Annotated in this window: 60 protein-coding genes, 1 tRNA gene, 1 pseudogene and 1 riboswitch (1 of these 63 running past the window's edge); of the genes and pseudogenes, 18 read left to right on the top strand and 44 right to left on the bottom strand. The window is 37.2% G+C overall.

What is annotated here, in order from left to right:
* The 3 genes from JCM12304_RS09620 to JCM12304_RS09610 form a co-directional block, all read left to right on the top strand.
* On the top strand, nt 1-283 hold the 3' portion of the coding sequence (locus JCM12304_RS09620) for a GNAT family N-acetyltransferase (RefSeq protein WP_060680061.1). It extends 257 nt beyond the left edge of the window; 283 of the gene's 540 nt are visible here — the last part of the coding sequence; the start codon falls outside the window, past its left edge; the stop codon is at nt 281-283.
* Nucleotides 284-336: 53 nt separating this feature from the next.
* Nucleotides 337-810 (top strand): GNAT family N-acetyltransferase, encoded by a 474-nt coding sequence (locus tag JCM12304_RS09615; protein WP_256200810.1) that lies wholly within the window; start codon nt 337-339, stop codon nt 808-810.
* 64 nt (nt 811-874) lie between these two features.
* On the top strand, nt 875-1,252 hold the full coding sequence (locus tag JCM12304_RS09610; RefSeq protein ID WP_019376559.1) for a VOC family protein: 378 nt from the start codon (nt 875-877) through the stop codon (nt 1,250-1,252).
* A gap of 132 nt (nt 1,253-1,384) precedes the next feature.
* On the opposite strand, the gene JCM12304_RS09605 is transcribed toward JCM12304_RS09610, so the two are convergent.
* Nucleotides 1,385-2,398 carry an NADP-dependent oxidoreductase gene (locus tag JCM12304_RS09605; protein WP_060680059.1) on the bottom strand — a complete coding sequence of 338 codons (1,014 nt, stop codon included), beginning with the start codon at nt 2,396-2,398 and terminating at the stop codon, nt 1,385-1,387.
* Nucleotides 2,399-2,526: 128 nt separating this feature from the next.
* Nucleotides 2,527-3,357: a glycerophosphodiester phosphodiesterase gene (locus JCM12304_RS09600; protein ID WP_060680057.1), complete on the bottom strand. Its 831-nt coding sequence runs from the start codon at nt 3,355-3,357 to the stop codon at nt 2,527-2,529.
* 205 nt (nt 3,358-3,562) lie between these two features.
* On the opposite strand from JCM12304_RS09600, the gene JCM12304_RS09595 reads away from it, so the two are divergent.
* Nucleotides 3,563-4,012, top strand: coding sequence for a hypothetical protein (locus JCM12304_RS09595; RefSeq protein ID WP_060680056.1), 450 nt, complete (start codon nt 3,563-3,565; stop codon nt 4,010-4,012).
* Nucleotides 4,013-4,094: 82 nt separating this feature from the next.
* On the opposite strand, the gene JCM12304_RS09590 is transcribed toward JCM12304_RS09595, so the two are convergent.
* Nucleotides 4,095-4,376 (bottom strand): hypothetical protein, encoded by a 282-nt coding sequence (locus JCM12304_RS09590; RefSeq protein WP_060680053.1) that lies wholly within the window; start codon nt 4,374-4,376, stop codon nt 4,095-4,097.
* 30 nt (nt 4,377-4,406) lie between these two features.
* Here JCM12304_RS09590 and JCM12304_RS09585 point away from each other — a divergent pair, with 30 nt between their 5' ends.
* Nucleotides 4,407-4,940, top strand: a complete 534-nt coding sequence (locus JCM12304_RS09585) for a GNAT family N-acetyltransferase (protein WP_060680051.1) — start codon at nt 4,407-4,409, stop codon at nt 4,938-4,940.
* Between the two features lie 195 nt (nt 4,941-5,135).
* Nucleotides 5,136-6,692 (top strand): ribosomal protection-like ABC-F family protein, encoded by a 1,557-nt coding sequence (gene abc-f / locus JCM12304_RS09580; protein WP_060680049.1) that lies wholly within the window; start codon nt 5,136-5,138, stop codon nt 6,690-6,692.
* Between the two features lie 282 nt (nt 6,693-6,974).
* Here the strand turns inward: abc-f and JCM12304_RS09575 are convergent, their stop codons facing one another.
* From JCM12304_RS09575 to JCM12304_RS09430, 31 genes and pseudogenes are all read right to left on the bottom strand, one after another.
* Nucleotides 6,975-7,382 (bottom strand): KGG domain-containing protein, encoded by a 408-nt coding sequence (locus JCM12304_RS09575; protein ID WP_019376552.1) that lies wholly within the window; start codon nt 7,380-7,382, stop codon nt 6,975-6,977.
* A 92-nt stretch (nt 7,383-7,474) separates the two neighbouring features.
* Nucleotides 7,475-7,654, bottom strand: a complete 180-nt coding sequence (locus JCM12304_RS09570) for a YjzC family protein (RefSeq protein WP_019376551.1) — start codon at nt 7,652-7,654, stop codon at nt 7,475-7,477.
* A gap of 142 nt (nt 7,655-7,796) precedes the next feature.
* The gene (locus JCM12304_RS09565; RefSeq protein ID WP_157360457.1) at nt 7,797-8,309 is read right to left on the bottom strand and encodes an OmpA family protein; all 513 of its coding nucleotides are present in this window, start codon (nt 8,307-8,309) and stop codon (nt 7,797-7,799) included.
* On the bottom strand, nt 8,222-9,184 hold the full coding sequence (locus JCM12304_RS09560; protein WP_060680045.1) for a hypothetical protein: 963 nt from the start codon (nt 9,182-9,184) through the stop codon (nt 8,222-8,224). The genes JCM12304_RS09565 and JCM12304_RS09560 overlap by 88 nt, the downstream gene beginning before the upstream one ends.
* A gap of 34 nt (nt 9,185-9,218) precedes the next feature.
* Nucleotides 9,219-9,557: a hypothetical protein gene (locus JCM12304_RS09555; RefSeq protein WP_060680043.1), complete on the bottom strand. Its 339-nt coding sequence runs from the start codon at nt 9,555-9,557 to the stop codon at nt 9,219-9,221.
* A 1-nt stretch (nt 9,558) separates the two neighbouring features.
* Entirely contained in the window at nt 9,559-10,017 is a 459-nt protein-coding gene (locus JCM12304_RS20065; protein WP_256200809.1) for a hypothetical protein, read from the bottom strand.
* Complete coding sequence (locus JCM12304_RS09550) at nt 9,975-11,405, bottom strand: DUF6792 domain-containing protein (RefSeq protein ID WP_256200808.1); 1,431 nt, start codon at nt 11,403-11,405, stop codon at nt 9,975-9,977. The genes JCM12304_RS20065 and JCM12304_RS09550 overlap by 43 nt, the downstream gene beginning before the upstream one ends.
* Nucleotides 11,402-12,007, bottom strand: coding sequence for a YvcA-related protein (locus tag JCM12304_RS09545; RefSeq protein ID WP_172675278.1), 606 nt, complete (start codon nt 12,005-12,007; stop codon nt 11,402-11,404). The genes JCM12304_RS09550 and JCM12304_RS09545 overlap by 4 nt, the downstream gene beginning before the upstream one ends.
* A 279-nt stretch (nt 12,008-12,286) precedes the next feature.
* On the bottom strand, nt 12,287-12,925 hold the full coding sequence (locus JCM12304_RS09540) for a YvcA-related protein (protein ID WP_060680039.1): 639 nt from the start codon (nt 12,923-12,925) through the stop codon (nt 12,287-12,289).
* A gap of 35 nt (nt 12,926-12,960) precedes the next feature.
* Nucleotides 12,961-13,506, bottom strand: a complete 546-nt coding sequence (locus JCM12304_RS09535; protein WP_172675277.1) for a YvcA-related protein — start codon at nt 13,504-13,506, stop codon at nt 12,961-12,963.
* Between the two features lie 269 nt (nt 13,507-13,775).
* The gene (locus JCM12304_RS09530) at nt 13,776-14,030 is read right to left on the bottom strand and encodes a hypothetical protein (protein WP_019376545.1); all 255 of its coding nucleotides are present in this window, start codon (nt 14,028-14,030) and stop codon (nt 13,776-13,778) included.
* Between the two features lie 85 nt (nt 14,031-14,115).
* The gene (locus JCM12304_RS09525) at nt 14,116-14,949 is read right to left on the bottom strand and encodes a nucleotidyltransferase domain-containing protein (protein WP_019376544.1); all 834 of its coding nucleotides are present in this window, start codon (nt 14,947-14,949) and stop codon (nt 14,116-14,118) included.
* A 163-nt stretch (nt 14,950-15,112) separates the two neighbouring features.
* A complete protein-coding gene (locus JCM12304_RS09520) occupies nt 15,113-16,840 on the bottom strand; it encodes a glycerophosphodiester phosphodiesterase family protein (RefSeq protein ID WP_256200807.1) in 1,728 nt (575 codons plus the stop codon).
* Nucleotides 16,841-17,445: 605 nt separating this feature from the next.
* Entirely contained in the window at nt 17,446-17,703 is a 258-nt protein-coding gene (locus JCM12304_RS09515) for a hypothetical protein (protein ID WP_060680033.1), read from the bottom strand.
* An 84-nt stretch (nt 17,704-17,787) separates the two neighbouring features.
* Nucleotides 17,788-19,470 (bottom strand): DUF2207 domain-containing protein, encoded by a 1,683-nt coding sequence (locus JCM12304_RS09510; RefSeq protein ID WP_060680031.1) that lies wholly within the window; start codon nt 19,468-19,470, stop codon nt 17,788-17,790.
* Between the two features lie 72 nt (nt 19,471-19,542).
* Nucleotides 19,543-20,769: a TolB family protein gene (locus JCM12304_RS09505; protein ID WP_060680029.1), complete on the bottom strand. Its 1,227-nt coding sequence runs from the start codon at nt 20,767-20,769 to the stop codon at nt 19,543-19,545.
* 334 nt (nt 20,770-21,103) lie between these two features.
* Nucleotides 21,104-22,234, bottom strand: coding sequence for a YvbJ-related protein (locus tag JCM12304_RS09500; protein ID WP_060680027.1), 1,131 nt, complete (start codon nt 22,232-22,234; stop codon nt 21,104-21,106).
* A gap of 2 nt (nt 22,235-22,236) precedes the next feature.
* The gene (locus tag JCM12304_RS09495) at nt 22,237-23,277 is read right to left on the bottom strand and encodes a DUF5105 domain-containing protein (RefSeq protein WP_019378892.1); all 1,041 of its coding nucleotides are present in this window, start codon (nt 23,275-23,277) and stop codon (nt 22,237-22,239) included.
* Nucleotides 23,278-23,623: 346 nt separating this feature from the next.
* A pseudogene (locus tag JCM12304_RS09490) lies at nt 23,624-24,444 on the bottom strand (MetQ/NlpA family ABC transporter substrate-binding protein).
* Nucleotides 24,445-24,501: 57 nt separating this feature from the next.
* A complete protein-coding gene (locus JCM12304_RS09485; RefSeq protein ID WP_019378890.1) occupies nt 24,502-25,164 on the bottom strand; it encodes a methionine ABC transporter permease in 663 nt (220 codons plus the stop codon).
* Nucleotides 25,154-26,167 (bottom strand): methionine ABC transporter ATP-binding protein, encoded by a 1,014-nt coding sequence (locus JCM12304_RS09480; protein WP_060680026.1) that lies wholly within the window; start codon nt 26,165-26,167, stop codon nt 25,154-25,156. Before JCM12304_RS09480 ends, JCM12304_RS09485 begins: the two co-directional genes overlap by 11 nt.
* A 108-nt stretch (nt 26,168-26,275) precedes the next feature.
* Nucleotides 26,276-26,380, bottom strand: a riboswitch (SAM riboswitch).
* A 55-nt stretch (nt 26,381-26,435) separates the two neighbouring features.
* Nucleotides 26,436-27,620 carry a pyridoxal phosphate-dependent aminotransferase gene (locus JCM12304_RS09475; RefSeq protein WP_026041492.1) on the bottom strand — a complete coding sequence of 395 codons (1,185 nt, stop codon included), beginning with the start codon at nt 27,618-27,620 and terminating at the stop codon, nt 26,436-26,438.
* Nucleotides 27,621-27,876: 256 nt separating this feature from the next.
* Nucleotides 27,877-28,905: a DUF2332 domain-containing protein gene (locus JCM12304_RS09470; protein WP_060680024.1), complete on the bottom strand. Its 1,029-nt coding sequence runs from the start codon at nt 28,903-28,905 to the stop codon at nt 27,877-27,879.
* 1 nt (nt 28,906) lies between these two features.
* The gene (locus tag JCM12304_RS09465) at nt 28,907-29,665 is read right to left on the bottom strand and encodes an aminoglycoside adenylyltransferase domain-containing protein (RefSeq protein ID WP_060680022.1); all 759 of its coding nucleotides are present in this window, start codon (nt 29,663-29,665) and stop codon (nt 28,907-28,909) included.
* A gap of 8 nt (nt 29,666-29,673) precedes the next feature.
* Nucleotides 29,674-30,144, bottom strand: coding sequence for a GNAT family N-acetyltransferase (locus JCM12304_RS09460; RefSeq protein WP_060680020.1), 471 nt, complete (start codon nt 30,142-30,144; stop codon nt 29,674-29,676).
* A 56-nt stretch (nt 30,145-30,200) separates the two neighbouring features.
* The gene (locus JCM12304_RS09455) at nt 30,201-30,941 is read right to left on the bottom strand and encodes a GNAT family N-acetyltransferase (protein ID WP_060680018.1); all 741 of its coding nucleotides are present in this window, start codon (nt 30,939-30,941) and stop codon (nt 30,201-30,203) included.
* 57 nt (nt 30,942-30,998) lie between these two features.
* Complete coding sequence (locus JCM12304_RS09450) at nt 30,999-31,355, bottom strand: PH domain-containing protein (protein WP_060680016.1); 357 nt, start codon at nt 31,353-31,355, stop codon at nt 30,999-31,001.
* Between the two features lie 120 nt (nt 31,356-31,475).
* Nucleotides 31,476-32,096, bottom strand: a complete 621-nt coding sequence (locus JCM12304_RS09445) for a YgaN family protein (protein WP_060680015.1) — start codon at nt 32,094-32,096, stop codon at nt 31,476-31,478.
* A 275-nt stretch (nt 32,097-32,371) separates the two neighbouring features.
* Nucleotides 32,372-33,481 carry a metal ABC transporter solute-binding protein, Zn/Mn family gene (locus tag JCM12304_RS09440; protein WP_060680013.1) on the bottom strand — a complete coding sequence of 370 codons (1,110 nt, stop codon included), beginning with the start codon at nt 33,479-33,481 and terminating at the stop codon, nt 32,372-32,374.
* A 444-nt stretch (nt 33,482-33,925) separates the two neighbouring features.
* Nucleotides 33,926-35,986 (bottom strand): catalase, encoded by a 2,061-nt coding sequence (locus JCM12304_RS09435; protein WP_060680011.1) that lies wholly within the window; start codon nt 35,984-35,986, stop codon nt 33,926-33,928.
* A gap of 228 nt (nt 35,987-36,214) precedes the next feature.
* Nucleotides 36,215-36,287 (bottom strand) — tRNA-Val (locus JCM12304_RS09430).
* Between the two features lie 484 nt (nt 36,288-36,771).
* Between JCM12304_RS09430 and JCM12304_RS09425 the strand changes: the two genes are divergently transcribed.
* The 6 genes from JCM12304_RS09425 (at nt 36,772) to JCM12304_RS09400 (ending at nt 43,192) form a co-directional block, all read left to right on the top strand.
* Complete coding sequence (locus JCM12304_RS09425; RefSeq protein ID WP_060680009.1) at nt 36,772-38,502, top strand: ABC transporter ATP-binding protein; 1,731 nt, start codon at nt 36,772-36,774, stop codon at nt 38,500-38,502.
* On the top strand, nt 38,492-40,312 hold the full coding sequence (locus JCM12304_RS09420) for an ABC transporter ATP-binding protein (RefSeq protein ID WP_060680007.1): 1,821 nt from the start codon (nt 38,492-38,494) through the stop codon (nt 40,310-40,312). Before JCM12304_RS09425 ends, JCM12304_RS09420 begins: the two co-directional genes overlap by 11 nt.
* Before the next feature lie 66 nt (nt 40,313-40,378).
* Entirely contained in the window at nt 40,379-41,107 is a 729-nt protein-coding gene (locus JCM12304_RS09415) for an alpha/beta hydrolase (RefSeq protein WP_019378874.1), read from the top strand.
* A 157-nt stretch (nt 41,108-41,264) separates the two neighbouring features.
* Nucleotides 41,265-41,783 carry a YjcG family protein gene (locus JCM12304_RS09410; RefSeq protein ID WP_060680005.1) on the top strand — a complete coding sequence of 173 codons (519 nt, stop codon included), beginning with the start codon at nt 41,265-41,267 and terminating at the stop codon, nt 41,781-41,783.
* A complete protein-coding gene (locus JCM12304_RS09405) occupies nt 41,780-42,202 on the top strand; it encodes a GNAT family N-acetyltransferase (protein ID WP_060680002.1) in 423 nt (140 codons plus the stop codon). The genes JCM12304_RS09410 and JCM12304_RS09405 overlap by 4 nt, the downstream gene beginning before the upstream one ends.
* A 282-nt stretch (nt 42,203-42,484) precedes the next feature.
* Nucleotides 42,485-43,192 (top strand): DUF421 domain-containing protein, encoded by a 708-nt coding sequence (locus tag JCM12304_RS09400; protein ID WP_019378871.1) that lies wholly within the window; start codon nt 42,485-42,487, stop codon nt 43,190-43,192.
* Between the two features lie 45 nt (nt 43,193-43,237).
* On the opposite strand, the gene JCM12304_RS09395 is transcribed toward JCM12304_RS09400, so the two are convergent.
* From JCM12304_RS09395 to JCM12304_RS09385, 3 genes are all read right to left on the bottom strand, one after another.
* Nucleotides 43,238-43,486, bottom strand: coding sequence for a hypothetical protein (locus tag JCM12304_RS09395; protein WP_060680000.1), 249 nt, complete (start codon nt 43,484-43,486; stop codon nt 43,238-43,240).
* A 99-nt stretch (nt 43,487-43,585) separates the two neighbouring features.
* Nucleotides 43,586-43,810 carry a hypothetical protein gene (locus tag JCM12304_RS09390; RefSeq protein ID WP_060679998.1) on the bottom strand — a complete coding sequence of 75 codons (225 nt, stop codon included), beginning with the start codon at nt 43,808-43,810 and terminating at the stop codon, nt 43,586-43,588.
* Between the two features lie 45 nt (nt 43,811-43,855).
* A complete protein-coding gene (locus JCM12304_RS09385) occupies nt 43,856-44,092 on the bottom strand; it encodes a hypothetical protein (RefSeq protein ID WP_019378868.1) in 237 nt (78 codons plus the stop codon).
* 203 nt (nt 44,093-44,295) lie between these two features.
* Between JCM12304_RS09385 and JCM12304_RS09380 the strand changes: the two genes are divergently transcribed.
* The gene (locus tag JCM12304_RS09380; protein WP_019378867.1) at nt 44,296-44,751 is read left to right on the top strand and encodes a CotY/CotZ family spore coat protein; all 456 of its coding nucleotides are present in this window, start codon (nt 44,296-44,298) and stop codon (nt 44,749-44,751) included.
* Between the two features lie 57 nt (nt 44,752-44,808).
* Here JCM12304_RS09380 and JCM12304_RS09375 read toward each other — a convergent pair whose 3' ends face one another.
* Together JCM12304_RS09375 and mgtE are read right to left on the bottom strand one after the other, a co-directional pair.
* Nucleotides 44,809-45,363 carry a CotO family spore coat protein gene (locus JCM12304_RS09375; RefSeq protein WP_060679996.1) on the bottom strand — a complete coding sequence of 185 codons (555 nt, stop codon included), beginning with the start codon at nt 45,361-45,363 and terminating at the stop codon, nt 44,809-44,811.
* A 790-nt stretch (nt 45,364-46,153) separates the two neighbouring features.
* Nucleotides 46,154-47,536, bottom strand: coding sequence for a magnesium transporter (gene mgtE, locus JCM12304_RS09370; RefSeq protein WP_019378865.1), 1,383 nt, complete (start codon nt 47,534-47,536; stop codon nt 46,154-46,156).
* Between the two features lie 179 nt (nt 47,537-47,715).
* On the opposite strand from mgtE, the gene prpE reads away from it, so the two are divergent.
* A complete protein-coding gene (gene prpE / locus JCM12304_RS09365) occupies nt 47,716-48,456 on the top strand; it encodes a bis(5'-nucleosyl)-tetraphosphatase PrpE (RefSeq protein WP_060679994.1) in 741 nt (246 codons plus the stop codon).
* On the opposite strand, the gene JCM12304_RS09360 is transcribed toward prpE, so the two are convergent.
* The 3 genes from JCM12304_RS09360 to yjbM are packed head-to-tail and all read right to left on the bottom strand — an operon-like array spanning nt 48,440 to nt 50,803.
* Nucleotides 48,440-49,333: an RluA family pseudouridine synthase gene (locus JCM12304_RS09360; RefSeq protein ID WP_060679992.1), complete on the bottom strand. Its 894-nt coding sequence runs from the start codon at nt 49,331-49,333 to the stop codon at nt 48,440-48,442. The genes prpE and JCM12304_RS09360 overlap by 17 nt on opposite strands.
* Before the next feature lie 22 nt (nt 49,334-49,355).
* Nucleotides 49,356-50,159 (bottom strand): NAD kinase, encoded by an 804-nt coding sequence (locus JCM12304_RS09355; RefSeq protein ID WP_019378862.1) that lies wholly within the window; start codon nt 50,157-50,159, stop codon nt 49,356-49,358.
* Between the two features lie 35 nt (nt 50,160-50,194).
* Nucleotides 50,195-50,803, bottom strand: coding sequence for a GTP diphosphokinase (yjbM, locus tag JCM12304_RS09350; protein WP_019378861.1), 609 nt, complete (start codon nt 50,801-50,803; stop codon nt 50,195-50,197).
* Between the two features lie 312 nt (nt 50,804-51,115).
* On the opposite strand from yjbM, the gene JCM12304_RS09345 reads away from it, so the two are divergent.
* The 4 genes from JCM12304_RS09345 to JCM12304_RS20490 all read left to right on the top strand — a co-directional run bounded on the left by JCM12304_RS09345 (nt 51,116) and on the right by JCM12304_RS20490 (nt 53,779).
* On the top strand, nt 51,116-51,682 hold the full coding sequence (locus JCM12304_RS09345) for a CYTH domain-containing protein (RefSeq protein ID WP_060679990.1): 567 nt from the start codon (nt 51,116-51,118) through the stop codon (nt 51,680-51,682).
* 147 nt (nt 51,683-51,829) lie between these two features.
* Nucleotides 51,830-52,210, top strand: coding sequence for a globin domain-containing protein (locus JCM12304_RS09340; protein WP_019378859.1), 381 nt, complete (start codon nt 51,830-51,832; stop codon nt 52,208-52,210).
* 17 nt (nt 52,211-52,227) lie between these two features.
* Nucleotides 52,228-53,121, top strand: coding sequence for a ClpXP adapter SpxH family protein (locus JCM12304_RS09335; protein ID WP_019378858.1), 894 nt, complete (start codon nt 52,228-52,230; stop codon nt 53,119-53,121).
* Between the two features lie 472 nt (nt 53,122-53,593).
* Nucleotides 53,594-53,779: a hypothetical protein gene (locus tag JCM12304_RS20490; protein WP_071648454.1), complete on the top strand. Its 186-nt coding sequence runs from the start codon at nt 53,594-53,596 to the stop codon at nt 53,777-53,779.
* A 492-nt stretch (nt 53,780-54,271) separates the two neighbouring features.
* Here JCM12304_RS20490 and pepF read toward each other — a convergent pair whose 3' ends face one another.
* Complete coding sequence (gene pepF, locus JCM12304_RS09330; protein ID WP_060679988.1) at nt 54,272-56,086, bottom strand: oligoendopeptidase F; 1,815 nt, start codon at nt 56,084-56,086, stop codon at nt 54,272-54,274.
* Nucleotides 56,087-56,193: 107 nt separating this feature from the next.
* On the bottom strand, nt 56,194-57,384 hold the full coding sequence (locus tag JCM12304_RS09325; protein ID WP_060679985.1) for a competence protein CoiA: 1,191 nt from the start codon (nt 57,382-57,384) through the stop codon (nt 56,194-56,196).
* Nucleotides 57,385-57,671 lie beyond the last annotated feature (287 nt).

Here is a 57,671-nt window from a genome sequence, read left to right as displayed (position 1 = left end):
TGATCGGGCTAATAAGAAAACCAGCATCGGGTACTGGTTAGGAGAAAACTACCAAGGGAATGGAATTATGACAATTGCTGTAAAGGCCCTTATTGACCAAGCATTTCATGAATATGGACTAAACCGTGTGGAAATTCAGTGTGGTGTTGATAATAAAAAGAGCAGAAGTATTCCAGAGCGACTTGGTTTTAAACAGGATGGTGTCGTGCGAGATGCAGAGTATTTATATGATCATTTTCACGACTGCGTTTTATACAGTATGCTGGCAAAGGAATGGGAGTAATTTTGCTTTCAGGTGCCGGAAGATTTCATATGTTGGAAACCGCTCGTTGTAGATTGGTAGACATTTCAGAACAAGACTATGGACATGTAAAACAATTGTATAGCAATAAAGAAGTGCGAAAATTTTTAGGTGGGCCGATTCAAGAAGCTTCTATTAAAAATAGCTTTGCAAAAATGCTCACCTCTAGCACTTCAGATGTGCACCTTACCGTTAAAGAAAAAAACACAGATCAATTTATCGGACTTATTTCTTTAGATATGCACCATGATGGTATATCTACAGAGGTTTCTTATCAATTTCTTCCTTTTTGGTGGGGAAAAGGCATCGCCAGAGAGGTCGTAGCAAAATTAATTGACTATGCTTTTAATGAGATGCAGATCTCTCAGCTAGTTGCCGAGACGCAAGCAGCTAATCAAAGGTCATGTGCCCTACTGGAAAGCGTCGGCATGCAAGTAAAGGAAACAGTATTCCGTTTTGGCAGGGAACAGTTCATTTATTGTCTAAATAACAAAAAACTATTGAAATAATTGAAGAACTTTTACTCGCTTTGTAGAAAATCTATATTAAGCAACTCTTTCAGGGGGGATTATTTTGCAAACACAGCCCATAAAAAATCAAATGAATGGTATCTTCGTACATGTTAGCAATTTGAAAAAGTCAGTCCAATGGTATGCAGATATACTAGGCCTTGACGTTGATTTAGAGAAAGTAAACTCACCTGTATACAATATCCCCGTTAATGGAACTACTTCCCTTACGCTTGATGATCACACCTTTGACCCAACATTCGAGCATATCGTCAGTCCGAGCCCGCTCTTCAACTTCTTTGCACCGGATATCGAGGCAGCCTATACATCTATTAAAATGAAAGAAGTGGATATTGTCAGGGAAATAGAATGGGTAGAACAGACAGCATGGTTTAATATTAAAGATCCGGATGGAAATGTTATCATGATTTGTAATTGTTAGTTGAAACGACTTTGAAATTTATAAAAAACAGAAGCACCCGAGTTTGGCGCTTCTGTTTTTTTATTTATGTTGCTTTAAGGCAGGGACTTCCGGTCTCCCCAGTCACACTCAAATATCCTTCAGACTGCTAAATTATTCTTCCTCTGCAACTTTTACTAACTGCTTTCCAATATTCTCTCCGGTAAACAAACCAAGAAACGCATCTGGGATTGTTTTAAAACCTTCCTTAATTGTTTCTTCAAATTTTAATTCTCCATTAGAAACACCTTCAGCGAGAAATTTGTATGCTTCACCAAATTGGTCAGCAAAATCACCAACGATAAATCCTTGCATTTTAGCATGTGATTTAATTAAAAATGGTTGGATCCGCAGACCAATATCTTGTTCACCTTCCTTTAAATTGTAGGAAGAAATAGCACCACATACTGGAATACGCGCAAAGTCATTTAGCAATGGCCAAACCGCATCGCCAATTTCTCCTCCAACATTTTCATAATACACATCTATCCCGTTTGGACATGCTTCTTTTAATTGCTGCTGCACGTCTCCTTTCTTATATTCTACAGCTGCATCATAGCCTAACTCTTCGGTTATATAAGCAGCCTTCTTCTCTGAGCCAACAATTCCAACAACGCGCGCTCCTGCTTTTTTGGCAAGCTGACCAGCAATTTGCCCGACTGCACCTGCAGCACCAGAAACAACGACAGTTTCACCTTTTTTTGGTCCACCAATATGCATCATACCAAAGTAAGCTGTTAACCCCGGCATCCCAAGTGCTCCTAATGCCACGCTCGGATTAAGGCCATTTGTATCAACCTTGCTGACCGTGTCTGGCTGTACTACAAGATACTCTTGAAATGGCAGATTTCCTCGTACAATATCCCCTTTTTCAAGTTGGTCTGTCTTTGACTCAACCACTTGTGCGACGACGCCACCCGCAAGCGGCTCTCCAACCTGAAATGGTTCAATGTAGGAATCTCTATCTGACATTCTGCCACGCATGTATGGATCAACAGAAACATACAGTGTTTTTAATAATACTTGCCCATCATTCGCTTCACCGACTTCTACCTCTTTAAATTGAAATGTATTTTCATCAGGCAATCCATTTGGACGTTCATGTAAAATTAACTGTTCTTGTTTCATTTATATAACCTCCTGTAATTCTTTCAGACTAGCTTATTACTTAATGAATGTACCCTGATTAATAGAAGGTTAATCATACGCATTGTTTAAAAAAATCTTCTAAAGCCAGCGTTCTTAAATTAATATAGTTATTTAACTGGATGCTGATATACATATTCAGGGAAATCAGTAATAATTCCATCAACCCCCAGTTGTAATAAATTATCTGCTTGTTCTTGGATTCTGACCGTATATGGATACATTTTCATATCATGTGTATGGACCCGCTGAAGTAATTCAGGTGATACAATATTTAGGTTCGGATTAAAAAAATCAGCATACGTTGCAAATTTTGCTAGCTGCTCGTCCGTCACATCCTTCCAACTCATACCAGCTAGTACTCCATGCGGAATATCTGGCAATAACTCTTTAGAAGCTTGTACTGATGTATGGTTAAAAGATTGGATGATAATCTTGTTGTTATTTGGACGATCCATATTGCGTTCCTTTAAAACCTTCGCCACTTTTTCTTCAATACCGGGGTATAGCTCAGGTGATTTTAATTCTATTAATATACCAATTTTTCCTCTATACGTATCAATAACCTCTTCAAATGTGGGAATTCTCTCTCCCGAAAAAGTATTGCTAAACCAGCTTCCTGCATCTAACTGCTCTACTTGTTCCAATGTTAAATCTTTAATATTTCCTACACCATTTGTAGTGCGATTTACAGTAGTATCATGAATGACAACTAGTTCCCCATCTTTTGTCATTTGTACATCAATTTCAATATAATCTGCCTTCATTTTAAAAGCTTTGTCAAATGCCGCCATCGTATTTTCAGGCGCATGTCCGGAGGCCCCGCGGTGGGCAACGTTTGCTACCTGAGATTTTGAATCATTACTTGCAGCAAATGCAGGAACAGTGAACATACCTATCAACAGGATTAACGCGAAAAGAATAGAAAAAGTATACCTCATAATCTAACACTCTCCTTTACTTTAATTAACTACAAGTATAAAGATAGTTTATTAATTAAATGTTAACTGAAAATAAAGTATTATAAACAAATGTATAAGTATTAAAAATGAGACTTCTTTCTCTTACTTTATTACTTACTCTTATTGGTATTTCATCTTCAGCCAATGCTATAATGAAGAAAAATAACTAACATCCGGAGGTAACATGCTAACATTTGAAGAAAAACTAGCTATAATTGAATCATTTACTGAATTGACCCGGCATGATGTGTCGCTTGGACGCGTGAATTTTCATTATGAAGGAAGTATAGTGGAGAAGAAGATTGTCGTATACCGACTGCATCCAAATGGAAATGGATTTGTTTATACAGGGGAGATGACCGACACCTATCCTACTGATTCCAAAGGGATGACAAACATTCGCGACTTTAACGAAAAGGATCTTCGCCAAATTATTGAACAGTCCATCGCTTCTCTTTCTGAACAGGAACCGTTAAAGGAAAATTGGATGGATGAGGAAGGAAATACACTAACTTTAATCCATGAATATGAAACCTGGGATATATATGCAGGCAATATGCTGGATGCCACCTATCCAACTTACAATGGCGCTGCAGATTATTTGCAACAAGAAGGATTTTCCAAGAAAAATTAGTGTTTCATCTTATAAAAAAAATAAGGGGTTACAAGCCTACCTGTAATCCTTTATTTCAACCAAAAATATCTCAATTTTTCTACTATAATAATGAAAGAGAGTTTTCCATTCTCAGCATCGCCAAATCTGATCGCCGAACATATCCAATAAGTTCATTAACCGAGACTGGAATCAGATGAACCGAGACATGACATGAGCTGTTCGAGACTGGCTGCTCCCCATCCGCGACAGCAAGCTCCCTGCCCGAGACAACAGACCTCTCAGCCGCGACAGCAAACGCACCAGCCGAGACAACAAGCACCCTGACCGCGACAACCCCCCATCCATCAAAGGCCCTCCCCCTTTCAATAAAAATAAATTCCATACTTGACCAGCCAATTAAGGAGGCAGACCTATGTTTTCTTCAGAAAGAGTATATTTACGCAAAATGGAAAAGAGTGATACAGAACAGTATCACACATGGAGAATGGACATGGATGTAATGAACTCCACCAGTCTATTTTTGGATACATATACGTTTAAAGAAACAAGTGACTTTGTAGAAATTCGCATGCTCGATTCCAGTTCCTCCAAGAGCTATATTATTATGGAAAGGACGCAGCAAATTCCCATCGGGGTCACTTCACTCATTAATCTTGATTTAAAAAATCGAAACGCGGAATGTATTATTGATATCGGTGAAAAGAATTATTGGGGGAAAGGCTATGGAAAAGAAGCGCTGCAATTACTGCTCACCTATGCATTTCATGAGCTAAATTTGCATCGCGTCTCCTTACAGGTCTTTTCCTTTAATACAAGAGCAATTCAATTGTACGAAAAATTAGGTTTTGTTGAAGAAGGGGAATGTCGCGAAGCGCTATACCGAAATGGGGAATGGCATGACATCATTCAGATGGGTATGCTAAAAAAAGAGTTTTTCCAAGCATAAGAATTGCCACTTCAACATTTGATACACTTAACAAGAGGCTGTATATGTCTTCCAAGCTCTTATTATTAAAGGGATCCAGCTGACATAACAACAACAAAACCAGTTGAATAGATACTTGGCAATCTTCCCTATCCTTTTTATGCAATGACCTTTATAATAGATAAGATGAATTTAAAAAGAAAAGGTGTTTGAACGATGAGTTTATTAACAGTAAATAATTTAAGCCACGGATTCGGGGATCGTGCTATTTTTGATGATGTGTCTTTTCGTCTATTGCAAGGAGAACATATTGGATTGATCGGAGCCAATGGTGAAGGTAAATCCACTTTTATGAACATTATTACTAAAAAATTGGAGCCTGATGCAGGAACCGTTAGCTGGTCCAAGCATGTACGGGTTGGCTATTTAGATCAGCATGCTGCGCTAAAACAAGGTATGACCATACGTGATGTTTTGCGAACTGCATTTCAATACTTGTATGATATGGAAGCAGAGATGAATGCGCTCTTCGCAAAAATGGCAGAAGTTAGTCCTGAAGAATTGGAAGAGATATTAGAAGAAACAGGTAGAATTCAGGATGCACTTACGAACAATGACTTTTATATCATTGATGCAAAAGTGGAGGAAGTTGCCAACGGACTAGGGCTTGATGATTTCGGCCTGGAGCGTGATGTCCACGATTTAAGCGGAGGACAACGAACAAAAGTATTGCTTGCTAAGCTACTTTTGGAAAAGCCGGACATACTCCTGCTTGATGAGCCGACTAACTATTTGGATGTTGAGCATATTGAATGGCTGCGAAATTATCTCATCGCCTATGAGCATGCTTTCATCCTTATCTCCCATGATATTCCATTTTTAAATAGTGTTATCAATTTAATTTATCATATGGAAAACCAGCAAATCACCAGATACCCAGGTGATTATGATGAATTCTTACGTGTTTACGAAATGAAAAAGCAACAAATGGAAGCAGCTTATAAAAAGCAACAAAAGGAAATTGCTAATCTAAAGGATTTTGTTGCAAGAAATAAAGCTAATGCAGCTACAAGCAAAATGGCTATGTCCCGCCAGAAAAAACTTGATAAAATGGATGTCATTGAATTAGATGCAGAAAAGCCAAAGCCGAAATTTGAATTTAAGCGGGCACGTACACCAGGTAAGTATTTATTTGAGACAAAGGATTTGGTCATCGGGTATGATGAGCCACTTTCCAATAAATTGAACCTTAGCATGGAACGTGGTCAGAAGGTTGCCCTTTCTGGCGCCAATGGTATTGGAAAAACAACGCTTCTGAAAAGTATTTTGGGTGAAATTCCTGCCCTTCAAGGATCTGTAGAGCTTGGGGAGCATTTGTCTATTGGATATTTTGAACAGGAAATGAAAACAGACAGCAATAAAACCTGTCTGGAAGAAATTTGGGATGAATTCCCTCATATGAATCAATATGAAGTGCGAGCAGCTTTAGCTCGCTGTGGCCTGACTACAAAGCATATTGAAAGTAAAGTAAAAGTGTTAAGTGGTGGAGAAAAGGCAAAAGTCCGACTCTGTAAGCTGATTAACATGGAAACCAATTTACTCGTATTAGATGAACCAACCAACCATTTAGACCAGGATGCAAAAGAAGAATTAAAAAGAGCGCTAAAGGAATACAAGGGTAGTGTGCTCTTAATCTCCCACGAACCTCATTTTTATGAAGATATTGTAACAGAAGTATGGAACGGGGAAAATTGGACAACGAAGGTATTTTAACTGGGATTAGGGGACGGGGGCTCTCTCATCTGTGAAGGCTGCTTTCTCATCTTAGGGCAGGATTCTCTCATTTCTGAGGGTTGCTCTCTCACCTTTGGGCAGGACTCTCTCATCTCAGAAGGTTGCTCTCTCATCTTGAGGCAGGACTCTCTCATTTCAGAGGGCTGCTCTCTCATATTCGGAAAGTATCTCTCAAATGAAATAGCATATCTCTCATTTAAACGCAAAAAAGGAAAAGGAGCAGCACCTTTTCCTTTTTTGCATGTTTTATGGTTGAACGAATTAATTATTTTTGTTATCCTTTTGTTGTTGGCGACCTCGCACGTTGCCACCTTTTTGACCGATCTCTTCATAGAATTCCTGATCATGGTTCTTTGAGGTTGTTTCTCCGCCTTTTTGGCCAATCTCTTCATAGAACTCCTGATCATGATTCTGTGAAGTGGTCTTTCCACCTTTTTGACCGATCTCTTCATAAAATTCCTGATCATGGTTTTTGGAAGTTTTTTCTCCGCCTTTTTTACCAATATCTTCATAAAATTCTTGATCATGATTCTTAGAAGTTGTATTTCCACCTTTTTGACCGATCTCTTCATAAAATTCCTGGTCATGATTACGTGCTGTAGTTTGTCCACCTTTTTTACCTGCTTCTTCTACACCCATCTTGTTGTTCTTCTTGTTATTATTAGCCATTCTAAGCAGCTCCTTTCTGATTTATGTGTGGCTTGTACTACTTTTGTTCCACTGGAATTCACTTGCAAAACGTAAAAATCTCTTAATTCATGTTAAGCTTTTACCCAATATGCAGCTTCATTGGAAGTTGGTGATGGAGGAAATTGCTCTCCTTGATCCATATCAATAGTTGTATTGTCGTTGCTCGAAGAACCTCCATTCACCAAGCTGTCCACTTTATACTTGCCGTTTTCCGGTGCGTTTTCACCTGTTTTGAACTTAATGTCTGCCATTTTCATCCACCTCCGTAATTTTTTGGAAAGAATATGTCTTTCTAATCAGTATGTATCCTCTTCCTTAAAAGATTAAACACCTTTTTCCTTCAATAGTTTTATATTGGCAGAAGACATTTTCTATAAAGAAAAACCAACTCCCTTAAGAGTCGGTTTCCTTTGGATTTATCACAATTTCTACTCGGCGGTTTTTCTCCTGGCCGTCTTCATCTTTGTTGGAAGCAATTGGCTTGGTATCCCCATATCCTTGTTTTTCAACTTGCAGACCATTCAGATCTCCATTCTTTTTCAAGTAGTTCCACACTGCATCTGCCCGTTCTTTCGACAGTTCTTGATTGTAATCTGAATCACCTACATTATCTGTATGACCATTTATTTGAATGTCTGTTCCTTCCTCTAATTCCTGTAAATCCTGTATTACTTTATCCAAGATTTTCTTTGCTTCTGGTTTTAATTCACTTTTATCAAAATCAAATAATAAATGATCTGGCATCTGCATTTTTACTTCCTCTTCATTAACCGTTAACCCTACATCTTCTGCTGGATCAAAGTTCGGCGCATCTATCTCTACAATGTATTCGAGATACTTGTCATCTTTATCGTTTTTAACGAGATTGCCTTTCCATTTTTCCCCTTGCTCTCCATATGCTGACACAAATCATCCCAGCTGTTATTTTTCGGTTTGACCTGGATTGGCATATACATACCTTGCTTAAGCTGATGATAAGGCACACGTAATTCAAAGGTACCATCTGGATTCACCCTTGTATGTCCAAAAGAAAATGCATCGATAATTCCGGATGCTTTCCGTAAATTTCCACCGACCTGCGTACCCTCTACTAAATTGCTTTTTCCATGAAAATATAAGTAGCGATGGTCACTATCTACCTTTGCTTCCATCCACACATTAGCGTCTCCGTAATCCTCCGGTTCTTTTTCCCATTTTGGAATTTCGATCGGAATGGTGTATGGCATTGGCATATCTGCATTAATATAAAATTCCGTTTTTACTTCAAACTCCCCATGATTCTCTGTTTTATATTTTTGAGGACCAGTAACCTTTTCTAAATTCTCTCCGTAATGCTTTTTCGTTTCATCTTTTGTATTGTATAATTTCAATTTTACAGTGGTACTTTTACTTATGCCGTCAAACTCAAAGGTAAAGCTCCCATCTTCCCGAACTTCTGCCTTATTAATAAAATTGGATGAAGCAAATCCACTATCAGTGACACCACTCGAATAAATGAACGTTCCTGGAAGAAGATTACTTTCTCCATCGATGATAACACTCTCTTCTTTAATGCTTGCTTTACCGGACAGCTCCACTTTCATGTCTCCGAGATTATTTTTTCCATCCGTACCCTTATCTTCTAAGTTATCAGTATCCGATGCTTCCTCTGCTTTTTCATCCATGTCTTTCTTCATTTCTTTCGATTGCGCTGTTTCTGTGCCTTCATCTTTTTCAGCTTCTTCTCCACCACAGCCAGTCATCCAGATAACTAGAAGTAAGAACAAAATAAGCTTTTTCACCAACCTGGCCTCCTCCCTGCTAGTAACACTTCAATTATGCGGAAGGTGTGTCCTCATAAGTAATTGTCATCCGCTGTGTCTTCATATCATCAATCTGATCATCTAACGTGTTAGAAATTCTAGTAATCTCTCTCTCTAATTGACTCAGCAAATTCTCATTCTTATCTCTAAACGTTTTTGTCTTTTGCTGCATTGCCTCAACAACTTCTCCTTTTTGTTCCTCGTTAATGATTATTCCATTTACCAATGTAAAGAAGTCTTTATCCAAGGTTTCCAAGTTATTCTTATACAACATAAGCGTATCTTTTTTATGAGAAAAATCTTCACTTGCAAGAATGCGCTCACTTACTGCAATGGAGTGTTCTTCTCCCATGTTATAACCTCCCCGCTAAATCAAAAAGTGTAGCAATATGATCATCTTTATCGAACAAAGCTTCAATAGCTTTTCGATAATTTTCAATATACGTAAAACCTTCTTCAACTGATTCTCTTAAACTGGTAATCTCTGTATCTAAATCCGCATTCGTCAGTGGATAAAATACATCATGGACTTGTATTCCTCTCACTGTCTTATCCAATCTTGAAAAATACACATGTTTACGAAGTAAGCTTCTATAACTTCCCGGACTTCCTTCTATTTCACTAATTTTATGAACTACTTTTCGTTTTTCATCTTCAAAGCACTGAAGAATTTCTGTATTCCAGGCAAGATCCAGCTTGCCGATTTCATCTTTCTTTTCTTCAAGCAGACTTTTTCCATCTGTATACATGCGGAGGGATGCGGATATATTTACTCGAATTTCCTTTCCGCCACTGTCAGTCGTATAAACCATATCTGTACCAATATATGATTTCTTCTTATCAGACAAACCTTCAAGCATCTCAGATATACTATGGCTTTGGCCGATTGCTCCATAGCAGCCAGCAGATCCTCATTATTTAATTCTTCGAAGCTTTCCATAATAGAATTGTAATGTCTTTTCATTTTAATAATTGCAGCCGCATCTCCACCAAGCTGTGCATAAAAATCTCCCATATCCCTTATACTTGTCAATCGGGATACGGTTTCCTGAATTCCATCCAGCTCTACCTCTATAGCTGTTAGTTCTGTTACTAATGTATTCTTCTGTTCCTCGGTAATGTAGCCAGCGTTTACTAACCTTCCAAAAATAACATCTGCATTTCCAGTAACTGTTTTTATTCTGGAAAGTACTCCTGGCAACTTATCATTCAGTCCATGAACCATGGCATCGATCTCACCTTGTTTAGTAAAATATACTTTGACTGCACTGCCAATATCATCAATTTCGTTAACCAAGTCCATATTTACGCCTATTATCTCTTGTATCGCAGCATTAGTGCCGCCTTTTTTGGATGCTACCGTATAGTCAATAGCTAATTCCTGAAAGTCTTTAATAACTTCATCCGGAATTTCATCCATAAGATTTCTTAACCCTGGCAAATCAGGGTTTGTATCCACATATTTCACATCACCAATCGTAAAAAAACCTCTTGCTCCGCTCACTGCATAAAGAGGATCGTCTTTGGAAATAAGTTGATGCACATTCGTTGCCTTGTCTTTGTAGTATTCCTTTGCGAAGGTTTCCAGTTGTTTGGGGTCTAAGTTGTAGATGGCGTCTGGGTTTGTTCTGGAAAGATTAAAATTATTCATTATTTCTCTTCTAAAGTCTCTATCAGCATTAAATAACTGATAGTAGTTTGTCTGGGCTCCATTCACACTGTAAATTTCATCGAATGTATCATAAATTAAGTGTGCAGTAGTGTTGTTATTGTGAGCCAAAGAGTGAGAAAGTCCAGTCACAGTTAATTCTCCATTATTATCGATCTCTTTAATAACTTCCTCTGTGAATTTATTTGCCGATTTCGCTTGTGTGAAATCTTTACCAGCAAACATGGCTTTTAAATTATACTCCCAATCAGCTCCATCTTGGGTACCTTGCGATATAATATATAATTCATTTATATCTTTTTCCTTGGAATGAAAGTATACTGCCGTACCGTTATAATCAGAAGAGGTAACTTCAGAATTCTTGGAGTCTCTTGAATGAATAATCTCTATATTAGCTGGTAATATTTCTCCATATTCTTCTAAATAAATCTGCTTAATTTCTTTTTCAAAATCTTTTTTATTCAGATCTTTATATTCTAAGTTAATAAGTCGTAATCTAATTTCGTCCGTGCTTAGAATTGATTCACTCATTGTTCTTCATCACTTTCATCATTTTTAACAAATTTAATAGAATTGACCCATTGTTTTATTTTATTCTGCATCTCTATTTTCTCTGTCTTACAATCCTCAACAGAACGTATACACTCACTTTCATATATTATTGACAATCCTTCTTGTGTGCTTTTATGCTCTAGTAACCCAACAGCTCCGATAGTCTTCTCGTCATCCTCAAATTTAGCCAGGGAAATAGTGATATTATTTTCATCATACGATTCAAAGTCAAGCTTTTGATTAAACTGACTTGAGAGCATTTCCAACTCTGTAGAAGTCTGACCTATTTTAGAATAGTAATCAATTTTTATAGATGATTCGAAGCCATTTCCTTCATCTATACCTACTAGATATGATTCAAATTCTTTTTGCTTTTTAGAATATCCTTTTTCCCCAACAATACCACCGGCAGGAAAATCCATCTTATAAGCCCCGGTTCCAGACAAAAAAGGATAATATCCTTCCTTTGTTTCCTTTGTCGATTGAAGGAATTCTCTTGTGAAATCATCTTGAAACGCTCTCACATCCGGTAAATCCTCCACACTCATCTCTGCTGGCTTCGTACTTTTTTCTTGATCCATTTGACAACCTCCTAACAAAACAATAAAAATTGCTAACAACGCTGTAAGCCAATATCTCATAGACCATTCCTCCCATGCTGCCCAACTATTTCTGTATTCCGATTTTTATCTAACTTCAGTATATAGAGAGTAAAATAAGAAAGGTAGTCTTTCTTGGAAAAATTTATAAAACCCTACTTTTTTCACATGAGTTATGTAGGTCAAAAGTTCCAAAAACAAGATTATCAAATTCAATACCCCTGCTGGTAAATTACTAATGGAACTTTTTGTTAAGCTGCTTCATTCTTTTTTCATATTATTATTAAATTTAAATGATTTCATCCATTTAATTATTTTTTCTTTTTGTTTTCCCTGATCACTTTTGCTAATCAAATTAGATTCATAAGTTACTAATACTCCCCCACCATCCGACTTTTTATTAAGAATTACTCCAGCCATGCCATAGCCTTTTTGAAATGTAAAAGTAGCTGCATAGATTTCCAAGTCATTACTATCATATTTATTAAATTTTAGATCTTCATCTAACTGCTTTCTTAAAACAACTTGCGTTGACTCAATATTTACATACATAGAATTATAATTAATACTAATTAATGCTTCCCTTTCGAGTTGGTGTACGCCAATAAAAAAACTTTCGAATCCTTTTTTATTTATTGAGTATGATTTCTCGCTAACAATCCCACCAGCTGGAAAATCCATCTTATACGCCCCAGTCCCTGACAAAAAAGGATAATATCCTTCCCTTGTTTCCTCTGTTGATTGAAGGAATTCTCTTGTAAATTCATCCTGAAATGCTCTCACATCTGGTAAATCCTTTACATTCATTTCAGATGGTTTAACACGTTGTTTTTTATCTTCCTGACAACCTCCTAGCAACAATACAAAAAACATCAAAAATATTACAAGCCAATATTTCACAGGCCTTCCCTCCACAAATACTACCTATACTTGATTTACTCTTTTACAAATTCTATTGATTTTAACCAATTAAGCATTTTATTGTTATTAATTTCATTTATATCTTCACAAGATTTCGTCCTCTCTGCGCATTCAGAAGTATATATGGCCGATACCCCTCCTGTTGATAATTTATTTTGTATATATCCTACCATTCCATATGCACCGCTCTCATTCTCAAATCGAGCAAGATATATATCCCTGCCTTTTAAAGACAACTTTTCAAATTGAAGACTTTTATTAGTTGAAGTCTTCAGCATGTCTAAGTTTACTTCAACGTTATTTCTTTTTTCAATTTTATATTTAAAGTTTATTGAAGAGGCGATTTGTTTTTCTTTAACACCAATCCTAAAACTTTCAAATCTCTCCCCTTCAAGCGCGTACCCTTTTTCCCCAACAATCCCGCCAGCTGGAAAATCCATCTTATACGCCCCAGTCCCTGACAAAAAAGGATAATATCCTTCCCTTGTTTCCTCTGTTGATTGAAGGAATTCTCTTGTAAATTCATCCTGAAATGCTCTCACATCTGGTAAATTCTCCACATTTATCTCAGAGGGTTTCACATGTTGTTTTTTATCTTCCTGACAACCTCCTAGCAACACGGCTAAAAACAGTACAAGCATTGCAGGCCAATATTTCACAGTCCTCTAACCCCTACATATTTCTCTTCTTTATCTAATTTATATTTAGCTACAGTATATAGAAAGAAAATGAAGGGGGCTAGAAACTCTGGGGGACTACTTGAAAATCGTATTTTTATTTGAATCCTTTTATAAGCCTCAACCATCGACCTCACTTCTTCAAGAATGCTTTAAAACAACGATTGGCCTACAAACCAAAATGAAAACAACGATGTCGCTATAAGAATCACGATGACAATAAAGGTAAGAGTACGCCAGATCCCTTTCCCTATCAATGCGAGTATAAAAGCTATTGCTGTCAATATTACTACAATTATTATTCCTTCCCTTGATGGGATATGGAATAAATCATAACCAAAAAAATTTATAAAAACGGTTAGCATAATAACGATAAATGAGGCAATTGCCCATTTTTTTCTATCCATATTCAAACCTCTCCTTTTCAATTACTTTATTATATGTATATATTTTTTCTGCCTAATAAAAAACCAGAAGGATGCTCCTTCTGGTTTAAACTGCTGCTAACTCCTCTGTGGAAGAAAGAAGATCATGCAGTGCTTGCATACCTTTTGCACGGCTCTTCCTCGTAGTGACTAGTGACTGTAGGATATCATTTACTTTCTCACCGTAGTTGTCAGGTCTAGTTGAATATACGTCTATAGACTGTACAGCATTGTATTTATGAATACAACATGCCCGATTTATGGTAAACAGTAATTGATTCATACATCTAATTGTTCGCAAAACATGACTAGCCACAAAACAATCATCATCTGTATCAATTCGATGAGAAATGATCATAAAGGAATAAGAGGCCTCAAATGTATAATACTCGATGAGTGCCTGATGTAATTGTTCAGGATAATGAGTGATTTTTTGTTTTAATTGATAAATATATTGATAAGGATCATACAGGATTTCACAGATTGCTAGTTCACCTAAATAAAGGACATCTAAATAAACGTAGGATGGTTTTGCATTTCTATCCTCATTTTTCTCACCCTGTAAATTAGCTGTAATACCATCTACAACTTTGTGAATATCCCGAAAAATTATCGCAGTATGAACTCCATGAATGGTAAGGTTCGCTCCTCCATTCATTAAGGCACCCCACTCATTTAATGAAGTACACTCCGCACTTTGGTTATCATCTAAGCTGCTAACCAAATTGTTTACATCCTCTACGTTAAATCCTTTTGTTTTATCATAATATATTGCTATATCCATATCTGTAGACAAGTGATTAGCCCCATTTGCTCTTGAACCGCTCATGGTAATAGCTGACACACCAGTTAGTTTAGCTATTTCTTCTGACATCTCCTCCATCGCTTTTTTTATATTCATTTAAACACAAGTCTCCTTCTTTATCGATGTGTTAATTTCTTAATAATTTTTACCATAATTATGCCACTTCTCGTAACATACTATCTTTATTGCCTCTTTCAATAAAAGTAAAACGACTTTTTTAACCTTTATGTGTTTTCCATACAAAAAGGACAGTACGCCTTCAGTTACGTCGCTGTCCTTCCAGTCCAATTTCCAATACACGTTGTGCTCTTTCCGGGTAATCTGTAATAATTCCATCGATATCGTACTTCAATACTTCTTTCATGTTTCTTTTTATGTTAACGGTCCACACCCATACCTCTCGATTTTGCTTTTTAGCACGCTCGATAAATCGTTCTGTTAGCATACTTTCTCTTATTGTGTAAAAATCCACATCCAACTTAGATAAGTTTCCTGCAGATAAAAAGAGAATTTGGCCAATCTTTATTGTTTCATTTCGTTTACGGATATCCTGTAATAATTCATAACTGAAGGATTGAACATACGCCAAATGATCCGAATCATTCTTCTCTACAAGCTCCACAATTTTTTCAGCGAAGCCTCTTCCAGGTTCAGCTGATTTCAAGTCAATAATTAGTTTTGTATCATTTTCTTGCATCACTTTCAGAACTTCATCCAAGGTAGGAATTCGTTCTCCGATAAATTCCTCACCATAAAGTCTGCCAATGTCTATTTGCTTTATTTCTTCATACGTAAGATTACTGATTTTATCCGATACGCCAGCTACCCGCTTTAGATCGAGATCATGACTTAGAACGATTACTCCGTCTTTTGTCATGGCAACATCTACCTCAACAGCATCCACACCTTTACGAATGGCGGAACGAATACTACTCATCGAATTTTCAGGCGCATGTTTCAGATCTCCACGGTGACTTGCAATTTCCACATCCCATTTCAAATAGACAAGCGAGTCATTCACCACATAATTAATAGCAAATAAAAGACTGAGTACAACAACGGTTGCAGATATAAAGAAAGATTTACGTCTTGATAAGAAACGCCCAACCTTTTTTTCTACCTGAAGTAAATAACTACTTCTTCCTAATTTCAAGGAATCTTTAATTTGTACTCCTTTTCTCTCTTGGAACTCATAAAACAATCTTGTAAGAACAAGCAAGTTCACAGGAATGAAAACTAACGACATCAGCATAGTAAAATAACTGGCAAAGGTTAGTAAGTAATTCCCAATAAAGTCTCCGATTACCTTAGAATCTATGATTGTAGTAAGTTCAGATACCGCGTTCATAAGAACAAATCCTGCTAAAAAGATCAATATATTAACAAATAAAACATACCATACCACTCTAATTTTATTTTTCTTGGTGCAATTCCAGCTGCTCCGTAATGCTTGCCAAATCGACTTATTCTCAATAAAAATATAATGAAGTGCAAAAATCCAGCGAACGAATAGATACCCCATTCCTAAAAACAAGGAAAAATAAACAACCTTGGCAATAAGCGATTCATACAGCAAGTCTGTAAGGAAGATAGTAATATTTACATCAAACAACGGGGGTAATGTAGATGCATCAATAAATGGTATAAATAAAAGCAGTAAAAAAACCAATGGAATAAACCCAAAACCAAGCAGCCTTGGTAGTTTTTTAACTGCGGTTAGAAATGCTTCCGATATATAGACCTGCTTATTAAAATAGCTTTTTTCTGCAAGGATGATTAGTACACCAAACTCTACAAATAAAAAAGCTACAGCAAAAAAACTTACAAATAAGGTTCCCATAATTCCACTTATACTTAATCCAAGCGAAAATACTTCGCTGTTTAGTAATGAACCATCATCAATTACTGTTAGCATGCGGTTAAAAATATAGGATAGAAATGGAGCAAACAAGATGCTGGCAAATAACGAATAAATAAATTCAAACAATATATATTGCAGATAAGACTCCTTAAAGTCCGACCAACTGTTCTTCAGAAGCGTTAGCTATAATCAGCCTTTCCATAATTGAGCACATTCCTTTTCCCTAAAAATACATTTACCAAACTCTAGCTTAATTGACAACCAACATGACGTAAAGAAGTACGATTTATAAATAGGACATTATTTGAATTAGATACAGGGAAATGCGAATTAGTGTAAGAACAATTAATAGCAGAGTGGAGGTGAAACTTATCAGCAGCAGAGCGAGGTAATCCACCGGAGAATAATTTAATCAGCTGCAGACCAGGGTAATCCGCCGGAGGATAATTTAATCGGCTGCTGACCAAGATAATCCGCCGGAGAACAATTTAATCGGCTGCTGACCAAGATAATCCGCCAGAGAATAATTTAATCAGCTGCTGACCAAGATAGTTCGCCGAGACATTCCCAAGTAAGCTATAATTTGTTCACTATACATTTTGTCCCGAAACGACTGTTTACAGTAATACCAAGTTAATTCGCAATTTATCCATTTTGCGAATCATTGAATAAACCCATATATATTAGAACCTAGAAAAAGTCGCTTATATAAAAATAAGCGACTTTTGTTACTAATTATGGTTGGTTATTTTAATACCATACTCTTCTTCCAGCTTACGGTAGGTTTCTTTTAATTTTGGTTTTTTAGCAATAATGCTTCTTGCTTGATAGGCAAGGTTTATCAGGTCACTATTCTGTTCTTCAGCTTTTTGCCCTTTTTCATATTGATATACATCAAGTAATGTGCGATCAAGCAACTGTAAAATGGAATACTGTGTCTTTATCGCTTGTATAAGCAGTTCTTCTTTTGTCTCTTCTTTCTCTGCCATGGAAACGCTCCTTTTACCGTTCATTACTATCAGCATATCGAAGTAGGTAGCTGTTTACAACACATAAACTTGAAGCGATATATGCTAGAATGCACCTGAACCGCCTCCGCCTCCACCAACTCCAGCTCCTCCCCCCGGGCTTCCTCCAGAGGAAGTGCTTGCAGCAGATACCGTATGCGAATCCTCGAACTGATTCTGAACAAGGCTGGCGATTAATAAGAAGGAAAGAATATCTGCATTATATCTATCATTCTGCGGTAACACTTCTTTTATCTGTTCATTCTTTTTATCCAGTTGTTTATCATTTAATCCAATACTGTAGATAAAGGCTCGTTTTTGATCATCATTGTGTAAATCCTGCCAGTCTTTATCATTCATAGCCGGATATTTCTCCTGGAATTCCTTCCACTGTTTGTATAGAATAGCACCTTTTACAGTTTTAAAACGAAACAGAGCAGCGAAAATCAGTAATGCTCCAAACAACAAAATAGCCAAAAACATAGACAGGAATAATTCATGGACTCCAAACAAAATCGCAAAGGGAACTACAATAATACTAGATAAGCCAATAATGGTACGAAGCTTTGTTTGTTTATCTATTAATCTATGCGTTTTCACTTCTTCTTTTACAGCTTGCCTCCATGCCTCGAAGTCCTTCCAGTACGTTTCATGATTGGATTCTTCATCTGTATAATCTTTTAAGTCTTTTAAATGAAAAATCCCGTCATTACCAATTTTATAGAATAGCCAATCCAATAAAATGTGTTCGTGCTCATAGTCTGTTTGCACCTGAATAACGGAAAACGTATCTTCGTTTTCTTTCTTCACATAACCTTTTCGTACTAAATCTAGCAGAGCAGCAGTTAGCACGTTCGCATCAAATAAACCGGATTTCATAAAAGAAAGAGTCGCAGGAAGGCTCATCATCAGATCCGGAACAAAATGAGCAGAAATATATTGTTGTTCTACTTCCAATTGAACAGCTCGTCGCTGTTTTATTGCATAAATTAACAATGCTAACAAGTAAAAAACAAAAACACCAATAACGAAAGGTGCCATGCCGGACAATAAATCCTGACGGTGTTCAAATGCAGCTTGTTCTTTTTCCAAATTTTCTTTGTCTGCTAGAATGTCCTGTTTCATTGCCTGATCTTTCGCTATTGGGGCGTTTGGAAATAATGAAGCATCGTAGGCAACTCGAATATCACCGTTTGCCCCGCTATCCACCTGCCCCATGGAAAAATGAACTCTACCATCACGTTGGGTATCTGCTGAATTTGCTGCTGCATCCTTCCCATATGCAATCACATTTCCCGTCTTTTCAGGCGGATGTACAAATATGTTCATGTTACCATAATCAGATTCATTGCTTCCATCAAAGAAAGGCCAATAAAATTGGGCTACGTCTGAGAATACCTCCACTCCATTTTCAATTGTATAAAAAATTTCAATGGTAATGGTTTCATTTTCCCCTTTACGATGAATCTTGTATAGATTGTCCTCTTGCTCAATATCAAGTTTACTCCCTTTCTCTTCTGCAGTTACGTCAATTATCTTTGTATTTTTCTTCGGGATCAGCGTTCGGGTAATTCCATTAAACTCTCCCTCAAATTGATATGTATGCTTTTCTGTAACCATTACATTTCCATCAGGCTGTAAATATGCATCAATCCGGGAGTTATCAATAGAATAATCGACTGCCAAGGATTCAATTGGAAAAACAAGTATACTAAAGATGATAATAACAAGTCCGAATATTTTTTTCATCACGGGTCCTCCTTGTACTATACTATATAAGACGAAAGAGACCGCTAAAAAGTTTCACTTCTCTCTACATTTTTATAAGAAAGGCTTTTCATAATAGAAGGCTGGTGCTTGATCTACATTCCTTAACCACCGATATGATTTCCCCACTCCATTTTTCACCCATATTTCTCCTTGTTCTTTATTTGAGGTAGATCTGTACCATGTAATATAAGAACCAATAACCCGAGGATCAGTATCCAGTTCGTTCTTTTTTGGGAAAGAGATTTGCTTCTGTTTGCCTGAATCAATATTTATTTCATAAAGCCTTGTAAACATTGTTGGGACTGGCCCTTCTTCCCACTCTTTGTTTTCTTCGGCCCTTGCGACGAGGACCTTCTTCTTTGTTAACCAAGCTAAATCCAAATCGACAAATCCTGGTGGAGTATAGTTCGTTTCGTTCCGCCATACAGGTATGTCCAAAATGGTTGTATGTTTATTTTTAACGAAAAATCTACCTTCTCCAGAAATGAATGCTATTGTGTTTTCAAACGGAGACCATTGGATCCAATCTTTATACCATAGCATTTTTCCGATTGCTTGAAATTTCTGTCCGGTAGAAGATAGTACACAAAGTGTATTACTGTCCATTGCCCATGATGCAGTTGGAGTTGCCAAAAAACTCATCCATCTTCCATCTTGACTCCACTTGAAGTATGTTGCGTCAATAGCAAATAAATCATTCATGTCCGTCTTTATTGTGTAGAATGGCTTTACTTTATCTGTATCTAGCTCTGTATCCACAGGCACTTTAAATAAATGCACCGGCCCCCACCCCGTCGGAAGCAGGTTGGCTGGTGATGAAACAATAAACGCCTTTCCATCCGGGAACCAATTAAAATTACTTACACCCAAACTTACATTTTTAAAGCCTTCTGGTCGTCCGTTCCTTATTTTAGTTACATTTAATAAACCACCAGATAAATAAGCCAATTGATTCGACACAGGCGACCAATGAAACTCTTCCGTTTCAATCGTTGGATAGGCTTGATAAATTTCCTCTTCCTTTAAATCATAAATATATAATTGGGCCTTATCGCCAGATAGATCTCTATCCAAAAAGGCAATAAATCGGCCATCCCTGGACCATTTTGGTGAGTCAACATGCCTATCTTCGGTGAGTTGAGTTTCTTTATCGTCTTGTATTAGCCATAACTGATTATCACGGATAAAAGCAGCTTTCAAAAGCGTTTTTTCAGCAGCAGAATGAATGGGAAAACATATACAAATGAACACCATGACTAAAAAGAACCTATATCTCATTTCAACATTCCTCCCAAAATTATGTTGCCCTATTTGAATGGGAAGAATGCGAACTATAACTATGCATGTAACCTTTATGAAATGGCATCCGCCTAAATGAGATAGAAAGCCCCTTTACTGAGACTCCTCGATACCTGTCTGAGACTATCACCTAATTTTGCAAGACAAGTATGCTCTCATCCTAGACAAAAGGATCCCCTACTGAGACAAATACCAATTCAACCGCTACAGACCAGCGTTCTATCGGGACTATGGTGGTCTACCTTTCACATAATTTGACTGACTTATATACAATAGAAAAAAGGAAGCACATGTTGCGTGCTTCCTTTTACATTTAAATGGATGTACTTTTTGCATTCCACGTATTGACAGGTGGATTACTTACTTTCAGTTCCTTCTTTTTATCCCAATAATCAGGTTCTGTACCATCAGCCATGATGTCTTCAATCGATTGAATTAACCATTTTTTCTTATCTTTATTATATTCAAGCGAATATTTTCTCAGTGCTTGGTAGGACGCATCCTCAAACTTCTTGGTCCCTTTAATTTTCACTTTTTCATTATAATCTACAACAGCTTCTACCTCTGCTGTCCATTGCCCATCAAAATAGTTAATATCCATTGCACTCTCATTAACAACAGCGCTTAAATACTGTGACTGAATTTCGTCTATACCCGTCTTAACCAATTCGAAATAATCCTCGGAACCAGCAAAATCCTTTTTGAATTGCTCTGTACTATGTGTAAAACTTTTTGCGTTTAACCCAGATGTCATAAATACAGAAAGATTTTCATTAAACTTAACGGTTGTATTCATGATGTCTTCATTAATTTTTTTATTTTCCTGCACAAGTTTCTCTGGTTCTACTAAAACAGTAACCTGCTTATTCCCCCATACATCTGCTTTTTCTTTATGTTTAAACATACCAAGCTGATTTTTAACAGATGCTTCTAGCTCGTATTGCCCAGGCAATAAAGGTCCATATTTTTCTTCTTTTTCATCCGTCTTACTAAGAGATTTTTTTAACCCATTAACCTCAAGTGCAATATCATCGTCTTCATTCTGACCACTTACTTTAATATTTACCGTCTTTGCTTCAAGCTTATAGACTGGAAAAATCCCCATATCTTTTCCTGTTTCAATTAAACTAATCTGTTCATTGGACGTACCAAAGCTTTTGTCTTTAATTTGTTTATCCAGGCCATCTTTAATTACTTCGAAACTATTATGATTTTCATTTAGATAAGTAATTAATGCAGTTAACGTACCCTTCTCAACTGCCGCTTTCTTATTATCCGGGACTATCAGTTCTTTTAGCGTTTCCGTATCTTTTTGCTTTACAGCATCTTTAAACTGTTGAACTACCTTATCAGGCTTATGATTCTGTTGAAGAATAAAAAAACTAATCAAGAGGACTACAACTAATCCGGCTAAACCGGAAATCATCATTGTTTTCTTACTCATTCTTAGTAAACCTTTCCAGCAGCAAATGTGTCTACAATGTCTTCACTATTGTAATCTGAAGTATCAATTGTCCATTTACCGTCCTCTTGCAGCATTTTTATTTTCATATCATTTCCAGACTTAATTTCTAATTTATTTACCATTGCATCAAATTTTGATAAAGCATATTCATTTGCCTTCTCACGGTCGTATTCTTTATTATCCAAATATTCCTGTTGATACTCACGCACCATCTCAGATAAGTCATTTAAAGGAAGAGCTGAATATTCTATACTAACAACCGCCTTACCATTAACATTTTCAAGTGTTGATGTTTGCATTTCAGCTTTTTCAGCAAGTGCAGACTTAAACCCGTTATAGAATTTATCAAGATGCTTATCAGGTACGCCTTCATAGAAGACTGTATTAATATTTTCTTTAAAACCTTTCTTTCCTTCATCCTGCAATGCTGCTTTGTCTGCTGATACTAACTTCTCATAATCTGCGTTGTCTACATCAAGATAAATTGTTTCAATATACGCTGTTAATGCTTTTGCAGGGTCTTCCAGCGTTTCAAAGCTTTCATTATATTTTGAAGTGTCCAGCTCAAGCTTGGCTTCTTCATCTTCTCCTCCCATTGAAGTAGGACGAATAGCTAACTCATATTTTTTATCCTTTTCAACTGTAAAAGCTACTTTTAGATCTTTTGACTTATTTGCTCCAATTTCTCCGTCAGCAGATTCCAACTCGTATGTCGCATCAGAGTCGGCATCTAGCTCCTGATCTCCATCATATAATTTAATACTACGACTTGGGCTTACATTAACCTCTGAATCTGTTACATTTTTAACCTTTATATCAATAGCTAACGTTCCAGTCTCTCCTTCAGAAGTACCATTATTGTTATCTACTAACATATAAGTAGCGTTTTCAATAGAAGCTTCTATTGTCTTACTCTTCCCTTCTGAACTAGTTGATGCGGATTCTGTCTCCCCTTTGTTACTGCATCCTGCAGCTATAATTGCAAAAAACACTAAAACTATGAAAATAACTTTTTTCGACATATTCACTTTCTCCTTTACAATAGATTTAAAATAGTATGACGAATAAAAAGAAAAAGGTACCTCCTTTTACAAAAACTAACACTTTTTTACAATTTAATGTCTAAAATGTTACAACCAACATTTAGTATAGATATGCCTTTGGGAGAGTCAACAATAATAATGGTAATTACTTTGAAATAAGTCTAAATAACCATATGTATCCAATATAAGAAAATTAATCTAGTACTTTAGACCTTTACATATTTCTGACACTATTCTATGTATCCAGTAAATATCTTGTTATAGTATGTTTCATAAAAAAAACCCCTACTCACTTTTATAAAAAAGCAAATAAGGGGGGAAAATACTATTCCTTCATCCATTTTGGTTTGCCAAATCCTTGGAACTTTTCATCGATTATTTTTTCAAAGTCCTCTGATTTGATAACTTCTTTTATATCCTTGGCAAACTGTTTATCTACATCCTTTGTATTTATGACCACTCTATTTCGGTAATCATCAGGCATATCTTCGAGTGCTAATGCATCCAGTAAGTCCATTTCTGCGGCAAGTGCATAATTACCTGGAACAGCAGAAAGATCTTCACTTTCTACCAAACGTGGAAGTTGAGCAGCTTCTACTTCTACAAATTTCAAGTTCTTCGGATTTCCGATAATATCTTTGACAGATGCAGTTAATGCATCTACCTTATCACTAATGGTAATCAACCCTTCATCCTCAAGCATACCAAGTGTCCTTGCAAGATTGGTAGGATCATTAGCAATAGCAATTTGACTTCCTTCTTCTATTTCATCAATACTGCTATATTTTTCTGAGTATAAACCATTGGTGCAGTGGGAACAATTATTACTTCAGAGAGTTCCATATTGTTTTCTTTTGCAAAAGCTTCCATATAGATTTTGTGCTGAAACAGGTTAGCGTCCAGGTCTCCGTTATGTAGTGCTTTATTTGGTTGTACGTAATCGGTGAATTCCTGATTGGCTACCTCATATCCCTTTTCTTCTAAAAGGGGAGCAATTGCTTTGGTTACCATATCGCTGTAAGGACCAACTGTTGCTCCAAATTGAATTTTCTTCGTTTCTTCATTACTTCCTGCTGCGTCTTTCCCGCAACCAGCTACTACTAAAATTAAAAGTAATGCTGTGCATGCCCATACGATTTTTTTCATTTTATTTCCCTCCAGTTTAATTTCATTACATTTTTTTAAACAGAAAGCTTACCACGACTATCTCTTATTCACTGTCTTCGCGATAAAATCACCGAGATATTGAATGAATTGCACAAGAACAATAAGTACAATTACGGTAGTGAACATGACCGTATCGTCATAACGGTAGTATCCGTAACGAATAGCTAAATCGCCAATTCCACCGCCACCAATTGTTCCAGCCATTGCGGAGTAGCCAATCAGGCTAATTGCTGTGATGGTTAATCCACTAATTAATCCCGGCTTCGTCTCAGGGAGGATAATATCCTTAATGATTAGCCACGGAGAAGCGCCAACTGCAATGGCAGCTTCAATGACTCCCTTATCAATTTCCCTTGCAGCAGATTCAACGATTCGCGCATAGAATGGAATCGCCGCAACGGAAAGCGAAACAGATGCTGCGATGGCTCCTGTTGTTGTTCCAACAAGAAAGTCGGTAAACGGGAGTAGGAACACAAGTAAAATAATAAACGGTATAGAGCGGATCAGATTTACAATAACGCCTAGTATTGTCTTCGCCACACGATTTTGCCAGAATAATCCCCGCTCCGTTACAAACAAAAGAATACCAACAGGTAAACCTATTATAAGAGCAACGAGTAATCCAATACCTACCATAATCAATGTTTCATAGAAAGCCACATTAAGTTCTGGTAAAATTTCTATGATTCTATCGAGCATGCTGAATCACCTCCACCTGCTGTAATCGCTCTTCCACATATCTTCTTGCTCTTTCCATTTCATCCAAGTCACCTAATAGCTCCATAATAAAAATCCCCAGTGGCTTTTCCTTAATGTACTCTACTTTTCCGTGAAGAATATTCGCACTAACTTTATGTGCTTGTAGCATATCGGAAACAATTGGATCACTTGCAAGATCACCTCTAAACTGAAGCTGGAGAATCATCCCTTTACATTGCTCCAAAAGTTGTTTAGGCAGATCAAAATTTAATACCGTGTCGATGAATTGCTTGGTAAGGTCTTCTTTAGGGTTAGAGAATATTTCATAAGTAGCTCCCTGTTCAATGATCTTGCCGTCCTGCATAACGGCACATCTGTCACAGATTTCCTTCACGACCTCCATCTCATGCGTAATTAACACAATCGTAATTCCAAGCTCATGATTAATCTTTTTCAATAAAGCTAATATAGATTTAGTCGTGCTCGGGTCAAGCGCGGAGGTTGCCTCATCACAAAGTAAAACCTTTGGGTTGTTAGCAAGGGCTCGAGCAATACTAACCCGTTGCTTTTGACCACCACTTAATTGTGCAGGATATTGCTCTGCTTTATCGGCTAATCCAACAAGCTTGAGTAACTCAAGCACACGTTTTTTTCGTTTTTCAGTTGGGATGCCAGCTGCTTTTAAAGCAAAAGCGACATTATCAAATACTGTCTTTGCTGAAGCTAAATAAAATCCCTGAAAAATCATTCCCATCGACTGCCTTGCCTTACGCAGCCCTTTTGGAGATAACCTTAGTAAATCGACTCCATCAACAATTACCTTACCGGATGTTGGCCTTTCAAGTATGTTCATACAGCGAATTAAAGAGCTCTTTCCGGCTCCACTATACCCAACAATACCGTAAATTTCTCCCTTATGTACTTCTAAATTAACCTTATCTACTCCGATAACATGGCCTGTTTTTGCTTTGTAAATTTTAGATAATTCCTTAATTACAATCATAGACTCGTACCTTCCCATCCTGCATTTTACTAATAAGCCACCTATTTATAATCCATACAAAAACCCCCTTTCATTATGAAAGAGGGTGAATGATAAACGATTTATCAACACTTATCTCTCAGAATGAAAACATTCTGCAGGAAGTAGCACCACTCCAATTGGAAGGTTGCTGTGACATCTCAGGGCCTTTCCCTCCGTCACTCTCGATAAGAAAAATTCTTACTATTCAATTAGGTAGCTTTTATCATAATCCGACAAAAGTCTTTTGTCAATGCTTTTTTTGGAATATCTCCATTTTTCCGATTCTTTCTGCAGCTTCTATTAATCGCTCTTCACTTGCCAGCAGGCCTACACGTACATAACCTTCCCCATTTTTACCGAACCCATTTCCTGGAGCCACTACCACATGCGCTTCGTTCAGCAGAAGATCTGAAAATGTTTCGGAGGTATAACCATCTGGTACAGGTAGCCAAGTGAAGAAGGTGCCTTTGGATGTCGGTACATTCCAGCCAATCTCTTGAAGTTTCTCCACAAATACATTACGTCTTTTTTCATATGTATTTACTAATTTTTCAACAGCAGACTGATCGCCAAGCAATGCTTTTTCAGCAGCCTGCTGCACCGCTCCAAAAAGACTTACATATAGATGATCCTGGATTAAATTTAAGCTTTTAATAACAGAAGGATTTCCCACCGCAAAACCAACTCGCCATCCAGCCATATTATATGTTTTTGATAAAGTATACATTTCTACCCCAACGTCTTTAGCCCCATCGGACTGTAAAAAGCTTTGAGGTTTTTCCCCATCAAAACCGATTGCACCATAAGCAAAGTCATGTACAACACAAATGCTATATTTATTGGCCAAAGCAATTGTTTCATCAAATAATTTCTTATTTGCGGTCGCCGCAGTAGGATTATTAGGATAATTCAAGAACAATAGCTTTGCATCTTCCAATGTTTTCTCATCTAACTCGCCATAATCCGGCAAAAAGTCATTCTTCTCCAGCAAAGGCATATAGGCTGGTATCGCATTCGACAGAGCAATACCTGACATATAATCTGGATAGCCTGGGTCTGGCACTAATGCTAAATCACTTGGATTTAACAGACATTGACTGATTTCCACTAACCCCGTTTTAGCACCAAATAAAATAGCGACCTCTGTATTTGGATCAATATCCACTCCATATTCCCGCTTATAAAAAGTGGCAATGGCCTGTTTCAAAAAAGGTTGCCCAGTGAACGGAGAGTATTTATGGTATGTTGGGTTATCAGCAGCAGCTTTTAATTCATCCACAATATGCTGTGGTGTCGGTAGATCAGGATTTCCCTGCCCAAGATTTATAACGTCATGCCCAGCATCCGTCAGCTTTTTTGCTTTCATAACAAGACTGGCAAAAAACTGTTCCGGGAGTCTTTTTAATGTATCGGAAAACTCAAAGGTCTGCACCATTCTCACACTCCTGAAGTAATAAAATTCTAACTATTTATACTATAGGAGAAATAATTATTTGTAAAGCAGATTTTTCTGTAACTAAATGAGAGAGAAATTATAAATTTGAGACACTCACCTGGGTATATGAGCCACAAGCCCAATAGTTTGAGAGACTCCTACACGCAAATGAGAAAAAACGACCAGGTATGAGAGACTTCTCAGAAATTTGAGAGAGAGATCGTCTGATTTAAGAGACAGGAACACAACTGCATTATTTACCCGATAGATTCCAAGTAAACCACCTGCCATGTCCCTCCGTTTCTCCAACAATATGGGAGACCTTTCCGCCTTGCAAATAATAGTCCAAATGTAAATAACGGTCATACATGTTATTATACAGGTGGAAAATGTCCCTCTTACTGCCAATGGAATGAATTTGTTGGAGGAGTTCTTCCTTCAACAAATTCGAAAACTGATTAGCAACATGGGTGTGGAAGACTACGACGGCCATTTCACTCGATATCTCGTTAACAAGCTCTGGCAGCATCGCTACCCCATCTCCTTCTATTAATTGGAGGTTTGCAGCCTGTACCTGACTTGCCACCTTATCAAATAAATCTCTTCGATCTACGTGTTCAGGCCAGATAAGTGCTTTTAGCCAAAGTCGATCTTCTGAATTTTTAACATTATTTATATGTAAATCAAGACCAATTCGCTTGCTAACAGGGGGAGGACTCTGCATAAAATCTGGAAGCTTTCCTTCTCTCACTTCTGCTTCCAGCACGATGTCTGCTTGCGTATTACCATATATTTCAGCTGATCCATAAGAATAAGCATATGTATCCCATAGCAACTGAAAGCCTGCACTTGTGCCAATTTCAATAAGGGCTAATGGTTTCTTTATTTTTTCATATACATAGCAAAAAGCCGGATAAAGATATGCACAGCGACGCACTTCATTTGTTTGAACGAGTTTGCTTTTTAATAGATCACTAATTTCGCTTCTATAATTGAAACAGAAATCTTTAAAATAAGGAAAGGCCTCTGTTGCTGGTCTTGTTTTTTCTACCATACTTCTATAAAATCTCTTTAATTCATGGTCTGCATTTTCCAGCAGCATGTATTGCACAGCGCCAAATAACATATTCGGAACTGGCTGCCCACATCGAGTATCAGCCGTAATAGAGAGCAACTCCTCATCTTTCGCAATTTCATTAGATAACACTTCATACAACCTGCTTGAACCTTTACACTCTTCAGCAAAGGTTTGGAAGCGCACAGAAAGCTTTGTTATATTCATTTTAAATTCCCCCATTATCTATTTGCTTCAGCATATATACAGCAAAATTGGTTGCTTCAATTTCATCTATCTCCATTTCTTGTTGTTGTCCGTTATAAACAGTTAAACATGTACCCACCAAATTAAGATACTTACCAGGCAGTATATTCAGCGCCCATTCCCCGCCTTCCTGCTTTGATGCTATGATTCCCTCTCTTAAGAAATACAGCATTCGGCACAAATTTAATGAATAATAAACAGGCTTCTCTCTAATCTTCCAACGCGAATCATTCACATCTAGCAGGCAGGCGGCTATGTAATATTCCTGCTTAATTGGAGAAAAAACCTGATGTATTTCTTTTCCGTAAAGCATCTTTCCCCGATAATAGGTAACCATCATATGTGCTACCAAATCAGAATCAAATCCATCTGAACAGCTATAATTGGGGTATTCCACATACTTTGTTTTATGCTCTTTTGAATAATGTAAATCAAAAGGCGTAGGATAATGAGGTTGTTTTGCTTGTTCCTCTAAAATCACACTCATCTCTAAATGACAGGAATAATATTTCTCTTCCAATAAGAGTATTTCTTCTATAAGTTTCTTTCTTGTATCAGCTGTAAGACGTTTTTTTACAACTACAAGTAAATCTATATCGCTTGTTTGAGGATTGTAACATCCCATCGCCAGCGAGCCATGTAGATACACACCAATTAAGTTATGCTGCAGATGGCGCTTACAAGAAAAAACAAATTCATTTATGAAAAGCTGATCTTCCATTTAACATTTCACCCACTTACTTGTCCTCTCATACGAATCACTTTTCCATCCAATTCCTTACCAATTACAGTTAACCCTAATTTTCGGTAAAAAGATAAAGCTGATGTATTCGTCGGGGAAACGCGTAAATGGTACTCGCTCACCCCATGACGTTTGAAAAAATTCTCCGCATATGTATTTAACTCCGAACCTAATCCTTTCCCTCTTTTATCGGGGATCAAATAATACAGATGAACATAACCTATATATTTTTCATCATATTGCCGAATAGATAGCTCCAATTGTCCAATATAAGCCTCTTCTTCTAACACGAGTACAAAGTTTGTTGAATTCTCATTTTGTTTTTCTTTCAACCATTCAAGATATTCCTCTTCGTGAAAATCGTTCCCATTTCCAAAGCTTACTACAAACGAATCTCTTCGAAATGTAAGCACAAGCTCTCTATCCCTATCTACATTTATCGTTCTAAATTTTAGCATTTAAGAAAACTCCTTTGGTTATATAGCTTAGCTTCACACCTTCCCAGATAAAACTACTAACCCTTCCTTCGTTTATATACTTTATTCTTTTCTATTCGTTTACAGCCGTTATGTACAAAGGTCTGGATCATTGGCACATTCTTTAAGCTGGTAGAACCAATATAATAGGAAGCATTAAATTGGTATCGCAGTAATTGTAAAACTTGCTGATGGAGAAGAACGCTTTTCCCTTTTCCGCGCTCATCTGGTACGAGCCCAAAATAAAATAACCTTCCCTCATCCTTTGTTCCCGGCTCCAGATGTGGCATAATAACACCTAGTGGCTTGGCATTTTCATAGGCTACTATACATGAATCCGTATATATCGGTCCGAGTTCAATTTCTGCACTATGGAGCTGTTCTTCTACACTTAAGGAGGAAGGCGAATTAAACGAATGCTTCATTACTTCTGTCCACACACTTATAAAAAAATCACGATCCATCTCACGTAATGTTTTTATAAAATAAAGGTTGTCTGTTTCTGGTAAGTCCTTTAAATCTTTATATACAGTTACAATCTCATCATGTAGTTGAAAGCCTTGCTTGTTCAGGTAAACCTCAACAGATTCCGAAAATTCACCATCTACAAGAATGTTAACATTTACAGCGTTTTTTATATGCGGTAATAAATCTAGATATTGAATAAAATAAACTAATTCATCTTCTGACACATTCTTCGTATCTTCAATTGTTACAAAATTTGCTCCCTCTACAAATTTTAATTTGTCTGCAATTTTATGATATAGTGCTGTGGTCATAAAGAAACCCTCCTTTACTCTAAGCAACAACTTCTTCTATATCAAACAGTTTTGAAATTACCCTTCGTTTTTTACCATCATTTCTTTCACCACTTTAACCAATAGGTCATCATTATCTGCTAAGAACTGTGAAAATTTCACGATATCTGTTTTATACCTTAAGACAATCCGGGAGTTAAGTAATCCTCGTTTTTTACGTATGTCATTTATATCCCTATATTCAAATACCTCTATTAGTTCATTGCCTGTAGTAGAATCAGCTACAAAAATTAATCGCCGTTCTGTGGCAACAAGCATCCCAGGCCTATACACCTGTCTATAAATAAAAGTCTTCATCGCACAGCGTAAACTCACTTGTATTGATTCTCGATCAGTTAACACGTATGCTTTCATATATGCAGCATCTGCACGCATTCACATCACCCCTGATTATATTACGAGCGGCATCGCTCTCCAGTTTCAATATATTCAGAAATTTACCCGCGAGTAAAATCTTCTTCTTAAAGCTATTGTTGGTCTATTAGTAGCAGCTAGTTATTGACTTTTTGTTTTATTAAATTTTGCCTTTAAAAGATACACTTCATCATATTTCTTTATTGTTTCGAGATTTCCTTCAACATCACGGTAAAAGTCCTCTGATAGGCTATGCATGGAACCATCTCCACTTTTATAGCAAATGGAAGACAGTATTATTTCTTCCTTTACCTGTTCGGAAAGAAATGGATTTGTAGCCCACACACTAGACATATTTTTCAATCCTTTTTCCCCGATTCGCTCTGCATTAGTTAAAGCGCTTGTTCCTCCATTGCTAAACACCCCTACATTAAAGACAGACATTTCCTGTTCTCCTGCATCCTTCGAAATGGCAAACATTAAATAGCCCTTCTCCTTAATGTCAGAAATAAGATGATTGACTTTCTCTGTTTTTTTACCAAATTCATATTTATCCAACCATAGCTCCACTTCTTTGTAAGACGGATCTGCTTTAAAATCAAAAATAAATGACTGCTCGGCAGTGGATAAAAGGATCGCTTCCTCTCGTTCTGATAAATCAGACTCATTTACTTTGATGGAGGTTGATGTTTGTTCATTTGAGCAACCAGCCAAATAACTAAGTACTAAAAATATAGCAAAGATCCATATGAACTTTTTCATCTCGTTTCCCCTTTTCGGCATCCAAGTATGTACTCACACATGGCCGTTCTTTTAAAAGCTGGACTCTACTGCATTAAAAAGACTAGAGAGCATCTCGTAAACCTTTACACTAAGCAATTTTAATTTTCCTTTATCATACCATAATTTACCTATCAGAACGCTCTTTACAATTTAAATTTTTAACGGAGAGATTTTAAAACTAAACGCGGCTTATTTCGAAATTCGGCACTTTTACATTAATAGTAAAAAAAGAGAGCTTAATTAGCTCCCTCCCCTTACTGTAATGCCTCCACTAATGTTTCCAGATTTTGTTGCATAAGTGTAAAATAGTCTTCGTTATTTTCAATATCAGACTCAGTTAATACAGACAAGTTATGAATATACAATGAACGGATATTTGTCTCCTTTTGAATAATTTTAGCTACACGTGGCTCTACATTTTGTTCGAAAAGCAAATAATTGATTTGATGCTCCTTAACTATATCGATCACTTTCTTCAATTGTTTTTGAGAAGGTTCATTGGATGGAGAAAGCCCTGAGATTGCTATTTGTTCCAAACCATATGAATCCTCCCAGTATCCATACGCAGCATGAGTAACTAATATCTCATTTTCGTCCATGGAGTTAAGTTTCTTTTTGTAAGAAGCATCCAGCTCTTCCAGCTTTGCCTTTAACGCTGTAAAATTAGCCTCAAATGCTTCTTTAGCTTCTGGATCTATTTCAATTAATTTATCTTTAATATGGTGTGCAAGTTCTATAGACCGAATTGGATCAAGCCAAACATGTGGATCCTCATCACCATGTTGATGACTGTGATCCGCTGTTTCGCCATGTTTATTTTCCTGTTCTTCTGCTGAATGATTTTCATCATGAAGATGTTCGTCTTTTCCATGCTCATGTTCATCCTCATGAACTGCTTCTTCATGTGTATGTTCCTCCGTATAACTAAGCAGATCAATACCAGCAGTCGCTTCCAGTGTCTCTACATGCTCTGTTTGTAAAGCTTCATCTATGCTTTTGGCATAGCCCTCCATTTGTTTATTGTTATATATAAACAAATCTGCTTTTGCGATATCGACCATTTGTTTTGAGTCTGGTTCAAATGTATGCGCATCTGCTCCTGGAGGGAGTATTGATTCAACCTCCACCTTGTTACCACCAATCTGCTTTGTAAAAAATTCTAATGGATATAATGTTGTATACACCTTTATTAGAGACTTATTTTCTTTTGCAGCATCTCCATCTGCAGAACCAGTTGAACCAGAGGTTGGACTATTACATCCACTCAATACAGAAATAAAAAATACGAACAATACTGTCAACCCAATAAACTTTTTCAATTCAATCTCTTCCTTCCCCCAAATATATATATAAATCGTAATCATTACGCCTCGTGATCAAAAATAAAAGCTGAACATAATTGATATTCCTACTACATCATTAGATGTGTTATGTAGTAAACTATAAAAAAAATCACCCAATAATCCAAAATACAATCAGCAAGCCATAAATTCATTCATTTTTTGTTCACTTTATGCGGATATTCATAAAATAAAACGAAATGATTACGATTTAAAGTTAGTATACAGAAAACTGATCCAATTGTAAACAGTAATCATTACGAATTAAGTACTTCATTGTATATACAGCCCAAACTTTCAAAAGCCTCACATTTAACTTTTATTCTCCTTAAAATAAAAAAGCCTATATCCTTATAATAGGATACAGACTTTCAAGAAATCCTCGGCAATGACCAGATATCTTTCAACATATGTCATCTGTTGTATTTTTTACATGGCGCTCATTACACAGTCAATCTTATACAATTTCTATGTTCTATTCCAAAAACGTTGTTGGGCAATAGCTGAAACAAATTCTTTATTAAAGTCTGGATTGTTAGCAGCAAAGACGACTCCAGCTAAATTATTACTTTTTGATGTGTGAATATAAGACTGCCCGCTTTTCGCAACCCCAATAGGTTTATAATGTTTATATGCATGATGGACGTAATCCAGTACTTCTTGCATAAATTTATCCTGTTGCTTCACATTTCCGCCTACAATATAAAGAGAGTCAACAAGGTACGGGCTTGAAGTAAGGAAAGTGTCTTCCACCTTCAGCCTCGTTCCATCATTTCCAGTAACTGTTCCAAGGTTGTCACTGATGATTTTAATGAAAACACCTTTTTGCTGTAAGTAATGAAGCACATTTGCTACCTCAGGACCATTAAAACCGTCACCAATCAACACACCTACCTTTTGCGTATAAGCATAAAAAGGAGAACTTTTTGCTTGGCTAAGAGAAGGGTAGCTTGTTGAAACAGGAACCTGTGAGCCGGTTGGACGTTCCACACCTATGTTATCAGCTACAATGCATGCCAAATCATTGTCTACATTTGCCAAAAGATCAACGTTTTGCTGGCGGACAGATTTACTTTCTACTTTCCCCAATTGATAACTGAAACCTTGGATCGTGTGCTCCTTTTCAACAGGTGTTAAGCTATTCCAAAAGATGCGCGGTTGTGTAAAGAAATCATTGAATGATTCACTCCGTCCACGAACTACATGCCCTTCCACTTTCTTTGGATAATGTTCATATCCGCCTTCTTCAGGGGGCGTAGTGTAAGGCGTGTTATTTGCTAGCGAATTTTCATGATAGTTTACCTGATCCACGTCGATTCGATACCTCATAGGTCCTCGGCGCTGATTATTATGAAATGGACAAATTGGTTTGTTTATCGGTAACTCTTGGAAGTTCGGACCCATTCGATGTACTTGTGCCATATGATATGCAATTAATCTCCCCTGTAACACAGGATCATTGGAAAAGCCTATTCCCGGCACCACATTTGCAGGGTTAAAGGCTACTTGTTCAGACTCTGTATGGTAATTATCAATATTTATATTTAGCGTCATTTTTCCGATAAGTTGAACAGGAATTAGTTCTTCCGGCCAAAACTTTGCAGGATCGAGAATATCAAAATCATATTTAAACTCATCTTCTAAAGGAATTAACTGAACTCCTAATTCATACTCCGGATATGCCCCCTTATCAATCGCTTCTCGTAAGTCTCTACGGTGGAAATCCGGATCAAGTCCACCGATTTTTAAAGCCTCATCCTGCAACAGGGAATGAGTACCGAGCACAGGTTTCCAGACAAATCGCACAAATGTTGCAACATCCTTATCATTCACAAATAAATACGTATTAATAGACCAAGATTCCATCATGCGGTAACTTCTCACGATTCCTCTGTCCGACATGATCCATTGGACCATATGGAGGGCCTCCGGATTGTTTGCTACATAATCCCAGAAGTAGTCATGCGCACCTGAAGCTGTTGGTATATCATCATCTGGCTTTGCTTGGTATGCATGCATCGCATCCGGAAACTTCATCGGATCTTGGTTAATTAGCACAGGCATCGCAATTGTTGTCAAATCGTAATTTCCTTCTTCTGTATAAAACTTAACACCCTTACAACGTAAGTCCCTTGCCGTATCATATGATCCTCTAGGTCCTTGAACAGTAGAAAAACGTACAGTTAGTGATGTTTTCTTTCCTGGTTCCTGTAAAAAACCTGCTTTTGTTACATGCTTCATCGATTGATAGCATTCAAACTCCCCATGTGCACTATATCCTCTTGCATGAACAACTCTTTCTGGTTCCTCTTCTTGCACAAAATGAGACATTTTCTCAAAATAATGCCAGTCTTCATGTAAAGAAGGCCCGCGCTCGCCAGCTTTTAACGTCTCTGAATCATTGGAGATTTTTCTTCCTTGATTTGTCGTCATTGGCTTCCCGGTATTTTGCACGCGGTACCGATCCAGCTGCTCATTTTTCAGGTTGTCAGCCGGGTTGTGATGTCTTGATGATTTATCTTTATCCATGAAATCACCTATCCTATCTTTCAAGTTGTTTTACACTATTTATATATATATGCCTATTTTTTAAAGATAGACCATTTTTGGTGAATGGATAAAAAGTGAGTATACAGCTGGAGCCAAATTAATATTAAGAGGATTTTATCAGAGGATATAAGTCTACTTATGCTATAACAAAGAACAACAAAAAAGCTGCTAACCTTTCATAAGAAAAGGTGCAGCTTTTTCTAGTAGTGATTCCGATTGGGCTCGAACCAACGACCTCATGCCTGTCAAGCATGCGCTCTCCCAGCTGAGCTACGGAATCGTATGTAATAGACAGTAACATAACTATATAAAATTTACATCGACCTGTCAATATGTTTTTGTTTCACAGTTACTGTAATTGATCGCCTCACAATAAGTATAAGCAGAGGTCTTTAGTACAAGATAATTATAGTTGTCAGTGTCTTGAAAAGCATGAATTACCTTTTTAGCCAAGGCACTATTCGAGTAAGCAAGATAACCAGGGCACTGACCGAGACAATCATTCGTCTATTTGCGACATGCCTCCTTTCACTCGAGACAGACCTTCCACCTCCCGCGACACATCAGCTCTTACCCGAGACTACCGCCTGCCCTACCGAGTCAACTCACTCCCCAGCCGAGACGCACACTCCCCTTACCGAGTCAACAACTCATCCTCCCCTTAATTCCTTCGCCTCCCGAAATGGAATGTTGGATAAAATTAAACAATACTATTATACTGTTATAATAGTTAGAAATTTTGCATTCAAATATGGAGGTTCAGCATGAGAACAGTTCTTTCCTATATTAAACCATATAAATTTGCTGCTATTTTTGCGTTTCTTTTAATGCTTATTGAACTGGCAGTTGAGTTATTGCTTCCGTTTTTCCTAGGTAAAATGATTAATGATGGAGTTGTGACGAAGGATATGTCCAATATTGTAATGTGGGGAAGCATTATGATTGGGCTCGCCTTCACTGCATTTATAGCAGGTATTATAAACTCTTTTTATGCTTCCCACGCTGCCTGGGGATTTGCCCATGATATAAGGGAAAAGCTATTTGCTAAAATTCAGGCTTTTTCCTTTGCAAGCTTAAATAAGTTTCCCACATCCGGACTGGTCACTCGGTTTACTAATGATGTTCGCCAGGTACAAAACACTATATTCATGGGATTAAGAATTATGGCCAAGGCGCCACTTATCGTAATTGGTGGAGTCATCATGGCATTTGTCGTGGATGCAAGGCTAGCATTTATTTTCCTTATTACTGTACCATTGCTTGTCGGATTTATTTTATGGGTGTTAAAAGTCGCCAGTAAGATGTTTGATCAGGTTCAGACAAAAGTCGATCAGGTAAACCGTGTTATGCAAGAGAATTTGGCTGGCATGCGATTAATTAAGGCATTCTTCCGGCGTAAACACGAAGAATCCCGTTTTACTACTTCCAACGAAGAGCTGGCGACAGAGACACGACGTACGTTTCGTTTTGTGGAAGCATCCATGCCTGTCCTGTTATTCGTTATGAATTTAAGCCTGATTTTTATTATTTGGTATGGGAATGCCCAAGCAGTTGCGGGCCAGACCTCTGTTGGTGATGTGGTGACTATTGTCAACTATGCTATGCGTGTAGCTATGTCCATTTCCATGTTCACTTTTATCATTATGGCTTTTTCCCGTATGCGTGCATCCGCCAATCGTTTGGAGGCTGTACTTGCAGAGGAAAATGCTTCTGAAACAGATAAAAGCGCCGACAAGAAAACGGTCGTAGCAGATGGAAGAATCACTTTCAATGAAGTATCATTCACATACCCTACCGCGAAGGATATGGTACTTAAAAATATTTCATTCCGAGTAAATGCAGGGGAAAAGCTTGCAATTATCGGTGCCACCGGAGCTGGAAAAACCTCACTTTTCCAATTGATTCCACGCTTGTTTGACGCAACAAAAGGAGAAGTACAGATTGACGATCAGCCTGTGGATTCTTACACATTGGATAATCTTCGGGGAAGTATTGGTTTTGTACCGCAAAGTCCACTGCTCTTTACTGGCTCCATCACAGAAAATATTGCATGGGGAAAGCAGGATGCAACAAAGGATGAGATTATCCAAGCAGCAAAGGATGCTCAAATTCATGATACGATCATGGATTTACCTAAACAGTATGATACCAAAATCGGCCAAAAAGGGGTTAACCTTTCAGGTGGACAAAAGCAACGCATATCCATTGCACGCGCATTAATTCGCCAACCCAAAATCCTTATGCTGGATGATAGTACAAGTGCACTTGACCTCGCAACAGAATCCCGCTTACTGGAAGCAGTGGATGACTATGAATGCACTATCTTAATTATTACGCAAAAGATATCCACTGCCACAAGAGCGGATCGGATTTTACTAATGGATGAAGGTAATGTGTTGGCACTTGGAACACATCAAGAACTGTTAAAACATTCAGAGCTTTATAGACGCATTGTAGAATCTCAGTTTGGAAAGGAGTATGCATATGCGGAATAATTCATTTACAAGGCCTTTTCAATATAAGCGGATTCCCTTAGAAAAACTTTCCAAGGAGAAAAAACGAAAAGCAAATGATGCAAAGGGAACCATTAAACGAATTACATCCTATTTGATGCGAGAAAAAGCGAAGCTGGCATTTGTTATTCTCATGGTTGTTCTTAGCTCAGGGCTTAGTTTACTTGGTCCATTCATGATCGGAATGGCTATTGATGATTTCATTGTTACAAAGCAGACAGCAGGCCTGGGTATGCTGCTCGTATGGCTTATTGTCATTTATCTTTTCCACTCATTATCCATCTTTTTGCAAAATTATTGGATGGTAGGGATTGCTCAAAATACGGTTTATTCATTAAGAAAGGATTTATTCTACCAGTTTCACCGCTTACCTATTTCTTATTTTGACAAAAGGCAGCACGGCGAACTGATGAGTCGAATTACTAATGATATCGATAATGTAAATAACACGTTAAACCAATCCGTGATCCAGATTTTTTCCAGTGTATTAACACTTGTTGGTACAATTGGAGTAATGTTATACCTTAGCCCCATCCTGACAGTTGTTACCATGTCCATTATTCCATTAATGTTTCTTGGCATGCGCTGGATCACCAAACGTACAGGTCCTTTATATAAATTACAGCAAAAAGACCTCGGTGAAGTAAATGGCTACGTTGAGGAAATTGTCTCAGGGCAGCTGATAGTAAAAGCTTTTTCTCAGGAAGAACGAGTAATTGGAGAATTTGAAGAACGAAATTCAAATTTAAATCGATCTGGGTTTTGGGCATTGACTATTTCCGGGTTTATTCCCAAAGTAATGAACATGTTGAACTTTCTTAGCTTTGGATTAATTGCGCTTGTAGGTGGTATTCTGGCGATCAAGGGATTCATTACTGTTGGTGTAATTGTAATTTTTACGGAGTACGCACGACAGTTTACCCGACCATTAAATGAGTTGTCCAACCAGTTCAATATCCTTTTATCAGCCATCGCAGGAGCAGAACGTGTCTTTCAAGTCATTGATGAGCCACAGGAAGAAGCAGATGAGGATAGTGCTATTGAATTAAATACAACGAATGGTCATATTATTTTTGATCATGTTTCCTTCGGTTATGAGGAAGACGCCATTTTAAAGGATATTAGCTTTGAGGCAAAACCTGGAGAAACCGTTGCTTTTGTCGGACATACGGGTGCTGGAAAAACAACAATAATCAATTTAATATCCCGTTTTTACAATTATGATGAAGGTAAAATAACACTTGACGGTAATGACTTAAAAGATATTAAACGTTCTAATCTTCGTAAACATATGGCTTTTGTACTGCAGGATTCCTTTCTTTTTCATGCTACAATAATGGAAAACATCCGCTATGGACGGCTGGAAGCAACCGATCAGGAAGTAATACAAGCTGCGAAAGATGCAAATGCACATGATTTTATTGAAAAACTTCCAGATGGCTACAATACAATTCTGGATCAAACCGGCAGTGGAATCAGCCAAGGCCAGAAACAACTGCTAACAATTGCTCGCGCTTTATTAGCAGAGCCTGCGATACTGGTTCTTGATGAAGCAACGAGTAATATTGATACAATTACTGAATTAAAAATTCAAGAAGCACTAACATACCTCATGGAGGGGAGAACCAGCTTTGTTGTAGCCCACCGCTTGAATACCATTCAAGAAGCGGATAAAATTATCATGCTGGAGCACGGAAAAATTATTGAAGCTGGCAGCCATGATGAGCTACTTGCTCAAAAAGGAAACTACTATCAGCTCTACCAGGGACAATTATTGGAAAAAGCAAATTAGTACCCCTACAAGTTTAGAGAGGAAATAATTAGGGAATTTACAAGAGAAAGTTCTGAGGTGTTATACATGGGCAGAAAAGGAAAAATGATAGAAGAAACGATTGAAAGCAAATATTTAGAAGAAACTATGACATTGAAAATGTATCAGCCGGAAACATTCTCACCATTGTATAAGTACAATATCTGCATCATGCAGGATGGAAATGATTACTTCCAAATGGGGAGAATTGCTACATTAAGTGACCGTCTGCATGAAGCAGAGGAAATCACTAACACTGTCTTTATAGGCATTCATTATAAGGATAAATTTGATCGTAGAGAAAAATATCATCCAAGTGGAAAACAAAATGAAGCTTACACCAAATTTCTTGTGAATGAGGTGGTGCCATTGTTGGATGACATCCTTCCGACTTATCACATGGGGCAATCGAGGGCATTAATGGGAGATTCTCTTGCTGGTACGCTTGCATTTATGACGGCTTTAAAATACCCAAATACATTTGGAAAAGTAATTATGCAATCTCCTTATGTAGATGAAACCGTGTTGGATGCATTAGAGAATGCCAAAGATATTCACTCCATCGACATTTACCATACGATTGGTACAGACGAAACCAATGTGGACACGACGGATGGTAAACAAATGGATTTTGTTAAGCCAAACCGTACATTAAAGGAAGCATTAAAAGAGAAAGGCTCCACCTACACGTACCATGAATTGGAAGGCGGGCAACATACTTGGAAATATTGGCAAAAGGATATGAAGCGGTTGTTAACAACAATGTTTGAAGAGTAAATTTTATTTTAATAAACACAAAAAAATCTCTTATTTTTGAGTTTTTTGTTATAATAGGAAATAACTTCAATTCAAGACCACTGTAAACAGAAAAAATTAAAGCAGCGAGCACAGACTACCATGAAGTAAGTAAAACTACAATAGGAGGTTTTTCATTATGAAATATGGTATCGTTATTTTTCCTTCCAAAGCCATTCAAGATGAGGCAAATTCATACAGAAAGCGTTATGATCCGCATTATGCTTTAATTCCACCACATATTACTTTAAAAGAGGCCTTCACAGCCGATGAAGGTACTTTAGATGAATTGGTTGTTGAGTTAAAGAAAATCGCAAATGAATCAGACCCTTTTACTATTAATATTAATAAAGTAAGCACATTCTCACCAGTCACCAACACTATTTACCTGAAAGTTGAACCAAGACAAGAGTTAATTGATCTATACGAAAAAATGCATCAAGGTAAGTTCCTTAATAATCAAGAATATGCATTTGTTCCACATATTACAATTGCACAGAAATTACTTGATGACGAATATTCGGATGTTTTTGGCAGCTTAAATATGAAGAAATTTGAAATGGAAGATACAATTGATCGATTTCAATTAATGTATCAATTGGATAATGGTTCCTGGACTGTTTATGAGTCATTTGTGTTTGGGAAGGAAAGCCTGTGAAAATTAAAAAAGTAGAAAGCCAACAAGAGTTAGAGCAAGCATATCACGTCCGCATGGTCGTATTTGTAGATGAACAACAAGTTTCTCCAGAAGAAGAAATGGATGAACATGATGCACACTCCATTCATTTTGTAGGCTACGAAGGGGCTGAGCCAATTGCTGCCAGTCGCCTTCGTTTTGTAGATACATATGGGAAATTGGAACGAATCTGCATTTTGAAGGAACATCGTGGAAAATCCTTTGGAAGGCAAATGATCGAAACAATGGAAAAAGAAATTGTAGCTCAAGGCTATAAAAAAGCAAAACTTAATGGACAAATACAAGCAGAAAACTTTTATAAAAAATTAGGTTACCAAACCGTTTCGGATGAATTCATGGATGCAGGAATACCTCATGTAACCATGGTAAAGGAACTATAAAAAGGAGCACCCGGTATTAGTGGGTGCTCCTTTTTATAGCAATAATTGAATTGTCCTGCAGCTTGGCAGCTTTTCTTCGAGGGCTTATTTTTGCCTAATGCTTTTCCGTGGAGGAACTCCTCCTACTTCTTTCTCCAGTGGTTTAGTCTCAACTCCTATATCAAATAGCTAGATGATTTTATTCACCTTTTTCAGAATTTCTCTGCTAATTATTTATCCAGCGAATGAAAAGAATGGCTCCAGGTTAAGCTAAGCATAAATCGGCTTACAGGGGGATCTATAATGCAGGCATATTTTTCCATGTTTTATGAAACTTTATTTGGGTTTTTTTCCTTGTTCATTTTAGCTAAAGTATTAGGAAAAACCCAGATTTCGCAGCTTACTGCATTCGACTTCATTTCCGCATTAATCCTTGGAGAGCTTGTAGGTAATGCTCTCTTCGATGATGAAGCAGGAGTTGCCGAAATTGCATTTGTTGTTGCACTTTGGGGTATTCTACTATATATTACGGAAATTATTACCCAGAAATTCAAGAGAACCCGCCATTTACTTGAAGGAAACCCGGAAATCGTTATATATCAGGGCAAGTTAATTAGGGATACAATGAAAAAGAATAATCTGGATATTAATCAACTCCAAAATATGCTTCGATCGAAGGATACGTTTTCCATTCGAGAAGTAGAATATGCATTGTTAGAAACGGATGGGACTGTATCTGTCTTAAAGAAACCAGCATTTCAAATACCAAACAAAAAGGATATGAATGTTTCTCAACCGGAAGTTCATTTGTCCATTACTCTAATTAATGATGGAGAGATCATTTATGATAACTTAAAAGAGCACAACCTCTCTGAGGAATGGCTCTTGGAAGAAGTCAAAAAGCAAGGATACGAGAAAACAGAGGATATTTTCTATGCAGAGTATATGAAAGGTAAGGATTTACTCGTCCTTCCTTTCATCAACAGGGAACATATTAAATTTAAAGAGTAGTTACTGAAAAGAAAAAATCAAGGTTTAATTAAACCTTGATTTTTTCTATGCCATTTCGTTAAAATACATACCCTTTTCGCTTACATTTGAAAAAGCATTTTGCTGGGAGGAATAAGAAACTGGTTGATAATATCCAGGAGTCAATCGCTCGTGTTCTTTAGAGATTTCCTGATGTTCCTTTTCCAAAACTACTTTAAATGGTTTCTCAATATAAAACGGTTTTCGTTTTCTTTCCGTCATACGTACATGATAATCACTATACTGATAGTTGGTTACTGGTAAAATGTATCCCATTACTCTCCCCCCTTATAGTTACTTGAATTATTATATTATTCGTATCATTAGTTAATTATATATACCCTTTTCACAAAAAATTAACCCTTCTTCAAAATATTATTTTTCCATTTTTTTCTCTAATTCATGAATCCACTTCTCAAATGCAGAAATTTTATTCAAAAAACCTTTATTCCATTTATCCATTTCGCTTTCTAAAGTTGCTTTTTCCTTATCCCATTCTGCCATCTTTTTCTCAAGGGCTTGGAAGTACTTTTCGTTTTTATCCAAATGCTTTTCAATTGCTTTAAAATGCTTCATCCATGGAATTGACGGCTTTCTCATATAACATAACTCCTTAAAAAAGCAACCAACGTGTGGTTGCTTTTTTTAAAACCAAAATGGCCTTCTACGTTCTTCCTCATGTTCAGAATGTTCTCCGCTTTCTCCGTAGTGCTCTCTCTCCTCGGATGATTCCTTTTCTTTCTCATCTCGTTCGTCCCATCTCGGCCTACCGAAGAATGGATAAACGTCCCGTGGTCTTCTTTGATTGGTAGGTTCTACATATACATTGTCTGCCTTAATAACCAAATCCTTAACATGGATAACTTGTTTTTTCTCTGACATTTATGTTCCTCCTTACAAATTTATGGTCGATATTAGTCTATGTAGACATTAAGAATTGGTATAGTCATTCGCCCTAATCCAAATGAAATCAACAAGATATATGTCTTCGGTAAACTCCCTTCAATCGCCCACACACTATAGATGTAAACACATATTCTATTAAAGACAACTGAGTCAATAAATATTGAAAGGAGTTTTAATTTATGGGTTGTGGAAAAGATTTTTCAACAGGAAACTGTGTCTGTGATATCCTAAAGGATATTGTTGAGGCGCAACAAGATGTAGTAGAAAATTGCTGTGTAACAAGCTGCGAAAGGTCCATTAGTGATTTGTTAGGTGAATCAGATAATGGGAATGGTTTAGATACAGTACCTGTCATTTTGTACTGTAAAGAAGGATGTAAACCATTCAAAGGGTTTGGTGCTGATCCAGACGATATCGGCGACATGATGGCAAGCTTCTTCTTCCGCGTTAAAAAGGTAGACGACGATTGCTGTGCTGTACTTGAATTGCTAAGAGATCCACATGATAATAATCCAAATCCGGATAATCCAGTAGAACAAGATACAAAGCCACTTCGTGCAACTGGCATTTGTATTACTGTAGATTTGAATTGCTTCTGCCATGTCACTTGCCTACCAGCTATTAGTGCATTCTAATTCAAAGTTTACGCATTATAAAACACCATGGGGCTTTCCCATGGTGTTTTTTTCTTATTAAAAACCTATCATTCGAATAGCGAGAATATCATTTATCGGAATTTCTGTGTCATTCGTGCGTTTACCTACACGCATGATAACTACTTCATCCTTGCTATCTTTAATTACCCCACGATAGTTGCGTTTTTCTGTTTTAACTTCACAGCGTAGGTCAGGGGCATGGACGGGGGAGTTTACTAGATATTGAATTTTCTCTTCTATGCTCATATCTTTAAACTTTGTTTTCTCTTTTACAGGCGGCTGGTCTGTTTCTCTCCTCTCGTTTTGTTCCTTTTCAGAGATTGCTTCATCTTTTTGAATTTCTTTAGATTGTACAGCCTCTTCTTTAGCAACCTCGTTTCTATCCTGCTTAGATTCCTCTGTAAAAAAGTTTCTTTTCTTTCTTACAGGATTAGAATGGTTTTTAGACGTTTCAGCTAATTCATCTGCAGAGACTGGCTCTTTTGTTTTCCTAGGTGAAATATATTGATCCTGCATCGGTGCTTGAGGTCTTTCTACCTGTGGTTGATGAATATATAACATTGGGTCTTTCGCGAATTTCTTTCTTGCCATCATGTATCTCTCCCTTACATATCATTCCTCAGCATATTATATGAACTGCCTAATTGAAATGTGTTTTGGCCTATAGCTAGGGTTGGCGTGGTCATTTTATAGTACAAACGTTATCGCTTACGCCCCCACTTCCTATGCAGTTGAAGGATTCTAATCTCGCTACGGGAAAATATTACGCTTTCCGCGGGCGGCCTGCGAGCCTCCTCGAACTCCACTAACGTTTCGTTCTGTGGGGTCTCGCTAGTCTCGCTTTTCCCGCTGGAGTCTTCATATTTTCCCTTCGCTAGGATGCGTTAGGAATATCGAAGTGATAATATATTTGTAACAAAAAATAATTGAGCAAACTCTATACTTAGATAAAAGTCTATACCAATTGATTGGAATGGAAGATGGCGACTCCTGCCGGAATAGCATGAGCTGAAGACCCTGCACGGAGCGTAGCGGAGGAAGCGGCTGAAGCCATGCCGGCGGAAAGCGTCCATCTGTAATGGAAATCAATGGCGATAGGTGATCTTCTAAGCGTATTGAGATAACTTTTTAGTAGTTATAATCCTATTACAAGAGGTATACTTCCTCACCTCCGAGCACAAGAGCGAAGTGTATTTTCCGAAACGATCATTTACAAACAACTAAGTTAGTTCGCATTTTATTCATTTTGCGAATCAATGGGTAACCCTAAACGTATATATTAAAAAACCATATTTCCGAACGACTAAAAAACCGAGTTCATGAGAAATATATTTAAACATTCCTCGGAACTCGGTTTTTTTCTTCTATCCTGAAAGCTTTTTTAAACAAGAAAACCCATAAATGCAGTGGCCATTCCAAAATAAATCAATACAGAGATAATATCATTAATTGTAGTGATAAATGGCCCTGATGCTACCGCAGGGTCAATATTCATTTTATCCATCAAAACAGGTACAAGAGAGCCTGCGATAGTTGCCACTACAAGAGAAGCCGTGATGGAGAATCCAACTAGTAATCCTAAGTAAATATCCCCTTTCCATAGGTAGACAATACCTGTGATTACTATTCCGCAGACCGTACCAGTAATTACTCCCGTGCCAGCCTCTCGAATAATCAGTTTAATCTTCCCTTGCTTGCCATAATCCCCTGTTGCCAGGCCACGTACAGCAACAGCAAGAGCTTGAGTTCCTGTATTACCCGCCATTCCGGCAATAAGCGGAATGAAGATAGCCAAAACAGCGACTTGATCAAGTGTATCTTCAAATCTGCCAATTAAGCTTGCTGTAAGCATGCCTAAAAATGATAATATAATTAACCAAGGCAGTCTTTTTTTTGCTGAAAGAAAGGCACTATCGTCGGGGCGATCGATCTCAGATACCCCCGCAAGCTTGGAATAATCATCACTTGCTTCTTCATCCATAACATCTAAAATATCATCGACAGTGATAATTCCTAATAAATGCTCCTGAAAGTCAACAACTGGTAATGCTAAAAAGTCGTAGTCTCTGATCATCTGAGCAACATCTTCTTGATCTTTACCTACGGATACAGCTACAATCTTCTCACTCATAATTTCTTCAATTCTAGTTTCCTCATCCGCGATAATTAAATCTCTTAAAGAAAGTACACCAACCAACCGCTTCTCATCATCAAGTACATATAAATAATAAATGGTTTCCGCATCAGGGGCCTCTTCCTTGAGATGCTGCATCGCTTGTCTGGCAGTATTTGTTTTAAATATAGCTACAAACTCCGTAGTCATAATACTTCCTGCAGTTTTTTCCTCATAATGCAGGAGCTGTTTTATTTCATCGGCAGCATCTTTATCCATGATGGTAAGGAAGCTTGCTACCTGATCCTTTTCCAATTCGTTTAATATATCTACTGCGTTATCTGCCGCCATCTTTTCTAATACCATAGAGGCGAAGCGAGGATCCATTTCTGTAATATAGGAGGTTGTATCCTCCAACTCGATACTTTCCATAATTTCAGCTATCTCATCAGGTGATAAATAGGAATAAATTTGCAGGCGAATGTTTTTCTCTTGTTCCATAAAAAACATTGCTTGGTCATATGGGTGCATGTCCATAAATTCAGTTCGGAATTCTTCCAGATTTTCATTCGCTAATTCCTGTTGTAATTTCTCCCAATGAACTTCATATTGTGATTCATAGTTCTCGTCATATCGGTTTGTAGATTCCATTTTTATACACCCTTTCATCAAACAGAAAGCCTACGTAATTATTTTCCCTAATAAATTATTACTAAAACAGCCAATACTATTTACAAGACTGTACGTTCGCCTCGATAATAATAATTCAATTTTATTATGAAATCAACTATAATTACAGAAAAATACACGCTATAAAGGTGGTCAGGATAATGAAGATCGATGTGATAGGTGACGTTCATGGTTGCCTGGAAGAATTAAAAGAATTACTTCAAAAGCTAGGATACCGTAAAAATGACACAACATACACGCATCCCGAAGGAAGAATACCTGTCTTTCTTGGTGACATTACAGATCGCGGCCCTGCCTCCATGAAAGTCATACAGCTTGTTTACGAAATGGTAGTTGCAACGAAAAAAGCTTATTATGTTCCAGGAAATCATTGCAACAAGCTATACCGCTATTTCCTTGGGAATAAGGTGAAACAAAATAACGGGTTAGAAACCACTGTATCGGAATACAAATCACTTTCAGATGATCAACAAAAGAAAATAAAAAACCAGTTCATGGAATTGTATGAAGCATCTGAACTCTATCTGCAGCTTCCGGAAGTTCATGCTGTTATTGCACATGCAGGAATTAAGACTTCCTATATAGGACGAACAGATAAAAAAGTAAAGACCTTCGTCTTATATGGAGATATTACTGGTGAAAAGCATGAGGATGGCCGACCTGTAAGACGAGATTGGGCCCAACATTATCATGGTTCTGACTGGATTGTATATGGTCATACACCAGTCAAGAAACCACGAATCGTTAATAAAACAATTAATATTGACACTGGTTGTGTTTTTGGGAATGCGTTAACTGCTTTTCGTTTGCCAGAAGAAACAACCATTGCAATTCCCTCAAAACAACCTTATGTTGAAGAGAAATTCAGCTCTTTTGACTAGTGCTGTGCACCATTGCCTGCATATCTGGCGGTAGTGGTGCACAGAACTGCATTTGCTCTTTCGTAAAAGGGTGTATAAAAGAAAGCTCATCACAATGAAGAGCTTGCCTGTTCATCCATTGTCTGGATCCACCATAAAGATCGTCTCCTGCCAGCGGACAACCCATATAAGAAAAATGTACCCTAATTTGGTGTGTCCTTCCTGTTTCAAGCTGAACAGCAGCAAGAGAATGCTCTAGCAATTCCTTAGTAATTTGGTAATGAGTGATTGCATGTTTTCCGTTTTCTTCAACCGTTCTTTCAATGATAGAGCCTTCTTTTCTCCCGATAGGAGCTACTATAATTCCACTTTTCTCAGGTAAGCTACCTTCTAAAATTGCTTTATATTTTCTTTTCACTGTTCCTGTTTTTTGTTGAAGTGACAATAAAGAATGACTGTAACGATGCTTTGCAACGAGCATCAAGCCGGAAGTGTCCCGATCCAGCCTGGTTACAATATGAATAGTGTAGGGAATGTTCTTCTTTTCATAATAACCAAGCAGTCCATTGGCAACCGTTCCAGAAGTATGTTGATATGAAGGACTAACCGGCATACCGGCAGATTTATTTAACACCAGAAGCTCTTCATCTTCATACACAACATTCAACGGGATATTTTCCGCCTTCATATAGCTACCCTTTTTCTCAGGAGGAAATAAAATCGACAACGTATCTCCCGTTGATAATTTAAATGTAACTGTTTCCGGATTCCCGTTAACGAGTATTTCTCCCCCTTCATACTTCAAAGCCTTCATAATTCGTTTCGAGAACCCTTGCACTTCTTGTAAATATTCTCGAATTTGTTTACCTTCATCAATGGGTTTAATCTTCCATTCCATGTATCTTCATTCGTTTTCCCTATTAATCATCTTCTTCTGCCACAAAGGAATCGCGCACACGATTCCAAAATGGAAATGGCCGAAATCTTGCAAAACGAATTCTTTCTTCCGCAACCCGACACTGAATGGATTTCACATTTACATAATTAGTTGTAAAATGATCAATTGCAATTAAAAAGCTGCGGTCAACCATTGGCTTTAAAAGCGCGGTATGGTGCTTCGGTAAAATTAGTGGGGATCCTATCGTACGGAATACCCGATTATTAATTGATGCCATTTCTGTTAGTTGGATAGCATCTAAGGAAGGATGGATAATCCCTCCACCTAATGCTTTGTTATAAGCTGTACTTCCTGAGGGTGTAGAAATACATAAACCGTCTCCACGGAAGGTCTCGAAATGTTCTCCCTTAATTTCCACATCAAAAACAACTGAACCGTCAGCCGTTTTAATTGTAGCCTCGTTTAAAGCCAGGAAACGGTCTTCTGTTCCTCCGGTTTTAGAACGAATAGTTACCTCCAGCAGTGGATATTCCACTACTTGAAAAGGTGTTTTGGCAATTTCAATGATTAGCTTTTCAACTTCATCAGGAACCCAGTCTGCATAAAAGCCTAAGTGCCCTGTATGTACCCCAATAAATGCAGTGGAATCAAGTCTGTGAACATATCGATGGAAAGCCTCCAAGAGCGTGCCATCTCCACCAACCGAAATAACAAGATCCGGCTCCTTCCGATCATACTCCAAATCAAATTCGATTAGATATTGCTTCATTGTTGCTTTAATCCTGTTCGAGCGTTCATCGCCTTTTGATACAATTTTAAACTTCATTTTAATCATCCCCCTTTTTTAGACGTTTGCCGTTATTATTTTCTATGAAAAATACGTTGTGCCTCTTGAACTTCATGTTTGATTGCAGACATTTCCTCATCTAATTTAAATGCTGCTTCTGCAGCCCTTTGTAATCTTTCCTTAATTTCTGTTGGAATTCTTCCTTTATACTTATAATTCAAGGAATGTTCATTTGTAGCCCAGAAATTCATTGCTAACGTGCGAATTTGTATTTCTGCAATAATCTTTTTCATTCCATCAATTGTTTCCACAGGATAGTCAATTATAATATGATAAGAACGATAACCGCTTTCTTTCTTCTCAGATATATAATCCTTTTCTTCGATAATATTAAAATCCTGTCGGGAACGAATCATTTTAACAACTGTATAAATATCGTCAACAAATTGACATACGACTCGTACACCAGCTATATCCTGCATATCCCGGTCAATATTCTCAAGCGAAATTCCTCTAGCTTCCGCTTTTTCCAAAATGCTTGGAATGGGTTTCACTCTTCCAGTTATAAACTCAATCGGAGAGTGTCTTGATTCATATTCAAATTGTTTACGAATACCTTTTAATTTTATTTTCAGTTCTTCAACCACCTGTGCATAAGGTGCTAATTTTGCTCCCCAATTCATTATCTATACACCACCTGTTTTTCAGGTCCTCAGTTGTAAGAAAAGCATATGTGTCTTCATCGACTCTAATAAATTTAGATACAAGCGAATAAAGTGACGCCTTAAGCTATGTAAGGTCAGCCTTCATTTTTGATAGGATCGACGCTGACAATGAACTTAACAGCATTATTCTTACGTTGAAAAGTTTAACTAAACACCTGTCTGTTTCATCCCCATTATTGTATCATAATCTTACACAATGGCTAATCATTGCATATTTATTTTAAATTAGCCATAATCAATAGTAACCTTTTTAAGTTAGGGGGAATACTAGTGGCACAAGAAATTGAAATCGAATATAAAAATTTACTTACAGAAGAAGAATATAATCATCTGTTAACTCATTTACCTTTTACAAATTCTATTCAAACACAGACTAATCATTATTTTGAAACAAAGGATTTTTCGTTAAAGAAAAACGGATGCGCTTTACGAATTAGAGAGAAAAACGGTCAGTATAAGCTTACATTAAAAGAGCCACATTCAACAGGCTTGCTGGAAACACATGATCATTTAATTCATGAGGAAGCAAATCAATGGATGAATGATTCACCAATCCCCAAACCCCACACAATGGCCCAATTAATGAAAAAAGGGATAGCTGTAGAGGAACTCCATTATTATGGAAGTCTTATAACTGAGCGAAACGAAATAGAATACCAAGACATTGTACTTGTCCTTGACTACAGCACATACAATGGAGTAACTGACTATGAATTGGAACTGGAAGCCAGTTCAGAAGCGTTGGGTGAGAAGAGGTTTAATCAAATCCTCAAGGAGTTTCAAATACCTAGAAGAACGACTCCAAATAAAATTCAGCGTTTTTTCAAAACCCTCTAAGACTTATTAAAGTAACTATAAATCAGATTAGTTGCCCAGGTTCATTTACGTTGCTACAATATATACAATTAAGGCTTGTTGGCTATGTAGAATTAAATGCTTGATTATTTTTAACTACATTTATAATTTTTACTAGGAGTAATGTTGATGAATAGACCTGGTTCCATTTATGAAGCCATTGGTGGTGCGGATGCCATTCACCGGATTGTGCAAGCATTTTATAAACGAGTGGGAGTACATCCCAAGCTTATACCTATATTCCCAGAGGACTTAACTGAGACTGCAAGAAAACAAACGTTATTTCTCACTCAGTTCTTTGGTGGTCCTCCTCTTTTTTCAGAGGAACGTGGCCATCCAATGATGCGAAGAAGACATCTGCCATTTGAAATAACTCCCACACGCCGGGATGCTTGGCTTGAATGTATGAAGGAAGCGCTCGAAGAAGCTGAAATTGAAGATCCGTACCGTACAGCTATATTTGAAAAATTGACCCTAACAGCAAATCACATGATGAACACACCAGAATAGGAGAAAGGAGAATCGATGTGAGTGGGAATTCAAGTGAGCTTCATGGCTCAACCTGTACAAACACATCGCCGAAATATAGCTATATCGATTTAGTCCAGAAGCCAATTGAAATGTATGTTTTTGTTGACCCTCTATGCCCGGAATGCTGGTCGCTCGAACCCTATATTAAGAAGCTGACTATTGAATATGGTCGATTTTTTACCATACAGCCAATTGTCAGTGGTCATTTAAACCATTTAAATAAAGACCAATTTGATAAACCTATAAAACTCCGTGATATCTGGGAAAAAACAGCAAAGCGAACCGGAATGAGTTGTGACGGCGATATTTGGATTGATAATCCTATTTCATCTCCTTGGATTGCCTCATTGGCTGTAAAAGCAGCTGAGCTCCAAGGTAAAAAAGCAGGAAAGGTATTTTTGCGCAGAATTCAAGAGAATGCCTTTTTAAACAAACTAAATATCTCAGAAAAAGATGTTCTGCTACAATGTGCAGAGGAAGCTAATCTGGATGTAAATGAATTTGAAAACGACCTATATTCTGCATCTGCAAAAAAAGCCTTCCAATGTGACTTGAAATTAACACAAGAGATGGAAGTCGATTATATTCCTACAATCGTATTTTTTAATCAAATGAGTGACGATCAAGGGATTAAGATATCCGGCTTATATCCATATGATATATACGTAAGGGTCTTAAAAGAGATACTGCAAAAATCACCTATTCCATCCGAGAAGCCACCTTTAGAGGATTTTGTAGCCATGTATGGCAGTATTGCAACAAAAGAAGTAGCAGTTGTTTATGATTGGACGGTAGCAAAGGCTGAAAAAGAAATGAAGAAGCTGCAGTTAAAAAGAAAGGTAAGTAAGCTACCAGCAAAATACGGGAATTTTTGGAACTATTTATTGTAAAGTGAGCCGATGTAAGGCTCATTTTTTATTTATAATAAAACGTGGGGATATACTACTTTTGGCGCAGTCTGGAATTACGTCCCGCCATGTTTTTTTAAATCAAATGTAGATGAATTAAAATTGGATAAGATAATCGATACTTGAGTAGTGTTCAGATGAAATTAAGGGGGATGTTTTTAAGATATATTTATTCGTTCAAGAAATCACAAACTTATGGAAATAAAATAAGGATATACGGGGCAGCGTATATCCTTATTATCTCTCTTTGTATTTATACAAAGGGGGATGGGAGAAAGTTTCATGATTCAAACAAAGGGGTTTTGTTTGTCATCTTACAAGTAATACTATAACAGCAAATTATCTTTCTATCAATAAGTATGTTCATGATTTCACAAAAGTGTCACTTCTAATTATTTTTAGCTCATCATATTATTATATATAAGGATTAAATAGTTGACAGGAGTGATGGTTCATGCAAAATATTCTCCCATTTTTGTTTATATTATTAACTTTGTTTGCCTTTTTCATTAATATTCTTGGGTTAATGTCAATCATTCCCCTCTATATTACATTGCCCTTATTATTTATTTCTATCTACCTTACAGTATATTCATTTACGAACAGAACAACCAGACGCGTTTATCGCGGAATGCGGTAAATCCCTAGTTGCTATGTAAAATCGATTTCTACTGTAAATGTTGGGGTACTATGTTTATTCATAGTAGGAGGAAACTGTGAACTAGTGTGGGGCCAATTAGGAGCGGAGCGGAGATAATCCGCCGGAGAGTGAATTAATCAGCAGGAGAGTGAGATAATCCGCCGGAGAATCAATTAATCGGCTGCAGAGCGAAATTATCCGCTGGAGAGTGAATTAATCAGCTGCAGAGCAAAACTATCTGCCGGAGAATCAATTAATCAGCTGCAGAGCGAAATTATCCGCTGGAGAACAAACTAATCAGCCGGAGAGCAAGATTATCCTCCGGAGAAATTCACAAACTTTCACCATAAGTTATTTTCCGGAACGACCGTTTGCAGTACTATCAAGTTACTTCACAATTTATCCATTCTCCATATCATTGAATACCCCAACATTTATATTAAAACCTAAAAAAGCAGGGTGCGACCAAGTTAGGTCCATCCTGCTTTTTTCTTATTTCAATAAAAGTTTTTCCATCTCATTTAGTTTTTCTTCGAATAGATCCAGTGCATCAAGAATAGGTTGTTTGGATGTCATATCCACACCTGCTTTTTGAAGTACCTCGATTGGATAGTCACTACTTCCCGCCTTCAGAAAATCAAGGTAACGAGTTACAGCGCCTTCTTTCCCATGTAAAATATTATTTGATAGGGCCATTGCAGCAGAATAACCTGTGGCATATTGATACACATAGTAATTGTAATAAAAATGTGGAATTCTCGCCCATTCTAAGCCGATTTCCTCATCTGAAACGACTGCATCACCGAAGTATTTTTTGTTAAGATCATAATAAAGTTCGGTTAACTTATCAGCAGTTAAAGCTTCGCCATTTTGTGCTCTTACATGAATATCATGTTCAAATTCTGCAAACATCGTCTGACGGAATACAGTACCACGGAATCCTTCTAAAAAGTGATTTAACAAATAGAGTTTTTGTTTTTCATCCTCTACATTGTTCAACATATAATCATTTAACAAAGCTTCATTCGTTGTGGATGCAACCTCTGCCACAAAAATAGAATAGTTTCCATAACGGAATGGCTGAAATTTACGTGTATAGTAACTATGAACCGAATGCCCGAGCTCGTGAGCTAGTGTAAACATATCATTTACGTTATCCTGCCAATTTAATAATATATATGGGTTGGTACCATATGCTCCTGAAGAATAAGCACCACTTCGTTTTCCTTTATTTTCCTCTACATCAATCCAACGATTCTCATAACCTTCTTTAAGAATATCTACATATTCTTCTCCAAGTGGAGCGAGTGCTTCTAAAACATTTTTCTGTGCTTCTTCATATGGAATCTTCATATCTATATCCTGGACAAGTGGTGTAAATAGATCGTACATATGCAATTCATCGAGTTTTAATACTTTCTTTCTTAGTTCCGCATAGCGATGAAGTAATGGGAGTTTTTCATTAACAGCTTCAACTAAATTATCGTACACTTTTTCAGGTATATTATTATCATCTAAAGCAGACTGCCTTGCAGATTCATAATTACGTACCTTAGCATAAAAGTTATCTTTCTTAATATTACCACTTAGGGTAGAAGAAAAAGTATTCTTAAATTTCCCATAGGTATCATACATTCCTTTAAAAGCTGCTTCCCTTACGCTTCGGTCCTTTGATTCAAGAAAACCAATATATCTGCCATGCGTTAAGTCAACTTCTTCCCCGTCTTCATTTTTAATTGTTGGGAACGTTAAATCCGCATTATTCAACATACCGAATGTTTGAGAAGCACTTGACATAGGATCAGATGCTTCAGCAAGTAACGCCTCTTCTTTTTCGCTCAAGATATGTGGCCGCTGCCGATTAATTTCGTCTAATGTTTTTTGATATGCCTGTAGCTCTTTGTTCTCTTCTAAAAAGTTCTTTAGCTTCGTTTCCTCCATCGTTAAAATTTCCGGAACGATAAAACTCATTGCACTTGAAGCGATGGTCAGTACGTTTTCAGCTTGCGCATTTAGTCCTTGGTACCGTGAATTGGTTGTATCCTGGTCATAGCGCATATGCGCATATGTATATAGCTTTCCTAATCGCTCAGATAATTCATCTTGCAGCTTTAGTACACCAAGCAACTGATCGGATGACTCAGCCAGTTTCCCTTGATACGCTTCTATTTTGGGAATATCAGTTTGTAGTTGTTTTAATTCTTTTTCCCATATTTCATCTGTAGCGAAAATATCCTCTAATTTCCATGTGCGTTCTACTGGTAGTTCTTCACGTTTTGGCAGTGCTTTTGTTTTTGATTTTGCCATAAAAGCTCCTCCTTCTATTCCATTAAAAAATCTTTCCTTATATAGTAATTCGTTAACACAAAAGAAAAATCCTGCAAAAAGGAATCCTTAAAACTTAGTATAACGAATTAACGGGGAATCATGCTTGGATTTTGATTGAATAGCTTTGTCAAAACAACTTTGTCAGCAAAGAGCGCGTTTTCTAATGATACAGGCTGTTTAAATTCTCTCCGTTTCACATATTTTCCATTTGACTTACCGAGAATTTTTAGAGTTACTAAATGTTCCAGATATTCTTGGATAGGATTAGCTGGTGAATGCAATAGGTGGAATTGCTGAGACAGTTGATGATGGAACCGGAGAAAGATGTGGCAGGAGGAGAGAGTAAAGCTTGCTCCTAAAGGGAGAGGAGAAATATAATCCAACAGCAGACGACTTTGCCATTCATATAGGGGGGTTTTCATTCTCATTTGAAAAGAGACAGGCAAATGTATAAGTGAAGGTAGTATTTCGCGGTGCAGCCCTTTTAAATAAAGCCATTGATACCATTTCCTCTCTCTTCCGAAAAGTCGATTTGGTTGATAAACTCTAAATCGCTGCTTTTCTTTTATCCACATGTTATATAGTTCCTCTGGTTTTAAGTTCTTGGATATAAAAAGCTCAAGGAATCCTATAGCAGAAAGAGATCGAATATGAAACTTCCCTGTAGCTAAGCCTTTTCGGAGAATATAAATATCGTGGATGGTTAAAAATTGAAATGTTTCCGGACAGAAAAAGTAAATGCATAGAGGATAGTCAGAGGAAAATTGGTGGAAAAATTGGATGAGGAAGTCGTTTATTTTAAATTGATTGGCGGTCTTCCGCTGGAAAAGATTCATGCCTAGAATCCAAATCGGTATAATACCGGCACGCATATAGCCTTTATTTCTCTTTTGAATAACTGCGATGGGAATTCTTACACATTGAAATTCAACTGCTATTTTTCTTTCTTTCCAGTTCACAAGAATATCAGGACGTTGCTGTATTTGTGAAAGATATTCTTCCATTTGTGTATTTATTTGCTGTCCTTTTAACCAATCGTATAGCGCCAGCTTTCCTTTTTCATGATACGCTCCCTCTCCTCCTTCCTTTGCAATACACTCTCCTTCTTGATAATGTGCAAAATGAGCAATATTCTTTGATCCTGCCTTCATCATCACCCTTTCCTTACAAGCTGGGCAATAAAATTCCGTTTGTGCTTTCTTCCATTCCGCTATTTCATTTCTTGTAGCATGTGGAAGAGTGACTAACACACCTTTTTCATTCATTGCTTGCAGCATAAATAGATCACCTCCATTGTTAATAATTCAACAGAGATTATAAAAACCCTTCTTTATAAAAAAGAGAGCTCTTATATGCATTCTTTACAGGTTTGAAAAATAACAGGAATAGTAATAATTAAATAAGAAGCAGCAGTTTTTATCTCTTACACTGTTTACATATATTTATTTTTATAATACAAATGTTGAAATAAAGACTTACCTCATACAATTCATAATTCGCAGTAGGAGGAAACTGCGACGTAACTTTATCAATGAAAAGCTCAGTGAAATATTTGAGGAGAATT

This window comes from Virgibacillus halodenitrificans JCM 12304 (assembly GCF_001310895.1).
In the GTDB taxonomy this organism is placed as follows: Bacteria; Bacillota; Bacilli; order Bacillales; family Amphibacillaceae; genus Virgibacillus_Q; species Virgibacillus_Q halodenitrificans.
This window is presented reverse-complemented; position numbering and strand designations above follow the sequence as displayed.

Excerpts from the sequence above, each read along its gene's own strand:
- JCM12304_RS09605 (WP_060680059.1), bottom strand. The coding sequence starts at position 2,398 with ATGAAACAAGAACAGTTAATTTTACATGAACGTCCAAATGGATTGCCT.
- JCM12304_RS09600 (WP_060680057.1), bottom strand. The coding sequence starts at position 3,357 with ATGAGGTATACTTTTTCTATTCTTTTCGCGTTAATCCTGTTGATAGGT.
- JCM12304_RS09595 (WP_060680056.1), top strand. The coding sequence starts at position 3,563 with ATGCTAACATTTGAAGAAAAACTAGCTATAATTGAATCATTTACTGAA.
- JCM12304_RS09590 (WP_060680053.1), bottom strand. The coding sequence starts at position 4,376 with ATGGAATTTATTTTTATTGAAAGGGGGAGGGCCTTTGATGGATGGGGG.
- JCM12304_RS09585 (WP_060680051.1), top strand. The coding sequence starts at position 4,407 with ATGTTTTCTTCAGAAAGAGTATATTTACGCAAAATGGAAAAGAGTGAT.
- abc-f (WP_060680049.1), top strand. The coding sequence starts at position 5,136 with ATGAGTTTATTAACAGTAAATAATTTAAGCCACGGATTCGGGGATCGT.
- JCM12304_RS09575 (WP_019376552.1), bottom strand. The coding sequence starts at position 7,382 with ATGGCTAATAATAACAAGAAGAACAACAAGATGGGTGTAGAAGAAGCA.
- JCM12304_RS09570 (WP_019376551.1), bottom strand. The coding sequence starts at position 7,654 with ATGGCAGACATTAAGTTCAAAACAGGTGAAAACGCACCGGAAAACGGC.
- JCM12304_RS09555 (WP_060680043.1), bottom strand. The coding sequence starts at position 9,557 with ATGGGAGAAGAACACTCCATTGCAGTAAGTGAGCGCATTCTTGCAAGT.
- JCM12304_RS20065 (WP_256200809.1), bottom strand. The coding sequence starts at position 10,017 with ATGGTTTATACGACTGACAGTGGCGGAAAGGAAATTCGAGTAAATATA.
- JCM12304_RS09550 (WP_256200808.1), bottom strand. The coding sequence starts at position 11,405 with ATGAGTGAATCAATTCTAAGCACGGACGAAATTAGATTACGACTTATT.
- JCM12304_RS09545 (WP_172675278.1), bottom strand. The coding sequence starts at position 12,007 with ATGGATCAAGAAAAAAGTACGAAGCCAGCAGAGATGAGTGTGGAGGAT.
- JCM12304_RS09530 (WP_019376545.1), bottom strand. The coding sequence starts at position 14,030 with ATGGATAGAAAAAAATGGGCAATTGCCTCATTTATCGTTATTATGCTA.
- JCM12304_RS09525 (WP_019376544.1), bottom strand. The coding sequence starts at position 14,949 with ATGAATATAAAAAAAGCGATGGAGGAGATGTCAGAAGAAATAGCTAAA.
- JCM12304_RS09515 (WP_060680033.1), bottom strand. The coding sequence starts at position 17,703 with ATGGCAGAGAAAGAAGAGACAAAAGAAGAACTGCTTATACAAGCGATA.
- JCM12304_RS09510 (WP_060680031.1), bottom strand. The coding sequence starts at position 19,470 with ATGAAAAAAATATTCGGACTTGTTATTATCATCTTTAGTATACTTGTT.
- JCM12304_RS09505 (WP_060680029.1), bottom strand. The coding sequence starts at position 20,769 with ATGAGATATAGGTTCTTTTTAGTCATGGTGTTCATTTGTATATGTTTT.
- JCM12304_RS09500 (WP_060680027.1), bottom strand. The coding sequence starts at position 22,234 with ATGAGTAAGAAAACAATGATGATTTCCGGTTTAGCCGGATTAGTTGTA.
- JCM12304_RS09495 (WP_019378892.1), bottom strand. The coding sequence starts at position 23,277 with ATGTCGAAAAAAGTTATTTTCATAGTTTTAGTGTTTTTTGCAATTATA.
- JCM12304_RS09485 (WP_019378890.1), bottom strand. The coding sequence starts at position 25,164 with ATGCTCGATAGAATCATAGAAATTTTACCAGAACTTAATGTGGCTTTC.
- JCM12304_RS09480 (WP_060680026.1), bottom strand. The coding sequence starts at position 26,167 with ATGATTGTAATTAAGGAATTATCTAAAATTTACAAAGCAAAAACAGGC.
- JCM12304_RS09470 (WP_060680024.1), bottom strand. The coding sequence starts at position 28,905 with ATGAATATAACAAAGCTTTCTGTGCGCTTCCAAACCTTTGCTGAAGAG.
- JCM12304_RS09465 (WP_060680022.1), bottom strand. The coding sequence starts at position 29,665 with ATGGAAGATCAGCTTTTCATAAATGAATTTGTTTTTTCTTGTAAGCGC.
- JCM12304_RS09460 (WP_060680020.1), bottom strand. The coding sequence starts at position 30,144 with ATGCTAAAATTTAGAACGATAAATGTAGATAGGGATAGAGAGCTTGTG.
- JCM12304_RS09455 (WP_060680018.1), bottom strand. The coding sequence starts at position 30,941 with ATGACCACAGCACTATATCATAAAATTGCAGACAAATTAAAATTTGTA.
- JCM12304_RS09450 (WP_060680016.1), bottom strand. The coding sequence starts at position 31,355 with ATGCGTGCAGATGCTGCATATATGAAAGCATACGTGTTAACTGATCGA.
- JCM12304_RS09445 (WP_060680015.1), bottom strand. The coding sequence starts at position 32,096 with ATGAAAAAGTTCATATGGATCTTTGCTATATTTTTAGTACTTAGTTAT.
- JCM12304_RS09440 (WP_060680013.1), bottom strand. The coding sequence starts at position 33,481 with ATGATTACGATTTATATATATATTTGGGGGAAGGAAGAGATTGAATTG.
- JCM12304_RS09435 (WP_060680011.1), bottom strand. The coding sequence starts at position 35,986 with ATGGATAAAGATAAATCATCAAGACATCACAACCCGGCTGACAACCTG.
- JCM12304_RS09425 (WP_060680009.1), top strand. The coding sequence starts at position 36,772 with ATGAGAACAGTTCTTTCCTATATTAAACCATATAAATTTGCTGCTATT.
- JCM12304_RS09420 (WP_060680007.1), top strand. The coding sequence starts at position 38,492 with ATGCGGAATAATTCATTTACAAGGCCTTTTCAATATAAGCGGATTCCC.
- JCM12304_RS09415 (WP_019378874.1), top strand. The coding sequence starts at position 40,379 with ATGGGCAGAAAAGGAAAAATGATAGAAGAAACGATTGAAAGCAAATAT.
- JCM12304_RS09410 (WP_060680005.1), top strand. The coding sequence starts at position 41,265 with ATGAAATATGGTATCGTTATTTTTCCTTCCAAAGCCATTCAAGATGAG.
- JCM12304_RS09400 (WP_019378871.1), top strand. The coding sequence starts at position 42,485 with ATGCAGGCATATTTTTCCATGTTTTATGAAACTTTATTTGGGTTTTTT.
- JCM12304_RS09395 (WP_060680000.1), bottom strand. The coding sequence starts at position 43,486 with ATGGGATACATTTTACCAGTAACCAACTATCAGTATAGTGATTATCAT.
- JCM12304_RS09390 (WP_060679998.1), bottom strand. The coding sequence starts at position 43,810 with ATGAGAAAGCCGTCAATTCCATGGATGAAGCATTTTAAAGCAATTGAA.
- JCM12304_RS09385 (WP_019378868.1), bottom strand. The coding sequence starts at position 44,092 with ATGTCAGAGAAAAAACAAGTTATCCATGTTAAGGATTTGGTTATTAAG.
- JCM12304_RS09380 (WP_019378867.1), top strand. The coding sequence starts at position 44,296 with ATGGGTTGTGGAAAAGATTTTTCAACAGGAAACTGTGTCTGTGATATC.
- JCM12304_RS09375 (WP_060679996.1), bottom strand. The coding sequence starts at position 45,363 with ATGGCAAGAAAGAAATTCGCGAAAGACCCAATGTTATATATTCATCAA.
- mgtE (WP_019378865.1), bottom strand. The coding sequence starts at position 47,536 with ATGGAATCTACAAACCGATATGACGAGAACTATGAATCACAATATGAA.
- prpE (WP_060679994.1), top strand. The coding sequence starts at position 47,716 with ATGAAGATCGATGTGATAGGTGACGTTCATGGTTGCCTGGAAGAATTA.
- JCM12304_RS09360 (WP_060679992.1), bottom strand. The coding sequence starts at position 49,333 with ATGGAATGGAAGATTAAACCCATTGATGAAGGTAAACAAATTCGAGAA.
- JCM12304_RS09355 (WP_019378862.1), bottom strand. The coding sequence starts at position 50,159 with ATGAAGTTTAAAATTGTATCAAAAGGCGATGAACGCTCGAACAGGATT.
- yjbM (WP_019378861.1), bottom strand. The coding sequence starts at position 50,803 with ATGAATTGGGGAGCAAAATTAGCACCTTATGCACAGGTGGTTGAAGAA.
- JCM12304_RS09340 (WP_019378859.1), top strand. The coding sequence starts at position 51,830 with ATGAATAGACCTGGTTCCATTTATGAAGCCATTGGTGGTGCGGATGCC.
- JCM12304_RS20490 (WP_071648454.1), top strand. The coding sequence starts at position 53,594 with ATGCAAAATATTCTCCCATTTTTGTTTATATTATTAACTTTGTTTGCC.
- pepF (WP_060679988.1), bottom strand. The coding sequence starts at position 56,086 with ATGGCAAAATCAAAAACAAAAGCACTGCCAAAACGTGAAGAACTACCA.
- JCM12304_RS09325 (WP_060679985.1), bottom strand. The coding sequence starts at position 57,384 with ATGCTGCAAGCAATGAATGAAAAAGGTGTGTTAGTCACTCTTCCACAT.